Origin of the sequence: Cellulosimicrobium sp. SL-1 (assembly GCF_011033075.1) — a bacterium.
Lineage (GTDB): Bacteria > Actinomycetota > Actinomycetes > Actinomycetales > Cellulomonadaceae > Cellulosimicrobium > Cellulosimicrobium funkei.
On the sequence record NZ_JAACJC010000005.1, the window covers coordinates 1 to 56,745 of the forward strand.

The window sequence follows — 56,745 nt, forward strand, 5'->3', positions numbered from 1 at the left end:
CCTGACGACCCCGCCGCACGACACCCGGTCGGCGAGCACGACCCCGCTCCCCCACCACAACGAGGTTGGTCCCGCTATCCACCGGATAGCGGGACCAACCTCGTTCTCGGCGGCCGCCCAGGGCCACGACCCGGTCAGTCCGCGGTCGCCCATAGGTGCCGCGTCGTGGCGTCGGCCCCGGGGGGCGTCGCCGGCAGCGTCTCCGGCCGTCACGACGTTCCGGCGCGCTCCGTCGCCTGCCCCACACACCGCCCCTCACACTGCCCCGCACCGCGACCACGCACCGTCCCGCGCTGGACCACTGGACGAAGACGCCACAGCCGTTCAGCGAGCGAGCCGGGGCGCGTCCGGGCCGCCGTCGTCGTGACGGCTTCCCCGCTCGACGTGAGGCCGCCCTGCGAACCTGCAGCCCTGCCCTGCCGTGTCCGCTCCCGTCCGCGCGTGTGCGCTCCCGCCCGAACGGGGGCGCTCCCGCCCAGGCGTTGGCGCCCCATTCCGGCCTGGGACGCTAGAACGCCGTCAGAGCGCCACAGAGAGCGGCTCCGGCACTCGGACGTGTCCCCGCAGCAACGAACGCCCTACGCCCCCGCGCAGACAGCAGGACGGCCCGACCCCCGTGAGGGGATCGGGCCGTCCGGAAGCGGTGCGTCAGTGCGCGTGCTGGCCGCGGGAGAACTCGAAGACCCAGCCGACGAGGGCGATCGCACTGAGCGCGATACCCACGTAGACCAGCCACCAGCCGACCGCGAGCCCGAGGAAGACGATCGCCGCCGAGCCTGCGATCGCGAGCGGCCACCAGCTCCACGGGGCGTACACGCCCTGGTCGCCAGCACCCTGCTCGATGAGGCCGTCCGGGTCGTCCTCGGGCCGCGCGTCGATCCGCTTGGCGGTGAGCGCCAGGTACGCCCCGATCATGCCCGACAGACCTGCGGTCAGGAGGAGCGCGGCGCTGCCGACGGGCTCCCAGCCGCTCCAGAACCCGTACACCACGCCGATGAGCGCGAAGAAGGGCGTCAGGAAGATGAACAGCTTGTACTCGACCTTCACTTGCCGGCCTCCTCGTCCGTGTCACCCGTGCGCGGCTCGTCGATGATGATCGTCGACGTCGAGTCGCTGCCTGCCTGCTTGTCGCCGAGGCGGTCGAGCGCGACGCTCTTCTCACCGCGGCGGTCGGCCTCCCCGTAGACCTTCTCCAGGACGTTGGGGTTCGGCTCCGCGTGGTCCATCGCGGCGACCTCGGGGTGGTGCAGGTCGAACGCGGGCGACTCGGAGCGGATGCGCGGCAGCGACGTGAAGTTGTGCCGCGGCGGCGGGCAGGACGTGGCCCACTCGAGCGAGCGGCCGTAGCCCCACGGGTCGTCGACCTGCACCTTGGGCGCGTTGCGCCAGGTCGTGTAGACGTTCCAGAGGAACGGCAGCGTCGACGCGGCGAGGATGAACGCCCCGACCGTCGAGACCTGGTTCTCCCACGTGAAGCCGTCGGACGGCGCGTAGTCCGCGTAGCGGCGCGGCATGCCCTCGACGCCCAGCCAGTGCTGGATGAGGAACGTCATGTGGAAGCCGATGAAGAGCAGCCAGAAGTGGACCTTGCCGAGGCGCTCGTTGAGCATGCGCCCGGTGAACTTGGGCCACCAGAAGTAGAAGCCGGCGAACATCGCGAACACCACGGTGCCGAACACGACGTAGTGGAAGTGCGCCACCACGAAGTACGAGTCGGACAGGTGGAAGTCGAGCGCCGGGCTGGACAGGATGACGCCCGTGAGACCGCCGAAGAGGAAGGTCACGAGGAACCCGATCGACCACAGCATCGGTGTCTCGAACGTCAGCTTCCCGCGCCAGAGGGTCCCGATCCAGTTGAAGAACTTCACGCCGGTCGGCACGGCGATGAGCATCGTCATGAAGGCGAAGAACGGCAGGAGGACCGCGCCGGTCACGTACATGTGGTGGGCCCACACGGTGACGGACAGCGCCGCGATCGCGATCGTCGCGTAGACGAGGCCCTTGTAGCCGAAGATCGGCTTGCGGGCGAACACCGGGAAGATCTCGGACACGATGCCGAAGAACGGCAGCGCGATGATGTAGACCTCAGGGTGCCCGAAGAACCAGAACAGGTGCTGCCACAGGATGGCGCCCCCGTTCTCGGGGTTGAAGATCTGGGCACCGAGGCGTCGGTCGGCGCCGAGCGCGAAGAGCGCGGCGGCCAGGGGCGGGAACGCCATGAGCACGAGGAGGCTCGTGATGAGCGTGTTCCACGTGAAGATCGGCATGCGGAACATCGTCATGCCGGGCGCGCGCATCGTGATGATCGTCGTGATGAAGTTGACCGCACCGAGGATCGTGCCGAAGCCGGCGAGCGCGAGCCCGAACACCCAGAGGTCTCCCCCGAGCCCTGGACTGAACGTCGTGTTCGACAACGGCGCGTACGCGAACCACCCGAACGAGGCGGCGCCCTGCGGCGTGAAGAAGCCGGCCGAGGCGATGAGACCACCGAAGAGGTAGAGCCAGTACGCGAACATGTTCAGTCGCGGGAACGCGACGTCCGGCGCACCGATCTGCAGCGGCATGATCACGTTCGCGAACCCGGCGAAGAGCGGGGTCGCGAACAGCAGCAGCATGATCGTGCCGTGCATCGTGAAGAGCTGGTTGTACTGCTCCTTGCTCTGCACGATCTGGATGCCGGGCTCGAAGAGCTCCGCACGGATCACGAGGGCCATGAGGCCGCCGATGCAGAAGAAGATGAACGACGTGATCAGGTACATGTACCCGATCGTCTTGTGGTCGGTGGACGTGACCCACTTGATCACGGTCCGCCCGAGGGTCTGACGCCGCGGCGCGAGACCGGGGATGACTTCGGCCTGCGCGACCATCAGTTCTCACCCTCCGTGGTAGCGGTGACAGGGTTCGGGTCCTGGAGACGGCTGAAGCCCTCCACCGGGATCTGACCCTCCTGGCCCTTCTCGCGGAGCGCCTCCATCTGCGCGTCGTACTCCGCGCGGTCGACGACCTCGACGTTGAACAGCATGCCGGAGTGGTGCTCGCCGCAGAGCTCGGCGCACTTGCCGGCGTAGACCCCCTCGCGCTCCGGGGTGACCACGAACTCGTTCGTCCGGTGCGGGATCATGTCGAGCTTGTAGAGGAACGCGGGGATCCAGAAGGAGTGGATGACGTCGCGCGACTGAAGCTCGAACCGCACCGACTCACCGACGGGCAGGTAGAGCGTCGGGAGCGCCGCCGCCGTGCCCGGGGCACCGTCGATCGTCGCGTCGTCGGTCATGGTGTCGCCGACGTCCGCCAGGTGCTGGCCCGTCTCGTAGACGTCGTCGTCCACGTAGTTGAAGTCCCAGCTCCACTGCTTGCCGATGACCTGGACCGTGAGGTCGGACTCGACGTCCTTGTCCACGATCGCGCTCATGTCGCGGTCCGTGTAGAAGAAGAGGACGAGGACCATGAGGATCGGCACGGCCGTGTACATGATCTCGAGCGGCAGGTGGTAGCGCGTCTGCACGGGGAGCTGGTGGTCGTCCTTGCGCTTGCGGTACGCGGCGACGCACCACAGCATCAGGCCCCACGTGATCACGCCGACGATGAGGGCCGCGATCCAGGAGCCGGTCCACAGCGACGTGATCCGGGCGGTCTGGTTGGTCACCTCCCCGTCCTCGTAACCGGGCAGGAACCCGCGCTGGACGGTGTCGGTGGCGCAGCCGGACGCCACCGCGGCGACGGCGACGGCGAGGGCCGTCGCCCGCAGGATGGTGCGCCGTGTGCGGCTAGGGGGTTGCGAGTGCAAGGGGGGCCTTTCACGTCACGTCCTGCCCGTGCCCGTCTTTACGAGCCCAGCACAGGACCTTCGTCCTCGACACACGAAGCCTAGCGCGGGATTCCGCCCTTCGTGGCCCGGAACGCGCTGCGGACGGGCGAGATGCGGCACACGTCGTGGCCGGTCAGGGGTGGGTTCGGCACACCCGTCCCGAGTCTGTCAGATCCTTGCCACACCGTCGGCCCACCGGGCAGCACGGTAGCGTGCCGGTGGGACCTTCGGACTCCCGGAGGCACCTCGTCGCGGGGCGCGCGAGCGCAACGATCCGACGCCGTGCGCCGGACCTCGACCGGCGCCCTGCGCCCGCTCGGGCCGTCTCAGCCCGGCCGTCCCCCGCTCCGCGACGGCCCCGCCCGCGCCCTGGAGGCCATGTGACACACACCACCCCCGATCGCCGGGTCCTTCTCGACAACGGGGGGCGCGCCCCCTGGCACCCGCTCGCGCGCGAGGCCTTCGACCGCGCGCTCGACGACGGCTGGGCCGACCCCCGACGCCTCCACGCCGAGGGCAGGCGTGCCGCGGCCCTGCTCGACGGCGCCCGCGAGGCCGTCGCCGCCGCGCTCGACGCGCGCACGGAGGAGGTCGTCTTCACCGCCAACCACACCGCGTCCCTCCACACGGCCGTCGCCGCGCTCGCCGGCGCGCGTCACCGCGCGGGGCGACGGGTCGTCGTCGGCGCCGTCGAGCGTGCCGCCGTCCTGCACGCCGCCGAGCACGGTGGCCTGGAGCGGGAGGTCGTCGGGGTGGACAGGTCCGGCCGCGTCGACGCCGCGGGGATGACCGACGCCGTCGGCCGCCCGGGCGTGGCGCTCGCCGCGCTCCAGGCCGCCAACGGCGAGGTGGGGACGCGGCAGCCGGTCGCGGCCGTGCACGAGGCGGCGCGGGGGGCGGGGGTCCCGCTGCTCGTGGACGCGGGGGCCACGCTCGGGCACGACGTCGTCCCCGAGACCTGGGACGCGCTCGCCGCCGACCCGGCGGACTGGGGCGGCGGGCCCGGCGTCGGTGTCCTCGCGGTGCGTTCCCGCGTCCGACGGCGCAGCCCGTTCCCGGAGGACGCGGACCCGTGGGCCCCCGGCGGGGTGTCCGTCCCGGCGGCGTTCGCCGCCGCAGTGTCGCTGCAGGCGGTGCTGGCCGACCGGGAGGCGCAGGACGCGCGGCGCCGGGCGCTCGTCGACCGCGTGCGGGCGCGGGTCGCGCAGATCCCCGACGTCGAGGTGGTCGGCGACCCGGTCGACCGGCTCCCCCACGTCGCGACCTTCTCCTTCCTCTACGTGGACGGCGAGGCGCTGCTCACCGACCTGGACCGCGAGGGCATCGCCGTCGGCTCCGGGTCGGCGTGCACGTCGAGCTCGCTCGAGCCCTCGCACGTCCTCGCGGCGATGGGCGTGCTCACGCACGGCAACGTGCGCGTCGCCCTGGACCGCTCGACGACGGAGGACGACGTCGAGCGGCTGCTCGCCGCCCTGCCGGACGCCGTCGCCCGCGTGCGCGCGGCGCTGGGGGTGCAGGGCCTGTGACCGGCGCTCCCCCGCCCGCGGCGTCGTCCGGCACGTCCGGCGACGCGGGCGCGTCCGGCGACGTGGTCGACGCGCGCGGGCTGCGCTGCCCGCTGCCCGTGATCCGGCTCGCGGCGGCAGCGCGCGACCTCGCACCGGGCGCCAGGCTCACGGTGTGGTCGACCGACCCGGCCGCCCGCCTCGACGTCCCCGCATGGGCGCGGATGCGCGGGCACGCGGTCGTGGGCGAGGCGCAGCTCCCCGGTCAGGGAGAAGCCGAGGCCTGGGCGATCACCGTCGAGATCGGCGGCTGACCCCGCCGCGAGCGGGGCGCCACGACCCGCGGACGACGCGAGCCCGGCCACCCGCGGACGGGTGACCGGGCTCGTGCGGTCCGGTGGCGTGCGCGCGGCACGCCGGACGACTCAGCTGAAGGAGCCGCCGCAGGCGCAGGCGCTGCCCGCGTTGGGGTTGTCGATCGTGAAGCCCTGCTTCTCGATCGTGTCGGCGAAGTCGATCGTCGCGCCCTCGAGGTAGGGGACGCTCATCTTGTCGACCACGACCTCGACGCCGTCGTAGTCGCGCAGCGCGTCGCCGTCGAGCACGCGCTCGTCGAAGTAGAGCTGGTAGATCAGGCCGGAGCAGCCGCCGGGCTGCACCGCGACGCGCAGGCGCAGGTCGTCGCGACCCTCCTGCTCGAGGAGCGTGCGGACCTTGTCCGCGGCCTCGTCGGTCAGGTTGACGCCGTGCGTGGCAATGTCGGTGGTCTCGCTCATCTCGTCTCCGCGCTGTCGGGGGCAGTGCTGCCCCGGTGGTGGCCGGCTTCTCGGATCTCTCGAGAGAGATCCCGTCAGGTCCTCAACACCACACGTGCCGGTGGTGTTCCCGAGTCTACGACCCCGCGCGGCAGGAAGGTCGAACGGGCCTCGCCGCACGGGGTGCGAGGACGACGACGGAGGAGCCGCACGGGCGGCGACGCCGACCTCGGCCGACGCGCGCCTCAGCCGCGCGACCACGTGCGCGCGACGCGCTCCACGAGGTCGCGCGGGTCGCCGTCGCCCCACGCGTACGCACCGCTGAGCCCCGCGGCCGCCTGCTCGCGGCGGCCCGCGACGACCGCGCGCGCGACGACGACCACCGGGAGCGCGTGCCGCGCCGCCCGGCCGGCCACCTCGCGGACGGTCCCCTCGCCGAGCTCGTGCGCGCCGAGCTCGTCCGCGAGCACCACGACGACGTCCGCGGCCGCGAGCCGCGCGTCGAGCCCGACGTCGTCCGCCACGACCCGCAGCGCGGGCACGAGCCGGCCGCCCAGCGCCGCGACGGCGAAGCCCAAACCTCCCCCGCTGCCCGCCCCCGACAGTCCGGCGAGGCGGCGGCCCGCCGTCGCGCCCGCGAGCAGGTCGCGCCCGACGATCCCGTGCTCCCCCGGCCCGGCCGCGTCCGCGCGGTCGACGGCGGCGGCGACGTCGTGCGCGACCGCGCCGAGCGCGCGCTCGAGGTGCTGGGCCACCAGCGGGTCGACACCGCGCGCGTCGAGGGTCGCGCTCGCGCCGTGCAGACCGAGGAGCGGGACGTCGGACGCGACGGCCGCCACGAGGTGCGTGCCGCCCAGCGCGGCGCGCGCGGCGCGCACGACGTCCGCCAGCCGGGCGGGCGCCACCTCGGACGCCGACGGCTCGCCCGCGAGCGCGAGGAGCGCCCCGAAGCCCGCGTCGTGGCTCGTGCTGCCCCCGGTCGCGAGGACGACCCGGCCGGGATCCGACCTCGCCCGAGCGGCGTCGACCGCGAGCGCGAGCAGGTGCCCGACGGCGGTCGACGAGCGGGCGGGCACCGTCGTCGGCGTCCCGTCGGCATCGACGACGACGGCCTCCCCGGTGGCCGGGACCTGGGACGCGTCGACGACGACGGTCCGGGCCTGCACACCCTCGCGCGGCGAGGACGCGCGCCGTCGGACGGCGACCGGGACCTCCGCGCCGCCCGGGCCCGGCACGACGCCCGCGAGGACCTCGGGCGCGACGGGAGCGAGGGCGTCGAGGAACGCGGGACCCGAGGCCGCGAGGGGCACGGTGTCCACGGCGCCGTGCGCGGACCACCACGAGGCGACGTCGGCGAGGCCCGGTCCGGCGGCAGCCGGCACGACGTCGCGGCCCGGCCACGCGCCGTCGGGCGGGGGCGGGGCGGCGGACCCGGTGAGCAGCACGCGCATGCCCGGATTGTGCCAGCCCGGGCGCGGTCCGGCGGGTCGCGCCGGGGCGCGCGGAGTCAGGGTGGGAGGGCCCTCTCCGTCTCCGCGGCGCTGTGCGACGATGGTCCCGTGAGCACCGGGAGCACCTTGCTGTCGTCCGTGGGCGGTCCGAGCACCGCACGCCCGGGCGGTTTCGTCGAGCCCAACCCGTCCGCCCTGCTCCTGCTGGGGCAGGGCCGCGACCTCGCGTCCGAGCGGGGCGTCGAGTGCGTGGGCGACCTGCCCGCGCCGAGCGACCCCGACCTGGTCGAGCGCGCCCGCGCGGCACGCGCCGCGCTGGGCGAGCGGGCGTTCGTCCTGGGCCACCACTACCAGCGCGACGAGGTCATCGACTTCGCCGACGTCACGGGCGACTCCTTCAAGCTCGCGCGCGAGGCGGCCGCCCGCCCCGAGGCGGAGTTCATCCTCTTCTGCGGCGTGCACTTCATGGCCGAGAGCGCGGACATCCTCACGTCCGACGCGCAGCAGGTCGTGCTGCCGGACCTCGCGGCGGGCTGCTCGATGGCGGACATGGCCGCCATCGACCAGGTCGAGGACGCGTGGGACGTGCTGCAGGAGGTCGGCATCGCCGACTCGACGATCCCCGTGACCTACATGAACTCCTCGGCCGCGATCAAGGCCTTCACGGGGCGCCACGGCGGCACGGTGTGCACGTCGTCGAACGCGGAGGTCGCGCTGCGCTGGGCGTTCGACCAGGTAGGCGGCGTGGACGGCACGGGCAAGGTCCTGTTCCTCCCCGACCAGCACCTGGGCCGCAACACCGCGGTGCTGAAGCTCGCGATGTCGCTCGACGACTGCGTCGTGTTCGACCCGCGCAAGCCGAACGGCGGTCTCACCGACGCCGAGCTGCGCGACGCGCGCATGATCCTGTGGCGCGGGCACTGCTCGGTCCACGGGCGGTTCTCGGCGAAGAACGTCGAGGACGTCCGTGCGGCCGTCCCGGACGTCAACGTGCTGGTGCACCCCGAGTGCAAGCACGAGGTCGTCACGGCGGCGGACTTCGTCGGGTCGACGGAGTACATCATCAAGATGCTCGACGCCGCCGAGCCGGGCTCGGCGTGGGCGATCGGGACCGAGCTCAACCTCGTGCGCCGCGTCGCGCGGGCGCACCCGGACAAGCAGGTGCACTACCTCGACTCGACGGTGTGCTTCTGCTCGACGATGAACCGGATCGACCTGCCGCACCTCGTGTGGGCGATGGAGTCGCTCGTCGCCGGTCGCGTGGTGAACCGGATCGTCGTGGACGCCGACGACGCGCACTGGGCGCGCGTCGCGCTCGACCAGATGCTCGCCCTGCCCGGCCTCTAGGCGCGCGGGCAGGAGCGGTCGAGGCCCTCGGGACGCGAGGGCGCGCGGAGGTGGCCATGGGAACGGGCAACGGGACGAACGTCGGCATCTTCGTCTTCGACGAGGCCGAGGAGCTCGACGTCGCCGGGCCGTTCGAGGTGCTGTCGGCCTGGGCCGAGCACTCGGTGCTCAAGCCCCAGGTGTCGACGTTCTCGTGGGACGGCGGCGGCGTGCGGCTCGCGAAGGGCCTCCGGCTGCTCCCCGACCGCTCGGCGGACGACGTCGGTCCCCTCCACCTGCTCGTGTACCCGGGCGGTCGCGGGACGCGCCCGCTGCTCGCCGACCGTGTGCACCTCGAGTGGCTGCGCGCGATGCGGGCACGCACCCCGGTGATCGCGAGCGTCTGCACGGGCTCGCTCGTCCTCGCCGCGGCGGGGCTGCTCGCGGGCCGGCCCGCCACGACGCACTGGGCGCACTACGACGAGCTCGCGCGGATCGACCCGAGCGTCGTGGTCGACACGGAGGCGCGCTACGTCGACGACGGCGACGTCGTCACGTCCGCCGGCGTGTCCGCGGGGATCGACATGGCGCTGCACCTCGTCGCGCGCCTGGAGAGCGCCGACGTCGCACGCGCCGTACGGCGCGGGATCCAGTACGACCCCGACCCGCCGGTCTGATCGGGCCGAGCGGTCGGCGAGCCTGGGGTCGGCCGACCCGAGCGGTCAGCGGCGCGCGTAGCGGCCGGTGCGGTGCGCCCACACGTCGAAGAGGACGGTGCAGAACGGCGGGACGGTCGCGGCGAGCGCGAGGAAGGTCGTCCAGAGCGACCAGCGGACGCGCACGGCGACGAGCACGGCGAGCGCGACGTACACGAGCACGAGCACGCCGTGGACGGGCCCGAAGATCTCCACGCCGCGCTCGGTCGTCCCGGCGACCCACTTGAGGTACATGCCGACGAGCAGGCCGGCCCAGGAGAACGCCTCGGCGATCGCGACCGCGCGGAACGCGCGGACCTGCCACGGGTGCGGGGCGGGCGACCCGGTGTCGGCGGTGGCGGTGGGGCGAGGGGCGGGGCTCGTCGTCGTCACGGCGCGCATCCTCGCACACCGACCTGGAGGGGCGTCCCCCGCCGTCGGTGCCGGATACCCGATACCGCTGGTGCGGGGTAGTAGCCTGCCCCGGTGACCCGCCAGATCCAGCTCCTCGTCGCCAGCACGTTGCCGCGCAAGGCCGTGCCGGGGCGCGGCGTCCTCGAGCCGTCCGTCACCCGCATGCGCGTGCGCCCGGGCGACCTCGACTTCTACCTGCACGTGAACAACGGCGTGTATCTCCAGATGATGGACGTCGCGCGCAGCAACTTCATCGCCGACCTCGGCGGGTTCCCCCTGCTCAAGGACAAGGGCTGGTACCCCGTTGTCGCGGCGTCGACCATGAAGTACCGCCGCTCCCTGCAGCTCGGGGACCGCTTCGAGATCACGACGCGCGTGCTCGGGTGGGACGAGCGCGTCGTGTACCTCGAGCAGGTGTTCACACGCCGCGGGGACCTCTGCGCGCGCGGGCTCGTCGCCGGGCGCTTCCTCGCGCGCGGGTCCGGCGACCGGATCGCCGCGCCCGACGTCGTCGGGCTCCTGGGCGGCGACGTCACCTCCCCCGAGCTCCCGGACGACGTCGCGCGGTGGGCCCGGGCGGTCGACGTCGCCCACCGTGCCTGACGCCTGACGCCGCACGGCGGCGCTCCCCGGCCGACCGGGGAGCGTCGCCGCGTGCGGTCCGGCGGGCGCGGGTCAGGCGACCGCGCCGCCGAGCCGGGCGAGCAGGAGCGCCTCGGCGAGCACGACCTTCTCCAGCTCGCCGAGGTGGACCGACTCGTTCGCGCCGTGCGCGCGCGAGTCCGGGTCCTCGACGCCCGTGACGAGGATCGCCGCGTCGGGGAAGACCTCGAGCAGGTCGGCGATGAACGGGATCGACCCGCCGATGCCGATGTCGACGGGGTCCGTGCCCCACGACGTCGCGAACGCCCACCGCGCGGCCCGCATCGCCTCGGAGTCCGCCGGGGCGAGGAACGGCTTGCCCTGCTCGCCGTCGCGCACGGTCACGCGCGCGCCGAACGGCGCGTGCGACTCGAGGTGCCTGCGCAGCGCCGCCATCGCGGCCGCCGGGTCCTGGCCGGGCGCGAGCCGCACCGAGAGCTTCGCGGTCGCGCGGGGCGTGAGGGTGTTCGACGCGTGCGCGACGCTCGGCGCGTCGAGCCCGATCACGGCGATCGCCGGCTTGGTCCACAGCCGCCCGGCGATGCTGCCCTCCCCCGCGAGGACGGTGCCGTCGAGGAGCGAGGAGTCGGCGCGGAAGTCGGCCTCCGCGTAGTCCACGGTCGGCTCGTCCGCGGTGGCGAGCCCGGGCACGGCGACGTTGCCCGCGTCGTCGTGCAGGGTCGTGATCAGCCGCGCGAGCAGCGTCACGGCGTCGAGCACGGGGCCGCCGAACATGCCCGAGTGCACCGCGTGGTCGAGCACCGCGACCTCGACCTCGCAGTCCACGAGCCCGCGCAGCGACGTCGTGAGCGCGGGCACGCCGATCTTCCAGTTCGAGGAGTCGGCGACGACGATGACGTCGGCCGCGAGCAGGTCGCGGTGCTGCGTGAGGAACGGCAGGAACGTCGGCGAGCCGATCTCCTCCTCGCCCTCGACGAACACCGTCACCCCGACGGGGAGGTCGCCGATCTCCAGGAGTGCACGCAGCGCACCGAGGTGGGCCACGACGCCCGCCTTGTCGTCGGCCGCGCCGCGGCCGTAGAGGCGGCCGTCGCGCTCGGTCGGCTCGAACGGGTCGGTCTCCCACGTGCTCGCCTCGCCCGGGGGCTGGACGTCGTGGTGCGCGTACAGCAGGACGGTCGGGGCGCCGTCGGGCGCCGGGCGGCGCGCGACGACGGCGGGCGCGCCCTCGGTGCCGTCCTCGGCCCGGGCGCGCAGCACCTGGACCTCGGGCAGGTCGGCGTCGCGCAGGAGCGCGGCCACGGCGTCGGCGCTGGCGGCGACGTGCGCCTGGTCGAACGCGGCGTTCGAGACGCTCGGCACGCGCACGAGCGACTCCAGGTCGGCGCGCAGCGCCGGGAAGAGCCGGGCGACGGTCTCGCGGAGCGTGGTCGCGAGGGCGGTGCCGGGCGCGGGGGCGGTGGGTTCGGGTGAGTTCGTCACGACCAGCACGGTACGACACCGTGCGGCCCCGGACCCGCGTCCGGGCACCCCGTCGGCTCGACTACCCTGGAGGGGTGTTCTCCCGCAACAAGGCCGCCGCGACCCCCGCCGCCCCCGACCCCGTCGAGGAGGCGGCCGAGATCGAGCGCGCCGGCAAGGGCCGCCCGACCCCCAAGCGCAAGGTCTCCGAGGCCGCGAACAAGCGTCCCCTCGTGCCGAACGACCGCCGCGCCGCCGCGAAGTCCGCACGGGAGAAGCAGCGCGAGATGCGCGACCGCCAGTACCAGGCCATGCAGACCGGCGACGAGCGCTACCTGCCGCCGCGTGACAAGGGCCCGGTCAAGCGCTACGTGCGCGAGTACGTCGACGCCCGTTGGAACCTCGGTGAGTTCTTCCTGCCCGTCGCCCTCGTCTTCATCGTGTTCTCGTTCCTCACGGCGCGGAACCAGGAGCTCGCGTTCCTCACGGTCATGACGCTGTACGTCATCGTCCTGCTCACCGTCGTCGACGGCTTCATCATGTGGCGGCGCCTGCGCAAGCGCCTCCTCGCGAAGTTCGGCGACATCCCCAAGGGCACGGTCATGTACGCGGTCATGCGCGCGTTCCAGCTCCGCCGCGCGCGCCTGCCCAAGCCGACGCACAAGAAGCACGGCGTCTACCCCGAGTGACGACGGCGCCCGGCCCCGCGAGCGGCCGGGCCCGCGGCTAGGTTGGGTCCATGCCCACCTACCGCTACCTCGGCAACTCTGGTCTCAAGATCTCCGAGATCACCTACGGCAACTGGCTCACCCACGGCTCCCAGGTCGAGAACGACGTCGCGACGGCGTGCGTGCACGCTGCCCTCGACGCCGGCATCTCGACGTTCGACACCGCGGACGTCTACGCCAACACGAAGGCCGAGCAGGTGCTCGGCGACGCCCTCAAGGGCCAGCGGCGCGAGTCGCTCGAGATCTTCACGAAGGTCTACTGGCCGACCGGCCCCGGCGGCCCCAACGACACCGGCCTGTCGCGCAAGCACGTCATGGAGTCGATCAACGGCTCCCTCAAGCGGCTCGGCACCGACTACGTCGACCTCTACCAGGCGCACCGGTACGACACCGAGACGCCGCTCGAGGAGACGATGCAGGCGTTCGCCGACATCGTGCGCCAGGGCAAGGCCCTGTACATCGGCGTCTCCGAGTGGACGGCGGACCAGATCCGCGCGGGCCACGCGCTCGCGCGGGACCTCGGGTTCCAGCTCATCTCCTCCCAGCCGCAGTACTCGATGCTGTGGCGCGTCATCGAGGACGAGGTCGTGCCGACGTCGCGCGAGCTCGGGCTCTCGCAGATCGTCTGGTCGCCCATGGCGCAGGGCGTGCTGTCCGGCAAGTACCTCCCCGGGCAGCCGCTGCCGGCGGGGTCGCGTGCGACCGACGACAAGGGCGGCGCGCGCATGATCCAGCGCTTCCTCACCGACGACGTGCTCACGCGCGTGCAGAACCTCCGGCCCGTCGCGGACGAGCTGGGCCTGAGCATGGCGCAGCTCGCGATCGCGTGGGTGCTGCAGAACGACAACGTCGCCGCGGCGCTCGTCGGGGCGTCGCGCCCCGAGCAGGTCGCGGAGAACGTCAAGGCGTCAGGCGTGACGATCCCGGCCGAGCTCATGGCCCGGATCGACGAGATCCTCGGGGGCGCCGTCGAGCGCGACCCGGGCAAGACGGCGGAGAACGCCCCGCAGGGCCGCGTCGCCTGACGCCCGGCACCGCACGCGACGACGGCCCCGGCAGCACGCCGGGGCCGTCGTCGTCTCCTCACCGGCCGGACGCGGGCATGCCTCCCTCGTCCGGCCGGGGGCCTGCGATCGCGGGGACGGGCTCCCGCGACAGGTTCTCGACGTCCGACGCGGGCTCGACGTCCGACGCGGGCTCGCCGTCCGCCGCCGCCTCGGAGGCCGCGCTCTCGCGGCCGTGGCTACGCGCGGGCGCGTGCACGGCCGGGGCGGCGACGAGCCCGCGCGGCGCGAACCACCGCGCCGTGAGCTGGACGATCGGCCCGACGGCGAGCGCGTAGGCGACCGTCGCCCAGCCGAGCGTGCCGCCGAGCGCCCAGCCCAGCGTCACGACGACGACCTCGAGGAGGGTCCGCACGAGCCGCACCGACCAGCCGGTGCGCGCCACCAGGCCGGTCATGAGTCCGTCCCGGGGCCCCGGGCCGAGCCGCACGCCCAGGTAGGCCGCCGTCGCGAGGCCGTTGAGCACGATGCCCCCGACGGCCAGGGCCACGCTCGCGGCGACGCCCGGGTCGGGCACGAGGCGCGTGACGAGCGCGATGGCCGGGTCGATCGTCAGCGTGATGACGACGACGTTCGCGACCGTACCGATCCCGGGCCGCTGCCGGAGCGGTATCCAGGCCAGCAGGGCCAGCACGCTCAGCGACCCGACGACGACACCGAACGGCAGCCCCGTGCGGCGGACGACGCCCTGGTGCAGCACGTCCCACGGCATCCCGCCCTGGCCCGCGTGGATCAGCAGCGCCATGGACAGCGCGTAGCCGAGCAGGCCGAGGAGGAGCTGGACGGTGCGGCGGGTGGGGCTCATGGGTGTCATCCTGACCGCCGAGTGGCATCGACATCCATAGCCAATCGCGAGAGAGTGGCCCCATGAGCCTTGCCCCGGCCGGAACGGTCGACGTCCACCGCCACCTGTCCCCCGCTGCTGCCGCGCGGCTGCTCGGCCGGTGGCACGCGGGCGGCCCCGCGTACACCGCCCTCGCCGACGCGCTGCGGGCCGCCGTCCTCGCGGGAACCCTCGCGCCGCACACGCGCCTGCCGTCCGAGCGCGACCTCGCCGTCGCTCTCGGCGTCTCGCGCACCACGACCGCCGCCGCGTACGGGCGCCTGCGCGAGCTCGGGTTCGCGCGCTCGCGCACCGGCTCGGGCACCGTCGTCGTGCTCCCCCGCCCGAGCGCGCGCCGGCCCGCGGACCGCGCGGCCGGCGGCGACGCCCCGCCCGGGCCCGCGCCGCGCACCGCGCCGATCGACCTCGCCGACCTGTCGCAGGCGACCTCCGCCGCGCCGAGCGGCCTGCACGCCGCCTACTCGCGCGCGCTGGAGCGGCTGCCCGAGTACCTGTCCGGCGGCGGCTACGAGCCGTACGGCCTCGGCGTCCTCCGCGAGGCCCTCGCCGACCACCACACACGCCGCGGCACGCCCACCACGCCCGACGAGGTGCTCGTCACCACGGGCGCCCAGCACGCCATCACCACGCTCGCCGACACCCTCCTCGGGGCGGGTGACCGCGCCGTCGTGCAGTCGCCCACGTACTACCACGCGATGGAGTCGCTGCGACGGGCGGGCGCGCGGCTGGTGCCCGTCCCCGTGGGCCGGGGAGGCCACGGGGCGCGGGGCAGCGACGACCACGACGCGCCGGGGTTCGACGTCGACCTGTTCGACTCCACGCTGCGCCAGGTTGCGCCGCGGCTCGTCTACCTCGTGCCCGACTTCCACAACCCGACCGCCTACACCCTCACGCCCGAGGAGCGGGCGGGCGTGCGCGACGCCGCGGCCCGCCACCGCGTGACCGTGGTCGGCGACGAGACGCTCACCGACCTCGACCTCGACGGCGACCCGGACGCCACCGGTCCGGTCGTGGAGCCGCTCGCGGGCGACGGCACCTCGCCGTACGTCGTCACGGTCGGCTCGGCGTCCAAGTCGTTCTGGGGCGGGCTGCGAGTCGGCTGGGTCCGCGCACACCCGGACCTCGTCGCGCGCCTCGCGCGCACGCGGCAGTCGGCGGACATCGCCACCGCGGTGCTGGAGCAGCTCACCGTCGTCGAGCTGCTCGACGACGCCCCCGCGGTCCTCGCCGAGCGCCGTCGGACGCTCCGCGCGCAGCGCGACCTCCTGTGCGGCCTGCTCGCCCGGGCGCTGCCGCAGTGGCGCGTGGACGTGCCCGAGGGCGGTCTCTCGCTGTGGGTCGACCTGGGCGCGCCGGTCGCGCAGGCGCTCGCCGCCGCCGCGGCGGCCGAGGGCGTGCTCGTCAACGCCGGCCCGACCTTCACGCCCGACGGCAGCGCGGCCGACCGGCTGCGCCTGACGTTCTCCCGACCGCCCGAGCAGCTCGAGCACGCCGTGGCACGGCTCGCCGCCGCGTGGGCCCGGGTCGCGGGCTGACGGTCCCCCGGGGCGACGGCGCGCGACGGGCTCGCGCGCCCGTGTCGCCCGGGCAGGACCGGCCGGCCGTGCGTCCAGGTCAGGACGCCGACGACCCGGTCAGGGGACGCGCAGCTCCACCGTCGCCGTCGCCTGGCTGCCGTCGTGCAGAAGCCGGGCGGCGGCAGCGCCCTCTGCGGCGAGGCTCCGCCAGCTCTCGCCGAGCCACTGCTCGGCGTCGTACTGCGTCGTGAAGACGGGGCTCACCGGCGAGGCGAGCGCGCGCCCCTCGGCGTCGTCGAGCTCCCAGACCCACTGCGGCCGGATCATCGTGCCTCCTTCGCGTCGGCGCCCCGCACGTGCGCGCCGGGCTCGGGGTGCCGCGCGAGCGAGCGGTTGATCCGCGCCGCCCACAGCGGGCCCTGGTAGAGGAACCCGGTGTACCCCTGCACGAGGTCCGCGCCCGCGTGCAGGTAGTCGCGCGCGTCGTGCGCGGTGGTGATCCCCCCGACGCCGATGATCGCGCGCTGCGGCCCGAGCCGCTCGCGCAGGCGCGCGACGACGGCCAGGCCACGCGCGCGGACGGGCGGGCCCGAGAGGCCGCCGGGCCCGCGGTCGTGCCCGATCGTCGTGTTCACGGCGACGACGCCGTCGAGGTCGAGCTCGTCCACGAGGTCGGCGACGGCGTCGACGTCCTCGTCCGCGAGGTCCGGGGCGATCTTGACGAGCAGCGGCACCCGGTCGACGCCCGCGTCCGCCGTGGCCGCGTCGGCCGCCTCGCGCACGGCCACGAGGATCGGCCGCAGCGACTCGACCTCCTGGAGGTCGCGCAGGCCCGGGGTGTTCGGGGACGACACGTTCACCACGAGGTAGTCCGCGTACGGCGCGAGCAGGCCCGCGCTCGTCGCGTAGTCCGCGGCCGCCTCCTCGGCGGGCGTGACCTTCGTCTTGCCGATGTTCGCCCCGACGAGCACGGCACGCCCGCCCCGCGTCGAGCGCAGGGCCGCGAGCCGGCGCGCGGCCGCCGCGGCGCCCTCGTTGTTGAACCCCATGCGGTTGCGCACGCCCTGGACGTCGAGCTCGCGCCACAAGCGCGGCCGCTCGTTGCCGGGCTGGGCGTGCGCCGTCACGGTGCCGATCTCGACGAACGCGAAGCCGAGCATCGTCAGCCCGCGCACCGCCCGGGCGTCCTTGTCGAAGCCGCCCGCGAGCCCGAACGGCGCCGGGAAGACCTTGCCGAGCACCTCGACGCTCCCCCGGCCCCCCGCCGCGCGGCCCAGGTAGGGCGCGAGCGCCCCCTGGACGACGTCGCGCAGCACGGGCACGCGCCCGGCGAACCCGATGAGGTCGAACGCCACGTGGTGCGCCCGCTCGGGGTCCATCCGGCGGAACACGGTGTCGAAGAGGAGGCCGTAGAGGAGCGGTCGGCGGCGGGTCATACGGCGTCCTCCGGGGCGTCGGTGACGGGGGTGGTGGGGGCGGCGGGGGGCGGGGTGGTCACGCCGGGCGCGGCGGGCCGGGTGCGCCAGAGCCACCAGAGCCCGACGAACGGCAGCACGAGCGGGACGTAGCCGTAGCCCTGGCCGAAGCCCGACCAGACGGTCGCGCGCGGGAAGGCCTCGGGGTCGGCGAGCGAGAACGCGCCGACGGTCAGGACGCCGACGAGCTCGACGCCCACGGCGAGCCACGCCATGCGGCGCGCGACGCGGCCGCCCCGCGCGAGGGCGATCGTCGCGACGACGTAGACCGCCGCCGCGAGCGCCGACAGCGCGTAGGCGAGCGGCGCCTCGTGCCAGTCGCGCAGGAGCTGGACCCCGGCGCGGGCCGTCGCGGCGAGCGCGAAGATCCCGTAGACGGCGACGAGCACCCGGCCGAAGCCGCCGTTGGTGCGGCGCTGCCCCGAACGGGGGTCCGGGCGACCGCCCGCTGCGGGCGTCGCCGCCGGGTCCGCCCCGTCGGGGGCGGCAGGTGCGCTCATGGCGAGGGCCTCCAGGTCAGGCGTTCCAGATCTGCCACAGCCGCCACTCGAGGAACGCGACCGTGAGCGCGGCGACCGCGAGCACGACGGAGCTCCAGCGCGAGCGCTCCGCGAACGCCCACAGCGCGGCGACGGGCAGGATGACGAGTGCGGTCACGAGGTAGCCCCACAGCAGCACCGGGTCGGTGGGCGCCGTCCCGGTCGCGCCGAGCACCCCGAGCACGACCGCCTGCACGAGGATCAGCCCCTCGATCACCGCGGCGCCCCACAGCTGGCGCAGGATCACCGCGCGGTCGCGCGCGACGAACACGACCGCCCAGGCGGCGAGCGCGACGCACGCCGCGACCACGAGGAGCAGGAGGGGGAGGACCACGCCGCCGAGCGTACCGGGGGCGGTGGGCGCCGCGGGAATCGTCCACAGGCCCGGCGGACCCCGCGGGCGGCCGGGGATAGCATCGCGGGGTGGCTGAACTGACCGTCTCCAGCAAGAATCCCGCCGGTGCCAAGGTCGACGCGCTCGTCGTCGGCACCCACACGACGTCCGACGGCGTCGCGATCGTCGGGGGCGACCTGCCCCGTCCGGTGGTCGCCGCCCTCGAGGACCTCGCACCCGCGCTCGGCATCACGGGCGCCGCCGACGAGGTCCGCAAGGTCCCCGCCGGTCCCGACCTCAAGGCGGGCGTGCTCGTGCTCGTGGGCCTCGGCGCCCGCCGGGCCGACGGCACGTTCGGCGCCGAGGCGCTGCGCCGTGCGGCAGGGGCCGCGCTGCGCGCGCTCGCCGGCACCGCGTCGGTCGCCGTCGCGCTGCCCGTCGAGGACGACGCGCAGCTCGCCGCCGTCGCCGAGGGCGCGCTCCTGGGCACCTACACGTTCGCGCGCTACCGCACGGGCGAGGCCGCGACGTCGGCCGGGAGCCGTCCGCCCGCGACCGTCGAGATCCTCGCGGCGAACGCGCGCAGCGCCGCCGCGAAGGCCGCCGTCGAGCGCGCGACGGTCGTCGCCGCCGCGGTCAACGCGACGCGCGACCTCGTGAACGCGGCGCCGAACGACCTGTACCCGGCCGCGTTCGCCGACGTCGCGAAGCAGGCCGTCAAGGAGTCCGGCGCCAAGGGCCTCAAGGTCACCGTGCTCGACGACAAGGCGCTCGCCGCGGGCGGGTACGGCGGTCTGGTCGGCGTGGGCCAGGGCTCGGCGCGCGGGCCGCGCCTGGTCAAGGTCGCCTACACGCCGTCGCGCCCTGCGGCGAAGGTCGCGCTCGTCGGCAAGGGCATCACGTTCGACTCGGGCGGCATCTCCATCAAGCCCGCGAAGGGCATGGAGGCGATGAAGTCCGACATGGCCGGCGCCGCCGCGGTGCTCCAGACCGTCGTCGCCGCCGCGCGCCTGGGCCTGCCCGTGGCCGTCACGGGCTGGCTGTGCCTGGCGGAGAACATGCCGTCCGGCACCGCGCAGCGCCCGTCCGACGTCATCACGATCCGGGGCGGCAAGACGGTCGAGGTGCTCAACACCGACGCCGAGGGCCGCCTCGTCATGGCCGACGGCCTCGTCGCCGCGGTCGAGGAGAAGCCCGACGTCGTGCTCGACGTCGCGACGCTCACCGGCGCCCAGATGGTCGCGCTCGGCAACCGCGTCTCGGCGGTCATGGGCGCCGACGACGTGCGCGCGGAGGTCGTCGCGGCGGCCGACGCCGCGGGCGAGCAGTTCTGGCCGATGCCGCTGCCCGAGGAGCTGGGCGCGTCGCTGAAGTCGAAGGTCGCGGACCTCGCCAACATCGGCGACCGGTTCGGCGGGATGCTCGTCGCCGGGCTGTTCCTCCAGGAGTTCGTCGGCGAGACGCCGTGGGCCCACCTCGACATCGCCGGCCCCGCGTTCAACGAGGGCTCCGCGCACGGGTACACGCCGGTCGGCGGCACGGGCGTCGCCGTCCGCACCCTGCTGGGCCTGGTCGAAGGCCGCGCCCGCCGCTGACCCGACCCCGCCGAGCAGGTGGTCCTGGTCCGTCCGGTCGCCCCGACGGACCAGGACCGCCTGCTCGCCCGGCGGGCGGCCCGGTCAGGAGCTCTTGCGCTGGCGCGAGTTCCAGTCCCGCATGCGCTGCGGGTAGCCGGTGAAGCGGACGTTGTAGACGGGCACCCCCAGCGAGCCGGCGACGTCGAACGCCGTCTTCTCGTCAGGCACGCGGCGCCGTGTCCACTCCCCCGTCGTCGCGATGAGCAGGAGCGTCGCGCCCGTGTCCGGCGTGGGCGGCTCGACGTACGCCTCGACGCCGACGCGCGTGCGCACGAACTCCTGCAGGTGTGCGAGCGTCGCGCGGCGGGCGTCCGACGGCGCGGCCGCGGCGCCGCCCGGCGACGAGGTGGTCGCGGGACGGCGGGAGAACAGGCTGGACAGCTTGGGCAGCCGGGGCACAGCGGCAGGGTACAGCGTGACCCTGGTCATACGGTGGGCGCGCTGTCTCCAGCGTCACAGCCGTACGGCCCAGGTTTCGATTGGGGAGCCCGTCCCCGAGGTGCCAAGATGGCTCCCGGAGAACGTTCACGCACCGTGGGTCAGCGGTTCCCGTCCGGCCCGCCGTCGTGCCGTGGACGCCCGCTCTCGCTCTCCCCTCGCTGAAGGAGTCGCACGTGGCCGAACCCGGCACACCATTCGACGTCGTCGTCCTGGGCGGAGGCAGCGCCGGCTACGCCACCGCGCTGCGTGCCGCCCAGCTCGGTCTCGACGTCGCGCTCGTCGAGTCGGGCCGGCTCGGCGGTACCTGCCTGCACAACGGGTGCATCCCCACCAAGGCGCTGCTCCACGCGGCCGAGCTCGCCGACGGCGCCCGCGAGGGCGCGAAGTTCGGCGTGCGCAGCACGCTCGAGGGCATCGACATGGCGGGGGTCAACGCGTACAAGGACGGCGTCGTCGCCGGCCTGTACAAGGGTCTCCAGGGACTCGTCTCCTCGCGCGGCATCACGTACGTCGAGGGCCACGGTCGCCTCGTGTCGCAGGACACGGTCGAGGTCGACGGCACCCGCTACACCGGCCGCCACGTCGTGCTCGCCACCGGCTCGTACGCCCGGTCGCTGCCCGGTCTCGAGATCGGGGGCCGGGTCGTCACGTCCGACCAGGCGCTGCGGCTCGACCGCGTGCCGAAGTCGGTCGTCGTGCTCGGCGGCGGCGTCATCGGCGTCGAGTTCGCGAGCGTGTGGAAGTCGTTCGGCGCCGACGTCCAGATCGTCGAGGCGCTGCCCCACCTCGTGCCGAACGAGGACGTGGCCCTGTCGAAGGCGCTCGAGCGCGCGTTCCGCAAGCGGGGCATCGCGTTCTCGCTCGGCGACCGGTTCGCCGGCGTCAAGGAGACCGACTCCGGGGTCACCGTGACCCTCGAGTCCGGGAAGACGTTCGAGGCCGAGCTGCTGCTCGTCGCCGTCGGGCGCGGCCCGCGCACCGCGGACCTCGGGTTCGAGGAGCAGGGCCTCACGCTCGACCGCGGCTTCGTGATCGTCGACGAGCGCCTGCACACGGGCGTCGGCAACATCTGGGCCGCGGGCGACATCGTCCCCGGCCTCCAGCTCGCCCACCGCGGCTTCGCGCAGGGCATCTTCCTCGCGGAGCAGATCGCGGGCCTCGACCCGACGCCGATCGTCGAGTCGTCCATCCCCCGGGTCACGTACTGCGAGCCCGAGGTCGCGTCCGTCGGCGTCACCGAGGCCGACGCCGCCGAGACGTGGGGGGCCGACCAGGTCGAGTCCCTCGAGTACAACCTCGCCGGCAACGGCAAGAGCAAGATCCTCGGGACGAGCGGCTTCGTCAAGCTCGTGCGCCGCAAGGACGGTCCCGTCGTCGGCGTGCACATGATCGGCGCCCGCGTCGGCGAGCTCGTCGGCGAGGGCCAGCTGATCGTGGGCTGGGAGGCGTACCCCGAGGACGTCGCCGCCCTGGTCCACGCCCACCCCACCCAGAACGAGGCACTCGGAGAGGCGCACCTGGCCCTGGCCGGCAAGCCTCTGCACGCCCACAACTGACCCCAACGATCGAAGGAGACCAGGCAGGTCATGTCTGAGAACGTGCAGATGCCGGCCCTCGGCGAGTCCGTCACCGAAGGCACCGTCACCCGTTGGCTCAAGTCGGTCGGCGACACCGTCGCCGTCGACGAGCCGCTGCTCGAGGTCTCGACCGACAAGGTCGACACCGAGATCCCGTCACCCGTCGCGGGCACGCTCGAGCAGATCCTCGTCCAGGAGGACGAGACCGTCGAGGTCGGCGCGAACCTCGCCGTGATCGGCGACGGCTCGGGCGGTGGCGGCTCCGCGCCGGCCCCCGCCGAGGCCGAGACCGAGGCTCCGGCCCCGCAGGCCGCGCCGGAGCCGGAGCAGCCGGCCGCCCAGGAGGCGCCCGCCGCCCCCGCGCCCGCCGAGCAGCCCGCGCCGTCCGGCGACTCCGCCGGTGGCGGCGAGGAGATCAAGCTCCCGGCGCTCGGCGAGTCCGTCACCGAGGGCACCGTCACGCGGTGGCTCAAGTCGGTCGGCGACACCGTCGAGGTCGACGAGCCGCTGCTCGAGGTCTCGACCGACAAGGTCGACACCGAGGTCCCGTCGCCCGTCGCAGGCACCGTCCAGCAGATCCTCGTCCAGGAGGACGAGACGGTCGAGGTCGGCGCCGTGCTCGCGATCGTCGGCTCCGGTGCCGCCCCGGCCGCGGCCCCCGCCGCTCCGGCCGAGCAGCCCGCGCAGGAGGCCCCGAAGCAGGAGGCGCCGAAGCAGGAGGAGGCGCCGACCGAGGCGCGCACCCCGGCGAGCGAGGCGGACGTCCCCGCGCAGGCCGCGCAGGAGGAGACGCCCGCCCCCGCGACGAGCGCCCCCGCTCCCGCCGCGGAGAAGCCGGCCGCGCCGTCGGCTCCTGGCGCGACCCCGGCCCCGGCCGCCAAGGCCGGCGGCACGTACCTCACGCCGCTCGTGCGCAAGCTCGCCGCGGACAAGGGCGTCGACCTCTCGTCCCTCACGGGCACGGGCGTCGGCGGCCGCATCCGCAAGGAGGACGTGCTCGAGGCAGCCCGCAAGGCCGAGGAGGCCAAGGCGGCGCCCGCCGCTGCCGCACCGGCAGCCCCCGCGGCCGGTGGCGCCCCGAAGAAGGCGTCGGTCCCGGCGGTCTCCCCCCTGCGCGGCACGACCGAGAAGACGAGCCGCCTGCGCAAGCTGGTCGCGAGCCGCATGGTCGAGGCGCTGAGCACGCAGGCCCAGCTCACGACGGCGGTCGAGGTCGACGTCACGCGCGTCGCCGCCCTGCGCAACCGCGCCAAGGCGGACTTCAAGGCACGCGAGGGCGCGAACCTCACGTTCCTGCCGTTCTTCACGCTCGCCGCGGTCGAGGCGCTCAAGGCCTACCCGAAGATCAACGCGACCTTCGCCGAGGACGAGATCACCTACCACGGCCAGGAGAACGTGGGCATCGCGGTCGACACCGAGCGCGGCCTCGTCGTCCCCGTCATCAAGGACGCGGGCGACCTCAACCTCGCCGGCATCGCGCGCAAGATCGCCGACCTCGGCGCGCGCACGCGTGCCAACAAGGTCGGTCCGGACGAGCTCGCGGGCGCGACGTTCACGATCACGAACACCGGCTCGGGCGGCGCCGTCTTCGACACGCCGATCGTCCCGGTCGGCCAGGTCGCGATCCTCGGCACGGGCACGATCACGAAGCGCCCCGTCGTGGTGACGGACGTGGACGGGAACGACACGATCGGCATCCGCTCGACGTGCTTCATCTTCCTGTCCTACGACCACCGCCTGGTCGACGGTGCGGACGCCGCGCGCTTCCTCACCACCATCAAGAACCGCATCGAGGAGGGCGCGTTCGAGGCCGAGGTCGGCCTCTGACGGACCCGCTCCGCGGCACCCGCCGCGGACCGCGCCGGCCTGCTCCGGCGCGACGCTGACGAGGGCCCCGACCGCACGCCGGTCGGGGCCCTCGCTCGTCCCTCCCTCCCGGCCGCGGATGCGTCCCGCGGACCGTGCCGAGTCCGCCGCAGACCCGTAGCGTGTCCCCATGGACATCGTCGTGGCGGGCTCGCACGGGCTCATCGGCACCGAGCTGCTCGAACGTCTGCGCGCGGACGGTCATCACGTGCGCCGCCTCGTGCGCCGCGCACCGCAGACCTCGGACGAGCACGAGTGGGACCCCGACTCCGGCCGGCTGGACCCGGGCGTGCTCGCGGGGGCGGACGCCGTCGTCAACCTCGCCGGAGCGGGCATCGGCGACCACCGCTGGACGACGGCGTACAAGCGGACGCTCGTCACGTCCCGCACGCGCACCACCGGGTTGCTCGCCCGCACGATCGCCGGCCTCGACTCGCCGCCGCCGGTCTGGCTCCAGGGCTCCGCCATCGGGTACTACGGCGACCGGGGCTCCCAGGTGCTCACGGAGACGTCCGCGTCGGGAGACGGCTTCCTCGCGCGGCTGGTCCGCGAGTGGGAGGCCGCGACCGCTCCCGCGGAGCAGGCGGGGGTCCGTGTGGTGCACGCCCGCACCGGCATCGTCCTCTCCCCCGACGGCGGCGCGCTCGGCCGGCTGCTGCCCCTCCTGCGGCTCGGGGTGGGCGGGCGCCTCGGCCCCGGGACGCAGTACTGGAGCTGGATCACGCTGCGCGACGAGGTCGCCGCGCTGCAGCACCTCCTCACCGCGCCCGTGCACGGCCCCGTCAACCTGTCCGCCCCGCACCCGGCGACCAACGCCGAGATCACCCGGGCGCTCGCGCGGGCGCTGCACCGTCCTGCCGTGCTCGCGGTGCCGTCGTTCGCTCTGCACGTGGCGCTCGGCGAGCTCGCGTCCGACATCCTCGGCTCCCAGCGCGCCCTGCCCACCGTCCTCGAGGCGAGCGGTTTCACGTGGTCCGACCCCGTCCTGGAGGACGCCGCGCGCGAGGTCGTCGAGAGCCGTTGACCGGTTCTCCTCCTCGGCGGGACCTCCCCGCGCACGGGCGACGGCGCGCTCGACGACGGCTCGTCCTGTGGCGCGGGCGAGGTCACCGCGCGTCGGCGACGCGCCACCCCGCGTCAGTCCACCGCAGCACCAGGACGACCGTGGTCCGCGGCGTGGCGGGCACCGCCACCACGCCCGCGGCCGTGCGCTGGTGGTGGGCCGTCACCGCGTAGTCCACGGCCACCGTCGCGACCTCGGCCCCGTGCCCCTCGTCGACACCCGGTGACCGGGGCTCGGCGTGCCGGGTGTCGAGGACCTCGGCCCGTGCCCCGACCACGTCGACGCCGTCGAGCGCGGCGAGCAGCTCGGCGTCGCGCGCTTCGGCGGCCGAACCGGCGACCACCACCGCGGACAGGTCCCCGGCACCGTCCGCGAGCAGCTCGAGCCGCCGCGAGGTGAGGCTGCGCGCCGCACCGAGCGGGTCGGCACGGTCGAGCGTGGGGTCGGTCGGCGGATCCGCGGCCGACGCCGTGCGGGTGGTCGCGGGACCGTCGTCGCGCACGGGCGAGGGCCACGGCGTGCCGACCGTGAGCGCGACGACCACCGCCACGACGAGCCCCGCGCAGACGACCGGGGCCGTCGTCGTGCGGCCGGGCCACCGGAGGCGCCGCCGGTCCGGCCGGCGGGCGTGCGCACCGGCCCTTGCCCCGCGCCCGAGGCCGGACAGCGGCGCCCCGCGCCGCGGGCGGTCCGGGATCCCGCGCACCCCACGGCGGCCGGGCGCCGCGGCCACGTCCTCGCGGGCCGCTCGCCGCCCCGGCACCGCTGGGCGGGGAGCTCGCCGACCCGCCAGGGCGCCGGCGACGAGGCGCGCGGGGTCCGGCATGACGATCGGCTGCGGCTCGACGGCGTCGTAGCAGCGCGCGGCGAACGTCCCGACGGCGGGACGGGCGGCCGGCTCGTCACGGAGCGCGACGGCGAGCTCCGCGTGCAGCGCGGCGAGAACCCGCGCCTCGTCGGGGTCGGGCGGCGCCGCGTGCGCGGGGTGGCTCGACGCGGGCGGAGGGACGAGACCGAGGACCGTGCGGGCGAGGTCGCGGACGTCGTCGGCGCTCGACGCCGTCGTGGGCGCCAGCGGCGGGCGCAGCACCGTCCGGCCGTCCGGGGCGACGATGACCGACGCGGCGTCCAGGGCGCCGTGGCTGCGACCCTCACGGTGGAGCGCCGTCAGCGCCTGGGCGACCGGGACGAGGACCGTCACCGCCTCCCCGGCGCGGAGCGGCTCGCGCGCGGCGGCGAGCTCGTCGAGGCGCAGCCCGCCGACGTGGTCGACGAGGACGGCGAGCGACGACCCGTCCGCCGCCATGACGCCGCGCACCGCCGCGAGATGCTCGTGCTCCCCGCCGAGCCCGCGCAGGTGCTCGACGAGCGCGGCCTGTGCGCTCGGGTCCGCGGGCGCCGCGAGCAGCGCGACCTCGCACACCGTGCCGGCGGCGTCGCGCGCGACCACCCCGCCGACCGCACCCGGCTCCCGCCGCAGCGACCACCCCGCCGCCGCGAGCGCCGGCGCGAGGTCGGCGACGGACGGCCCGGGCGGGCGCGGGCGGCGGGGCGACGACGGCATGCCCCCATCCCACCGCACGACACGCCCGCGCGAGCCGTCGTCCACAGGACCAGTCTGCCCTGGGCCAGGTCGGGTGCAGCGCGCCCCGTCACACGTCGAGCAGGCGACCCTCCCGCGCGCTGCGGCGCGCGGCGTCGAGAACCTCGGCCGTGCGGACGGCGTCGCGCGGGTCGACCGGCACGGGGCCGTCGTCGAGCAACCACGCGGCGACTGCGCGGTAGAAGTCCGCGTGCCCGCCGGGGGCCTGCGGCACGGGCTCGCGCTCGCGACCGCGCGTGACCCAGCCGAGGGTGCCCGCGGGCGCGGCGTCGTCGAACACCTCGAAGGGCGACGCGTCGTTCTCGAACGTCGTGACGACGTACGCCCCGCCCGTGCCGAGGACGCGCGTGCGCGGGCCGGGCGCGCCGACGACGGACCCCGCCCAGAGGCGGCTCACGACGGCGTTCCCGTCGGCGTCCGGGGCGTGGTGGAGCACGAGGAACACGTCGTCCTCGGTGGGGGTCGTGTGCGAGCGGAGCTCGGCCCACACGCCGGTGACGGGACCGAAGAGCTGCGTGGCGGAGTCGACGAGGTGCGGCCCGAGGTCGAGGAGCAGGCCGCCCCCGACGAGGTCGTTCTCCTTCCAGCGCTGCTGCGGCACGGGACGCCAGCGCTCCCAGCGGCGCTCGAACGTGTGGACCTGGGCGAGGTCGCCGCGGTCGAGCACGGACCGCAGCGTGAGCTGCTCCGGGTCCCACCGGCGGTTCTGGAAGACGGTGAGCGGCGTCCCCGCCTCCTCGGCGGCGTCGACGACGGCGCGCGAGGCCGTGGCGCCCAGGGCGAGCGGCTTGTCCACCACGACGGGGACGCCTGCGCGCACGAGCGCCGTCGCGTGGTCCGCGTGGAGCGCGGACGGGCTGGCCACGACCACGACGTCGTAGGCCGCGCGGTCGGCGAGGAGCGCCTCGACGTCGTCGTGCAGGTGCACGCCGGGCCAGTCCTCGGCGGCGGCGGCGCGTCGCTCCGGCGAGCGCACGACGACGGCCGTGACGGTGTGCCCGGCCTCGCGCACGAGACGTGCGTGGATGCCGCGGCCGGCCCCTCCGTACCCGACGATCCCGACCCTGAGCGTGCGTGCGGCGGTGTCCATGCCGACCAATCTAGCCGCGTCGCGGCCGGGCGCCGGGGGCGCACGGGGCACGTCGGGCGCGGGCCGGAGCACTCCGGGCGACCTGGCAGAATGTGCGCGTTGGTCCGATATGGAGCGCTGCGTACCGTCTCGCGGGGGTCGGGCCGAGAATCGGTTTCGGGAAGGTCGACCCTTGAGCACCACGAGCCGCCAGGTCCCTCGTCGGAGCGTCCTGCGCTACGTCCTCATCGCCCTGGCGATCGCGATCGTCGTCGCGAACGTCATCAACCAGCGGTCCGTCGCGGCGGACACCGACCCGGAGCCGGTCGCCGGGAGCGCGCTCGAGGCCCTCGCCGGCCTCGAGGTCAAGGGCCCCGGCCCGGACACCGGCTACGAGCGCGCGCTGTTCGGTCCGGCGTGGGCCGACGTCGACGGCAACGGGTGCGACACCCGCAACGACATCCTCGCGCGCGACCTCACGGACCTGACCTTCTCGACCCGCGGCGACGTCTGCGAGGTCCGGACCGGGACCTTCCACGACCCGTACACGGGCGAGACGATCGACTTCCGCCGCGGCAACACCACGAGCGCGGCGGTCCAGATCGACCACGTCGTGCCGCTGCTCGACGCGTGGCGCAAGGGCGCTCGCGCCTGGGACGACGAGACGCGGCGGCAGTTCGCGAACGACCCCCTCAACCTGCTCGCGTCCGACGGCCCGGCGAACCAGTCGAAGGGCGCGCGCGACGCGTCGGCGTGGCTGCCCCCGAACCACGCGTTCCGGTGCCCGTACGTCGCCCGGCAGATCGCCGTGAAGGCGGCCTACGAGCTCTCGGTCACGCCGTCGGAGTCCGAGGCGATGGCGCGCGTGCTGGCGGACTGCCCGGCCGAGCCGCTGCCGGCGGGCTGAGCCGGTTCCGCCGGTCCGCGGTCCAGGCGCCCGAGGGCGCTCGGCCACCAGGCGCGACGCCCGACGTCGTGCACGAGGGCAGGCACGAGGAGCGACCGCACCACGAGGGTGTCGACGAGGACGCCGAACGCGACGATGAACGCGAGCTGGGCGAGGAAGAGCAGCGGGATGATCCCGAGCGCGGCGAACGTGGCCGCGAGCACGACGCCCGCGGACGTGATGACCGACCCCGTGACCGCGAGGCCGCGCAGCACGCCGCGCCGCGTCCCGACGCGCAGGCTCTCCTCGCGCACCCGCGTCATGAGGAAGATCGAGTAGTCCACGCCCAGCGCGACGAGGAAGCAGAACGCGTAGAGCGGGACGGCCGGGTCCGCGCCGGGGAAGTCGAGCACGTGGTTGAAGACGATCGCGGCGACGCCGAGCGCTGCCCCGAACGACAGCACGTTCGCCAGCATGAGCAGCACGGGGGCGAGGACGGACCGCAGCAGGAGGATGAGGATCAGCAGGATCACGACCAGCACGACGGGCACGATGACCCGCAGGTCGCGCTGCCCCGCGAGCTGGGTGTCCAGGCGCTCGGCCGCGGCACCGCCGACGACGGCCTCGGGCGAGACCTCGTGCACGGCGTCGCGCAGCGCCGAGACCGTCTCCACGGCCTCCTGGCTGTCGGACGGCGCCTCGGTCGTGACGTCGACGCGCACCTGCCCGTCGACGACGAGCGGGTCGCCCTGCGCGGGCGCCCCGGGGGCGACGGCGGGCTGGTCGGTGACGGGCGTCGCGGCGGCGACGCCGTCGGTGCCCTCGGCCGCGGTGACGACGGCGTCGAGGTCCGCCTCGGGCGCGATGACGGTCGCCGGCTGCGCGGACACGCCCTCGAAGTGCGCGGTGAGCGCCTCCTCGCCCGCGACGGAGTCGACGTCCGCGAGGAAGACCTCCGAGTCGCCGGTCCCCTCGGCGTCGAGCGTCGGCACGAACGCCGCGCACGCGGCCAGCACGAGCGCCGTGACGATCCACACGCGCCGGTCGTGGCGCCCGACGAAGCTCGCGACGCGCGACCACACGCCGTGCCCGTCGATGCTCACGCTGTTCTCGTTCTCGGGCGACGCCTGGGCGACGGCGGCCTCGTGGGCCGCGTGGTCGGCGTCGTACCGCGGCATGCGCGGCCAGAACAGGGCGCGCGACCGCTGCCCCGCGACGAGCAGGAGTGCCGGCAGGAGCGTGAGCGCGGCGACGAACGCCGCGGCGATGCCGATCGCCGCGACGGGGCCGAGGCTGCGGTTGGACGACAGGTCGGACAGGAGCAGGCAGAGCAGACCCGCGATGACGGTGCCGGCGCTCGCCGCGATCGGCTCGACCGAGGCCCGCACGGCACGACGCAGCGCCGTCGCCGTCGACCGGACGAGGCGCAGCTCTTCGCGGTAGCGGGCCACCACGAGCAACGAGTAGTCGACCGCGGCCCCGACGACGAGGATCGAGAGGATGCCCTGGGACTGCCCGTTGAGCGTCAGGACGTCCGCCGCCGCGAGCTCGTAGACGACGAGACCGGCGAGCGTCAGCGCGAGCACGGCCGTGAGGATGACGATGAACGGCAGGATCGGCGAGCGGTAGACGACCGCGAGGATGACGAGCACCGCACCGAGCGCGACGAGCAGCAGCACGGTGTCGATCCCGCCGAAGGCCGTGACGAGGTCGGCGACGAACCCGGCGGGGCCGGTGACCCACACGTCGAGCGACGTGCCGGCGAGGCCGCCGTCGGCCGCGTCCGCGGCGGCGAGGTCGCGCAGCGCGCCGACGGCGAGCTCGCTCACGCTGCTCTCGTCCGCCCCGATGCGGTCGGACGCGACGGACGCGTCGAGCGAGACGACGACGAGCGCGGCCTCCCCGTCCTCGGACGGCACGAGGACCGGGTCGGCGATCGAGACGTCCCCCACGGTCGCGGGCTCGTCGCCCGAGGTCCCATCGAGCGGTGCGGTGGGGACGGCCTGCGCGTAGGCGTCGAGCGCCGCGAGGTCGTCGGGCGTGAGCGCGCTCCCATCGCCAGTCGTCGCGACGACGAGCGCGGGCAGCGTCTCGGAGTCGGTGAACTCCTGCGCGACCTCGGCGGCGCGCGTCGACTCGGCGCTCGCCGGCAGGAACGCCGCGGCGTCGTTGGTCTGCACGCTGCTCAGACGACCCTGCGCCTGACCACCCAGTGCGCCGATGGCCATCCAGAGACCGATGACTGCGACAATGATCAGTCCGCGGAGGAACCCGCCCGTCCGATTGCTCAGCATGCTGAGGAATGGTGCCATGGTGGAGGGAGGAATGCACGTTGGAGCTTGCACCGAGGGACCGCACCGGGCCGCACGTCGACCCGGACGTCGGCGACCCCACCCCCGGCGACCCCCAGGAGTGGGCCACCGGCCGGCTGCTCTTCGCCGTCGCGCGCCGGATCGAACGGGAGTGGAACGCCCACCTCGGGCAGTGGGACCTCAACCACGCCGGCTTCCCCGTGCTCATGCACCTGCTGTCCGGGCCTCGGTCCCAGCGCGTCCTCGCGGACGAGTCGGGCGTCACCGAGCAGACCATGAGCCGGATCGTGGCGCGGCTCGAGCGGGCCGGCTACGTGACGCGCACCGACGACCCGGCCGACCGCCGCCGTCGGGCCGTGGCCATCACCGACGCCGGCCGCGTGGCCGGGCTCGCCGCGGCGCGCCGCCGCCCCGCGGAGGACCTCGCGACCCGCGGCCTCGACGACGACCAGATCGCCGCCCTGCGCGCGGCGCTCCTCACGCTCCTCGAGACCCTCCCCCGCACACCGGGCGACGAGCGTTAGCCTGGCCCGATGGACCTGCTCGCGCTGCCGGGGATCACGGACTACCACGAGGCCTGGGACCTGCAGCGCGCGGTGCACGACGACGTCGTCGCGGGCACGCGGCCGGACACCCTCGTCCTCGTCGAGCACCCCGACGTCTACACGGCCGGGCGCCGCACGAACCGCTCCGACCGGCCCGACGACGGCACGCCCGTCGTGGACGTCGACCGCGGCGGGAAGATCACCTGGCACGGTCCCGGCCAGCAAGTCGTCTACCCGATCGTCCGGCTCGCCGAGCCCGTGGACGTCGTCGCGTACGTCCGGGCGCTCGAGGAGGCCGTCATGGCGGTCTGCACCCGCCTCGGGCTCGCGACGATGCGCGTCGAGGGCCGCAGCGGGGTCTGGGTCGCGGCCGACGCGTCCCGCCGCGAGCGCAAGGTCTGCGCGATCGGCGTGCGGGTCGCGCGCGGCGTGACGATGCACGGGCTCGCGCTGAACTGCGTGCCCGACCTGTCGAGGTTCGAGCGGATCGTCCCGTGCGGCATCGAGGACGCCGACGTGACGTCGCTCACGGCGGAGCTCGGCCGCGAGGTCACGCTCGCCGAGGTCGCACCGCTCCTCGTCGACGCGCTCGGGACGGCACTCGGGCCGCTGCTCGCGGCCGACGCTCCGGACGCCCCACCGGCCGCGCTCGCGGGATAGGCTGGAGGCTCCAGGGAATCCTCGCGCGCCGGAGTACGGGTGGGTCGGCGCGCGGTAGGACGTACCCCGAGGACCTGGACCGCATGACCACCACCCCCGCGCGCGCGACGTCGCGCCCCCGTACCCCCGCACCTCCCCCGCCCGGCGGCGCTCCCGTCCGCACGAGCTACGCCCGGCTCCCCCAGCTCGCGGGCCGCGCGTTCCTCCCCGTCGCGTTCCTCGCGCGCCTGCCGTTCTCCATGCTGACCATCGGGACGTTGCTGCTCGTGTCGTCGACGACGTCGTCGGTCGCGCTCGGCGGCCTCGCCTCCGCCGCGACGGCGCTCGGGACGGCACTCGGCGGCCCGACCCAGGGCGCGCTCGCCGACCGCGTCGGCCAACGCCGGGTCCTGCTCGTGTGCGTGCCGGTCGCGACCGTCGCCGTGCTGGCGCTCGTCCTCTCGGCGTCCGCGCCCGGCGCCACGGCCGCGGTGCTGCTCGCCGCGGCGGCGACCGGCGCGAGCGCTCCCCAGGTCGGTCCGCTGGCCCGCGTGCGCTGGCTGCGTCTCGCGGCCGACGAGCCCCGCACCGTCGAGGCGGCGATGAGCTACGAGAGCACGGCCGACGAGGTGAGCTTCGTCCTGGGGCCAGCCCTCGTGGGCGTCCTCGCGTCCGCGGGCTCGCCCCAGGTGGCGGTGCTCGCCGCGGCCGGCGGCATCGCCGTGTTCGGCGCCGCGTTCGCGCTCCACCCCACGGCGCGCGCGACCGCGCCGCACGGCCACGGCCCGCACGCCGCGACGGCCGATGCGGCGGACGGCGGGACGGCCGCGCTCGTGCGTCGCGAGGCGGTCGTCCTCGTCGGGATGCTTGCCATGGGGCTCCTGTTCGGCGGGACCCAGGCCGCGCTCACCGCGCTCACCCGCGACGCGGGCGTGCCCGGCAGCGCGGGGCTCGTGTACGCCGTCATGGGCGTCGGCTCCGCGATCACCGCGCTCTCCGTGGTCGCCCTCCCCCGCCGCTGGGGGCTGCGCAGCCGCTGGATCACGTTCGCGGCCGGGCTTCTGGTCGGCACCGCCGGTCTGGTGCTGGCGGCCGCGGGCGGCTCGCTGACCGCCGTCGTCGTCGCCGTGGCGGCGACCGGCCTGTTCGTCGGGCCCGTCATGGTCACCGTGTTCACCGTCGCGGGCGAGCGCGCGCCGGCCGGGCGGACGGCGTCGGCCATGACGCTCGTGGCCAGCGCGAACGTCGTCGGCGTCGCGATCGGTGCGTCCGGGGGCGGCGCGCTCGCCGACACCGTCTCGACGACGAGCGCGTTCGCGCTGCCGGTCGTCGCGGCGGTCCTGCTCGTGGTGACCGGGGTGTCGTTGACGTCACGTCCACAGGGTGAGCGACGCGCGGGAGACGACGAGCGCGAGCGCGTAGTCTGACCGGAGTCCGGCGTCGTACCAGGGCGCGCACCCGAACGGTGTGCCGCCCGCCCGTTTGCTCGGCGCGACGTCGGCGCTCACTCGCCACGACGACCGGGAGACACCCGTGACGATCGCACCTGAAGGACGGCGCATGCTGCGGGTCGAGGCCCGCAACGCCGCGACGCCGATCGAGAAGAAACCCGAGTGGATCAAGACCCGCGCGACCATGGGCCCGGAGTACTCCGAGCTCAAGGGGCTCGTGAAGCGCGAGGGTCTGCACACGGTCTGCGAGGAGGCGGGCTGTCCCAACATCTTCGAGTGCTGGGAGGACCGCGAGGCGACCTTCCTCATCGGCGGTGACCAGTGCACGCGCCGGTGCGACTTCTGCCAGATCGACACGGGCAAGCCGGCCGACTTCGACGCGGACGAGCCGCGCCGCGTCGCGGAGTCCGTCCAGGCGATGGGCCTGCGCTACTCGACCATCACGGGCGTCGCGCGCGACGACCTGCCCGACGGCGGTGCCTGGCTCTACGCGGAGACCGTCCGCCAGATCCACGCGCTCAACCCCGGCACCGGCGTCGAGCTGCTCATCCCGGACTTCAACGCGATCCCCGAGCTGCTCGACGAGGTGAACGACTCGCGGCCGGAGGTGCTCGCGCACAATCTCGAGACGGTCCCGCGCATCTTCAAGCAGATCCGGCCCGGCTTCCGGTACGAGCGCTCGCTCTCCGTGCTCACGCGGGCGCGCGAGGCGGGGCTCGTCACCAAATCGAACATCATCCTCGGCATGGGCGAGACGATCGACGAGGCGAAGGAGGCGCTGCAGGACCTGCACGACGCCGGCTGCGACCTCGTGACGATCACGCAGTACCTGCGCCCGTCGCTGCGGCACCACCCCGTGGACCGCTGGGTCAAGCCGGAGGAGTTCGTCGAGCTGTCGGACGCCGCGGAGGAGATCGGCTTCCTCGGCGTCATGTCCGGCCCGCTCGTGCGGTCGTCGTACCGCGCCGGGCGGCTGTGGGGCCAGGCCATGACGCGCCGCGGCATGGAGATCCCCGCCGCGCTCGCGCACCTCGCCGAGCCGACGACGTCCCGCCAGGAGGCCGCGAGCCTGCTGGCCCGCTCGCCCCACTAGACTGACCGGCATGGCCCGCAAGAACTCGGACAGCACCGGCGCGCCCGCCGCCGGCGAGCAGGTCGCGAAGCAGAAGAAGCCCAAGAAGCAGCGCTGGTACCACCAGGTGTGGGCCGCCTACCAGATGACCCGCAAGCAGGACCCGGCGGTCACGTGGGTCATGCTCGGCGTGTTCGTCGGCATCCTCGCCGTCGCGCTGGGCATCGGCCTGTGGTGGGGCCAGTGGGTCTACACGCTCATCGTCGGCATCCCGTTCGCGGCGCTGGGCGCGATGTTCGTCCTCACGCGCCGCGCCGAGCGCGCCGCCTACCAGCAGATCGAGGGTCAGCCCGGCGCCGCGCGCGCCGCGCTCGGCACGATCCGCCGCGGGTGGACGTTCGACGAGGAGCCCGTCGCGATCGACCCCCGCACCCAGGACCTCGTGTTCCGCGGCGTCGGGCGCGCGGGTGTGGTGCTCGTGAGCGAGGGCCCGCCGCACCGCGCCAAGCGGCTGCTCGACGCCGAGCGCAAGCGCGTCGCGCGGGTGCTGCCGAACGTGCCGGTCACCACGATCCAGGTCGGCGACGGCGAGGACCAGGTGGCGCTGCCCAAGCTCCCCCGCGCCGTCCAGAAGCTCAAGCCGACCCTCACGAAGCCCGAGACGGCGGAGGTCTCCAAGCGCCTGCGCGCGCTCGGCGTCTCGCGCCTGCCGATCCCCAAGGGGATCGACCCGACCCGGGCCCGCCCGGACCGCAAGGGCCTCAAGGGGCGCTGACGCACCCCCTGCACCACGACCGACGCCCGGTCGGCGAGGATCTTCCCTCTGCCGGCCGGGCGTCGTCGTGCGTGGGGTAGGGATCCGGCCGCCCCGGCCGCCCGGGGTCAGGAGCGGACGAGGACCGTGCCCGCGGCCCGGTCGTGCAGTCCGCGACCGTCGGCGTCCCACACGACCGCCGGGATGACGAGGCAGAGCAGGACCGTGCGCAGCACGCCGCGACCGAGACCCACCATGCGGGCCGGCCCGGCGAGTCGCCGGACCCGGATCCCCATGACGCGGTGGCCGACGGTGAACCCGAGCGTGCTCACGAGCAGCACGTTCTCGATCGCGAAGACCAGCGGCTGCGACCAGACGGGCAGCGCCGAGATGCCCTCGAAGAACCCCGGCGCGGCGGGCCGGAAGAAGAGGAACGCGACCAGGGTCGCGAGGACCCAGTCGATGACCAGCGCGACGACGCGCCGACCGAGCGTCGCGAGGGAGCCGGGGCCGTCCGGCGGGAGTCCGAGCCGCGCACCGCGACCGCTGTTCTGGCCGCCCGGGGCGCCCTCGAGCCACGAACCCATGTCCTCGCGTGAAACCACGGGACCAGCGTACGTGCCACGCGGTGGACGGGACCGCCCGCCGGCGGCCGGACGGCGGTATCGTGCCGAACGGCACACCGACCCCACGTCGGCTGCCGAGCGCCCTCGTGTCGCACGATCGTCACACGGGGACGCGGGACGTAACACGACCGAAACAAGGGGTACACCGCAGGGAAACCGCCCCGGCCTAGGTTCGTGGGCGCCACGTCAGCGGCTCGTCCGCCGCGCAGCCCGACGGCACCACCCGATCAAGGAGCAACGGATGTTCAACAACGCGGAGGAGGCAATCGCCTTCACGCGGAACGAAGGCGTCGAGTTCGTCGACGTCCGGTTCTGCGACCTGCCCGGCATCATGCAGCACTTCAACATCCCCGTCTCGCAGTTCGACGAGTCGGCGTTCGAGGACGGCCTGATGTTCGACGGGTCGTCGATCCGCGGCTTCCAGGCGATCCACGAGTCGGACATGAAGCTCGTGCCGGACGTCAAGACCGCGTTCGTGGACCCGTACCGCAAGCGCAAGACGCTCGTCGTGAACTTCTCCATCGTCGACCCGTTCACGGGCGAGCCGTACTCCCGCGACCCCCGCAACATCGCGGCCAAGGCCGAGGCGTACCTGCGCTCCACCGGCATCGCCGACACGGCGTTCTTCGCGCCCGAGGCCGAGTTCTACCTCTTCGACGAGGCGCGCTTCGCGACGAACCAGCACTCGAGCTTCTACTACCTCGACTCCGTCGAGGCGGCGTGGAACACGGGCCGCGAGGAGGAGGGCGGCAACCTCGCGTACAAGACGCGCTACAAGGGCGGCTACTTCCCCGTCTCCCCGTCCGACCGCTTCGCGGACCTGCGCGACGAGATGTGCGCGACGCTGGAGAAGGTCGGCCTCGAGGTCGAGCGCGCGCACCACGAGGTGGGCACCGCCGGCCAGCAGGAGATCAACTACCGCTTCAACACGCTGCTGCACGCGGCCGACGACCTGATGAAGTTCAAGTACGTCATCCGCAACGAGGCGTTCGAGGCCGGCAAGTCGGTCACGTTCATGCCGAAGCCGATCTTCGGCGACAACGGCTCGGGCATGCACTCCCACCAGTCCCTGTGGAAGGACGGCAAGCCGCTGTTCTTCGACGAGAAGGGCTACGGCGGTCTCTCCGACCTCGCGCGCTGGTACATCGGCGGCCTGCTCAAGCACGCGCCGTCGCTGCTCGCGTTCACCAACCCGTCGGTGAACTCCTACCACCGCCTGGTCCCGGGCTACGAGGCCCCGGTCAACCTGGTCTACTCGGCCCGCAACCGCTCCGCGTGCATCCGCATCCCGGTGACCGGATCGTCCGCCGCCGCGAAGCGCGTCGAGTTCCGCGTGCCGGACCCGTCGGCCAACCCGTACCTCGCGTTCGCCGCGCAGCTCCTCGCCGGCATCGACGGCATCAAGAACCGCATCGAGCCGCCGGAGCCGATCGACAAGGACCTGTACGAGCTGCCGCCCGAGGAGCACGCGCAGATCCAGCAGGTCCCCGGCTCGCTCGCCGAGGCGCTGGACAACCTCGAGGCCGACCACGAGTTCCTCACGCAGGGCGACGTGTTCACGCCGGACCTCATCCAGACGTGGATCGACTACAAGCGCACCCACGAGATCGACCCGATCCGCCTGCGCCCGCACCCGCACGAGTTCGAGCTCTACTACGACATCTGATCGGAGGGCCTCACGGCCCTGCCCAGGATGACAGCGAACGGCGTCCGTCCCGCACCTCTCCGGTGCAGGCCGGGCGCCGTTCCGCGTGGTGCGACGAGCATGCCCTTGTCGCCGGAGCACCCCTCGCGCTAGGTTTGCGAGCGGCGGTAACGATGCCGCCCGCAACAGCAGGGGGATTCATGAGCACTCGCTTCCGGCGCGCCCTCACCACCGTCGTCTCCGTCCTCACCTCGGCGGTCCTCGCCGTGTCCGTCACTGCCCCGGCGGGCGCGGGCACGGGCCTCTCCCCCGCGAGCGCCGACCAGCCCGCGAGCGCCGCCGCGTGCGCCGCGACGTGGTCACCGACGACCGCGTACTCGGGCGGGAAGACGGCGTCGCACCACGGGCGGAACTGGACGGCGCGGTGGTGGACCCAGCGCGAGACGCCGGGGTCGACGAGCGTCTGGGTGGACGCGGGCCGGTGCACGGGCGGCGGGGACGACTTCGTGGTGAGCCGCGCGGAGTTCGACGCGATCTTCCCGAAGCGGCACCCGTTCTACACGTACGACGGGTTCGTCGACGCGCTCGGTGCGTACCCGGCGTTCGCCAGCACGGGGACGCCGGAGACCCGGACGCGCGAGGCCGCGGCGTTCCTCACGCACGCGGACTTCGAGTCGGTCGGGCTCCGGTACGTGAAGGAGATCAACGAGGCGAACTACTGGATCAAGTGTGACTACTCCCAGCCGTTCGGCTGCCCGGCGGGCCAGACGGCCTACTACGGGCGCGGGCCGATCATGTTCAGCTGGAACTTCAACTACAAGGCTGCCGGCGACGCCCTGGGCCTCGACCTGCTCAACGACCCGTGGCTCGTCGAGGAGGACCCGTCCGTCGCGTGGCAGACCGCGCTCTGGTACTGGAACACCCAGAACGGACCCGGCGTGATGACGTCGCACCAGGCGATGGTGTCCGGCGCGGGCTTCGGCCAGACGATCAACTCGCTCAACGGGGCGCTCGAGTGCGGCGGTGGCAACCCGGCGTCGGTGCAGTCCCGCGTGGACCGCTACGTGCGGATCACCGAGGTGCTGGGCGTCGCCCCGGGCTCGGGCCTGACCTGCTGAGCGGTCCGGACCGCGGCGTGGGCGGCCGGTCGGCCGCAGCACGTCCGGCGGCGTGAGCGGCGGGTGCGGTGCACGCAGGGGGCGCACCGCACCCGCCGGTCAGCCGCCGACCCCGGCGGCCAACGGCATGTCCTCGGCCCCGGACGCCGAACCGGCGTCGGACGCAGTCTCCGGGTCATCCTCAGGCCGCACGACGTGGGAGGACGGCAGCCCCGCGCCGGGGCGGAACCCGGCGTAGTGCTCGGCCGCGGCGCGGGCGCACTCGTCCTGGTAGACGTGCCCGCCACCGAGGTACACGGCGATCTCCTCGCGCTTGCCGGGCACGTTCCCGCCCACGAACCAGGCGCCCGCCTTCTTGCCCTCCTCGTACATGACGGTCGCGCGGGCCGCGCGCTCCGTCTCGGCGCGCCACCACTCCTCCGCCTCGGGCGTGGCCTCGAGCCGGTCGATGCCGTGCTCGCGCGCGTACGCGAGCGCGCGCTGGAGCCACTGCGCGCCGCGCTGGACCGGCACCGTGAGGTTGGACAGCGGCGTCTGCGGACCGAGGGACATGAAGAAGTTCGGGAAGCCGTGCACGGAGATGCCGAGGTAGGTACGCAGACCGTCGCGCTCCCAGCGCTCGCGCAGGGTGATGCCGTCCCGCCCGACGACGTCGAACGCCGTGAGCGCCCCGGTCATGGCGTCGAAGCCGGTGGCGAGCACGAGCACGTCGAGCTCGTGCTCGACCCCCCCCACGACGAACCCGCGCGGCGTCACGCGCGTGACCGGCGTGCTCAGCACGTCGACGAGCTCGACGTTCTCGCGGTTGTACGCCGCGTAGTAGCCGTGGCCCGTCGGGGGTCGCTTGCCCATGAAGCGGTACGTCGTCGGGGTGAGCAGGCGGGCCGTCTGCGGGTCCTCGACGACCTCGCGGATCTTGCCGCGCAGGAACTCGGACGCGAGCTCGCTCGCCTCGGGGCTGGACACGAGGTCCGTGAAGCACTCGTTGGCGAACCGGAAGCCGCCCGCCTCCCAGCGGGACTCGAAGACGCGGCGGCGCTCCTCGGCGTCGACCTCGAGCGCGGACCGCGTGGGGATCTCCATGGGGACACCGAAGGGGTGGCGCGCGGCGCGCTCGAAGACCTCGTCGTAGCGGGCGCGCAGGGCGGCGAGCTCGTCGGCCGTCACGGCGGGGCTCGTCGTCTCCAGCACGTAGTTGGGGGTGCGCTGGAAGACGGTGACGTGCTCCGCCACCGCCGCGAGCTCGGGCAGCATCTGGATCCCCGAGGCACCGACCCCGAGCAGGCCCACGCGCTTGCCCGCCAGGTCGACGCCGTCGTGCGGCCAGCGGGCCGAGTGGTGGACCGGCCCCTCGAACGTGTCGAGCCCGGGCAGGTGGGGGTACAGGGGCCGGGAGAGCAGGCCGGTCGCGGAGACGACGTACGTCGCGCGCAGCCGGGAGCCGTCCGCGAGGGTGAGGGTCCAGAGGTTCGTCGCGTCGGAGTGCTCGGCCCGCTCGACGGCGACGCCGAGCCGGATGTCGCGGCGCAGGTCGAGCCGGTCAGCGACGAACTCGAGGTAGGCGCGGATCTCCTCGCCGCGCGGGTAGCGCTCGGACCAGTCCCACTCGTCGCGCACCTCGCGCGAGAACGAGTACGCGTACGCGAGGTACTCGGAGTCGGTCCGCACGCCCGGGTAGCGGTTGGCCCACCAGGTGCCGCCGATCCCGTCCGCGGCGTCGACGACGAGCACGGACAGACCGATCTCGCGCAGGTGGTGCAGCATCGCCAGGCCCGAGTAGCCCGCCCCGATGACGACCGCGTCGTAGAGCGTGCCGTTCGTGGTCTCCGCCATGGACGACTCCCCCGTGTCAGGTACGTCGGCGCGGGCCCGGTGCCCGCGCGACGCGGTATACCGTGCCACGACCTGCGACGTCGTGCCACGGCGACCGCAGGACGGTCACGGGGTCGCGGCTCAGAACGGCCAGACGAGCGGCACGTAGAGGACCGCGGCCGCGAGGAAGACGAGGGCGAGCGGCAGGCCGAGGCGCCAGTAGTCGCCGAACCGGTACCCGCCGGGCTGCAGGACCATGAGGTTGACGGGGGTGGCGATCGGGGTGAGGAACGCGGCCGCGCCCACGACCGTGAGCGCCATCATGAACGGCAGCACGCTCACGTCGAGCGTCTGCGCGAACGACACCGCGACGGGAGCCATGACGAGCACCGTCGCGACGTTCGAGATGAACTGCCCGAGCACGAGCGTGAGCACGCACACCACGAGCAGCGCGAGGCGCGGCGACCCGTCGCCCGTGAGCCGGAGCACGAGCCCGGCGATCGCCTCCGCCGCCCCGGACGAGACGAACGCCGCGGACAGCGGGATGAGCGCCGCGATGAGCACGACGGTGTCCCACGAGATCGCACGGAACGCCTGCGGCACGGTGACCACCCCGCCGACCACGAGGGCGCCCGCGGCGAGCAGGCCGGCGATGACGGGCGGCACGACGCCCGTCGCGAGCAGCACGACGGTCACGACGAGCACGGCGAGGCAGCGGCGCCAGCCGCGGCTCAGCGGGACGCCACGCTGCAGGCTGCGCGCCGAGTCGACCGCGAGCACGTCGGGCGACTGCGTGTACCGGTGGAGCGCGTCCCACGGCCCGCGCACGAGCACGGCGTCGCCCGGCTGGAGGGTCAGCGTCCCGGAGGCCCGCTCGGCGTCGGACGCCGACGCGTGCGCCTCGCCCCGCCGGAGGGCGACCACGACGAGCCCTTCGTCGCGCGTCGTCATGCCCGGGCTGACGGTGCGCCCGACGAGGGTCGATCGGGGTGCGATGACCACCTCCACGACCCCGGTGCCGCCGGTGAACAGGCGGCCCGTGTCGAGGTCGGGCGTGTAGCTCTCGCGCCACGAGCGCACGCGCTCGCGCGGGTCGGTCGCGGTGTCGGCGAGGTGCTCGGGGACGCGCTCGGGCAGCAGCCGGTCGCCGAGGGTCACGACGAGCACCGCGGTGGCGAGGACGAGCGGGACGCCGACGAGCGCGAACTCGAAGTAGCCGAACTCGCGGCCGCCGGCCTCGGCCGCCGCCTCGGAGACGATGATGTTCACGGGCGTGCCCGTGAGGGTGAGCAGCGACCCCGCGCCGGCGGCGAACGCGAGCGGGACGAGCATGCGCGACGGCACGATCCCGGCGCGCGCCGCCGCGACCACCGCGACGGGGAGCAGCGCCGCGACGGCGCCGTTGATGCTGATGACCGCCGCGAGCAGCGCCGCGACGCCCACCATGAGCGTGAGCAGGCCCGCGCGCCCGAGCGACGCGCGCCGCTCGAGCCACTGCCCGATCCACGCCGTGACGCCGGTGGAGTCCAGCGCGTCGCTGAGCACGAAGAGCGACGCGATGAAGAGGACGATCGGGTCGCTGAAGCCGCCCAGCGCCTCGTCGAGCGGGAGCACGCCCGTCGCCCACAGCGCGACGGGCACGAAGAGCGCGACGACGACGAGCGGCAGGCGGTTCGTCATGAAGCCCACGACGGCGAGGGCCAGGATCGCGAACGTGGCGACCAGCGGATCGATCATGGGGCCCCCTCTCGGACGTCAGGATGCCACAGCGGCCCGGACGGCGAGCCGTGCGGAATAGTGACGCCGCAGGTGCGTTGTCGATGACCATGACGACTCTCGGCATCATCGGCGCAGGCAACATCGGTACCCAGGTGGCGCGGGCCGCCGTCGGGCAGGGGTACGACGTGGTCATCGCGAACTCGCGCGACCCCCGCACGCTCGACGACCTCGTCGCCGAGCTCGGTCCGCGGGCGCGCGCGGCGACCGCGGAGGAGGCGGCGCGGGCCGCCGACGTCGCCGTCGTGGCGGTGCCTTTCCACGCGTACCGCGAGATCCCGGTCGAGCCGCTCGCGGGGAAGATCGTGCTCGACACGAACAACTACTACTGGGAGCGCGACGGCCACGTCGACGCGCTCGACCGCGGCGAGGCGACGTCGTCGGGCCTGCTCCAGGAGCACCTGCCGTCGTCCAAGGTCGCGAAGGCGTTCAACCACATCCAGTCGGCGCACATCACGACCGACGGCACGCCCGCCGGGACGCCGGGGCGCCGCGCGCTGGCGACGTCGAGCGACTTCCCCGAGGCCGCCGCGTGGGTCGAGCGGTTCTACGACGAGCTCGGCTTCGACACCGTCGACACGAGCCCGCTCGCGGAGTCGTGGCGCGTCGAGCGCGACCGCCCGGCGTACGTCGCGCGCCAGGACGCCGACGAGCTGCGGGCCAACCTCGCACGCGCCCCGCGCACGATCTGACCGCCCCGCGCGGCCCGCGGTCAGTCCTCGCCGTAGAAGACGCGCTCCATGACGGTGCGGGCCCGGCGGGCCGTGCGGAGGTAGTGCTCCTCCAGCTCGGCGCCGGTGTCCACGCCCGGCAGGTCGAGCACGCGCGCGAGGCCGTTGAGCGCGAAGCGGTCGTGCGGCAGCACGTCCACCGTCGTGCCGGTCGTGCGCCCGGACCACAGCACGAGCGCGCTGCGCAGGCGCGACGCGAGGTGCCACGCCTCGCCGAGGGTCGCGGCGTCGTCGGGGTCGACGAGCCCGACGTCGACCGCGGCGTCGAGCGCGTCCACCGTGGACGTGGTCCGCAGCGCGGGGACCTCGTGGGCGTGCTGGAGCTGCAGGAGCTGGACGGTCCACTCGACGTCGGACACTCCCCCGCGCCCGAGCTTGAGGTGCCGCGACGCCTCGACCCCGCGCGGGAGCCGCTCCGCCTCGACCCGGGCCTTGATGCGCCGCACCTCGCGCACGTGCGCGAGGTCGAGACCTCCGGCCGGGTAGCGCCGGTCGTCCACGACGCGCGTGAACGCCTCGCCGAGCCCGGCGACGTCGCCCGCGACGGGCCGCGCGCGCAGCAGCGCCTGCGCCTCCCACACGCTGGACCAGCGCTCGTAGTACTCGGTGTAGGACGCGAGCGAGCGCACGAGCGGGCCGTTGCGCCCCTCGGGCCGCAGGTCGGCGTCCACGGGCAGCGCGGGCTCCGGCCCGACGGCGGACAGCAGCTGCCGCAGCCGCGTCGCCGCGGCGAGCGCGTACGCCTGGGCGGCGTCGCCGGCCGCACCGGGCGCGGGGTCGTGCACGAACATGACGTCGGCGTCCGAGCCGTAGCCCATCTCGCGGCCGCCGAGGCGCCCCATCGCGACGACGAGCAGGCGCGCCGGCGCGGACGACGGGTCCGGCGCGTCGTACCCGAGCTCCTCGCGCGCCACGAACTCCGCGACCCGGAGCGCGCCCGCGAGCACGACGTCCGCCGCGTCGGAGATGCTGCGCGCGGCGTCGACCGGGTCGACGACCCCGAGCAGCTCGGCGGCGCCCGTGCGGGCCAGCTCGCGCCGCCGCACGGCGCGCAGGCTCACCGTGGCCGGCTCGACCTCGTCGGCGCGCGTGAGGATCGCGTCGGTCTCCGCCGCGAGGCGCTCGATGCCGCGCGGGACGAGGTCCGCGTCGCCCGCGAGCCAGCGCACGGACTCGGGCGACCGGCCGAGCGCGTCGGCCATGTAGCGCGAATTCGCCAGGAGGTGCGCGAGCCGCTGGGCCGCGGACCCGGAGTCGCGCAACAGCTGGAGGTACCAGTGCGTCGTGCCGAGCGTCTCGGAGAGCGTGCGGAACGCGAGCAGCCCGGCGTCCGGGTCCGCACCCTCGGCGAACCAGCCGAGCATCACGGGCAGGAGCTGACGCTGGATGGCGGCGCGACGGCTCACGCCCTCGATGAGCGCGGTGACGTGCCGCATGGCACCCGCCGGGTCGCGGTAGCCGATGGCGGCGAAGCGGGCCTTCGCGGCCTCCGGCGCCAGGCTCACCTCGTCCGGCGAGAGCTGCGCGACGACCGGCAGGAGCGGCCGGTAGAAGATCTCCTCGTGCAGGCCGCGCACCTCGCGCCGCGTCGCGCGCCACCGCTCGGTGAGGCCCGCCGCGCCCTCGGTCCGCATGCCGAGCGACCGGGCGAGACGACGCAGCTCGTCGTCGGCCGTCGGGAGCAGGTGCGTGCGCCGGAGCCGGAAGAGCTGGATGCGGTGCTCGAGCGAGCGCAGGAACCGGTAGCAGACGCCGAGCCGCGCCGCGTGCTCGCGCCCCACGTACCCGGCGGCGGCGAGCTCGGCGAGCGCGGTGAGGGTGCTGCGGCTGCGGATCGAGTCGTCGGACCGCCCGTGCACGAGCTGGAGCAGCTGCACGGTGAACTCGACGTCGCGCAGGCCGCCCTTGCCGAGCTTGAGCTGGCGGTCGGCCTCCGCCGCGGGCACGTGCGCCTCGACGCGGCGGCGCATCGCCTGCGAGTCCTCGACGAAGTTCTCGCGACCCGCGGCCGACCACACGAACGGGGCGATCGCCTCCTCGTACGCGCGCCCGAGCTCGCGGTCGCCCGCGACGGTGCGCGCCTTGAGCAGCGCCTGGAACTCCCACGTCTTGGCCCAGCGCTCGTAGTACGCGACGTGGCTCGCGAGCGTGCGCACGAGCGGCCCCTGCTTGCCCTCGGGGCGCAGCGCGGCGTCGACCTGCCACAGGGCGGGCTCGCCGGACGTGCCGGAGCACACGCGCGCGAGGCTCGTCGCGAGGCGCGCCCCCACGGTCGTGGCGTGCTCCTCGTCGTAGCCGTCGGCGGGCTCGACGACGTAGATCACGTCGACGTCGGAGACGTAGTTGAGCTCGCGCGCCCCGCACTTGCCCATGCCGATGACCGCGAGTCGCACCCCCGCGCCGTGGTCGTCGAGCTCCGCGCGCGCGACGGCGAGCGCACCCTCGAGCGCGGCGGCGGCGAGGTCGGCCAGGGCCGCACCGACCGCGGGCATGCGCGTCAGGGGGTCGGTGACGGTGAGGTCGGTCGCCGCGATGCGCAGGATCCGCTCGCGGTAGGCGCGGCGCAGCGCGTCGACCCGCTCGGGCCCCGGCTCGGCCGCGACCGGGACGGCGGCGTCCGGGTCGGCGCCCACGGCGCGCAGCAGCTCCGCCCGCACGTCGCCCGCGGCCACCCCGGTGCCCGGCGCCGGGTCCGCGACGACCTCGAGCAGCGCGGGGCGCCGCACGACGTCGTCGCCGAGCGCGACCGACGCCCCGAGCACCGCGAGCAGCCGGTCGCGGGCCGGGCCGGGCCGCAGGGTGCCGCGCGCGAGGTCCGCGAGCGCACCGCGCGCCTCGACGTCGGGGCGCAGCGCGCCCGCGAGCCGCACGACCTGCAGGAGCGCGAGGTCCGGGTCGGCGGCCTGGCCGAACGCGGCGAGCAGCTCGTCGTCGACGACGCCCGCCGGGTCGGCGGCGCCGGCCTCGGGACCGTCGACGGACCGGGCACCCGGGTCGAGCAGCAGCGCCAGGTCCGGGTCCGCGAGCAGGCCGGCCGAACGCGTGATGTCGGCGAAGCCGAACCGCGCGAGCCGACCCGTGAGCGTGGGCCGGCGGGACCCGCCGGACCGACCGGACGTCGTCGTGGACCCGCTCACAGGACCTGGAGGAACCGCTTCAGCTCGAACGGCGTGACCTGCGCGCGGTACGCGTCCCACTCCTGGCGCTTGTTGCGCAGCACGAAGTCGAACACGTGCTCGCCCAGCGTCTCGGCGACGAGCTCGGAGCCCTCCATGATGCGGATCGCCTCGTCGAGCGACTGCGGGAGCGGCTTGATGCCGAGCGCACGACGCTCCGCGTCGGTGAGCTCCCAGACGTCGTCCTCGGTCTCCTCGGGGAGCTCGTAGCCCTCCTCGATGCCCTTGAGCCCGGCGGCCAGCATGACGGCGAACGCCAGGTACGGGTTGGTGGCCGAGTCCAGCGCGCGGTACTCCACGCGGCTCGAGTTGCCCTTGCCCGGCTTGTACATGGGGACGCGCACGAGCGCGGAGCGGTTGTTGTGGCCCCAGCACACGTAGCTGGGGGCCTCGGCCCCGCCCCACAGGCGCTTGTACGAGTTCACGTACTGGTTCGTGATCGCGGTGATCTCCGCCGCGTGGACGAGCAGGCCCGCGATGAACTGGCGCGCCGTCTTGGACAGCTCGAACTGGGCGCCGGGCTCGTGGAACGCGTTGCGGTCGCCCTCGAAGAGCGACAGGTGCGTGTGCATGCCCGAGCCGGGGTGGTCGGCCATCGGCTTGGGCATGAACGACGCGAACACGCCCTGCTCGAGCGCGACCTCCTTGACGACCGTGCGGAACGTCATGAGGTTGTCGGCCGTCGTCAGCGCGTCGGCGTAGCGCAGGTCGATCTCGTTCTGCCCTGGCCCGGCCTCGTGGTGGGAGAACTCGACCGAGATGCCCATGGACTCGAGCATCGTGATCGCGGCGCGCCGGAAGTCGTGCGTGCTCCCGCGCGCGAGGTGGTCGAAGTACCCGCCCTGGTCGACGGGGACGAGCGGCGACCCGGCGTCCGCCGGCTGGTTGAACAGGTAGAACTCGACCTCGGGGTGCGTGTAGAACGTGAACCCCTTGTCGCTCGCCCGGGCGAGCGCACGCTTGAGGACGTTGCGGCTGTCCGCGAGGGACGGCTCGCCGTCGGGCGTGAGGATGTCGCAGAACATGCGGGCGGTACCGTGCCGCTCGCCGCGCCACGGCAGCACCTGGAACGTGGTCGGGTCCGGCTTGGCGATCATGTCGGCCTCGTACACGCGCGTGAGGCCCTCGATCGAGCTGCCGTCGAACCCGATCCCCTCGGCGAACGCCGACTCCAGCTCCGCCGGCGCGATCGCCACCGACTTGAGCATGCCGAGCACGTCGGTGAACCAGAGCCGGATGAAGCGGATGTCGCGCTCCTCGACCGTGCGGAGCACGAACTCCTGCTGCCTGTCCATGCGGTACATCCTGCCTGATCCGTGTGACGAACGGGTGACACGGTCGTGTCCTGGACGTCGTGCCGCGGGGCAGTTCCCCGGACGAGCCGTCCGCCCTGCTCGTCTAGGGTGGACGCATGGCTGATCTGCGCGTCGCGCTGGCACAGGTCGACACGTGCGTGGGGGACCTCGACGGCAACGCCGCCCTGGTCCTCGAGCGCACCCGGGAGGCCGCGGCCGCGGGCGCGCAGCTCGTCGCCTTCCCGGAGATGACCCTCACCGGCTACCCGATCGAGGACCTCGCGCTGCGGGCGTCGTTCCGGCGCGCGGCGTGGGACGCCGCGGCGGACATCGCGGCGCGGCTCGACGCCGAGGGGCTGGGCGCGGTCACCGTCGTGCTCGGCACCGTGGGAACCTCGGGCGCGCCGCGCGGTGCGGGCGCCGCGGAGCGCGAGGCCTCGGGCTCCCCCGCCGACCTGCCGACCAACCGCGCCGTCGTGCTGCGCGACGGCGCCGTGCAGGCCGCGTACGACAAGCACCACCTGCCCAACTACGGCGTGTTCGACGAGTTCCGCATCTTCGCGCCCGGCGAGACGACGACGGTCGTCGAGGTCCAGGGGCGCCGCGTCGGCATCGCGATCTGCGAGGACATCTGGCAGGACGGCGGCCCCGTCGCGGAGATGGCGACGCTCGACGAGGCGGGCAACGGGCTCGACCTGCTGCTCGTGCTCAACGGGTCGCCGTACGAGGAGGGCAAGGGGCACGTTCGCACCGACCTCGCCGCGCGCCGCGCGCGCGAGGTGAGCGCCCCGGTCGCGTACGTGAACCTCGTGGGCGGCCAGGACGACCTCGTGTTCGACGGCGGCTCGTTCGTCACCGACGCCGCGGGCACGGTGGTCGCCTCGTCGCCGCAGTTCGTGGAGGACCTGCTCGTCTGGGAGCTCCCCGCCGACGGCGCCCCGCGCGGGCCGCGCGCCCCCGAGCTGCACCCGGACGAGGAGGTGTACCGGGCGTGCGTGACGGGCCTCGCGGGCTACGTGCGCAAGAACGGCTTCCGCTCGGTCGTCCTCGGCGTCTCGGGCGGCATCGACTCGGCGCTCACCGCCGCCGTCGCCGCGGACGCGATCGGGGGCGAGAACGTCGTCGGCGTCTCGATGCCGTCGCGGTACTCGTCGGACCACAGCAAGGACGACGCGGCCGACCTCGCGAAGCGGCTCGGCGCGGACTACCGCGTCCAGCCGATCGCGCCCATGGTCGAGGCGTTCCAGGGCGAGCTCGCACTGGAGGGCGTCGCGGAGGAGAACCTCCAGGCGCGCGTGCGCGGCGTGATCCTCATGGCGATCTCCAACCGCGAGGGCCACCTCGTCATCGCGCCCGGCAACAAGTCCGAGCTCGCGACCGGGTACGCCACGATCTACGACGCCGGCAGCATCGGCGGGTTCGCGCCGCTCAAGGACGTCGACAAGTCGCGCGTGTGGCAGCTCGCGCGCTGGCGCAACAACGCCGCGCTCGACCGCGGCGAGATCCCGCCCATCCCGGAGTCGTCGATCACCAAGCCCCCGTCGGCGGAGCTGCGCCCCGGCCAGACCGACCAGGACTCGCTGCCGCCCTACGACCTGCTCGACGAGGTACTCGACGCCTACATCGAGCACGCCGAGGGACGCGCCGAGCTCCTCGCCCGCGGGTTCGACCCCGAGGTCGTCGACAAGGTCGTGACGCTCGTCGACCGCGCCGAGTGGAAGCGCCGCCAGTACCCGCCGGGCCCCAAGGTCACCGCGCTCGCGTTCGGCCGCGACCGCCGTCTGCCGATCACGAACCGCTGGCGCGAGCCGCTCGCCTGACGACGCCGGCACCCCGCGCGTCGTCCGCCCCCTCCCGCACCCAGGAAAGGCCGTCATGTCTGCTCACACCGCCCCCGAGCCCGCCGCGACCGGCGGCACGGGACCGCGCCGCGTCCGCGTGCACCACCTCGCCGAGGCCAAGGCGCGCGGCGAGAAGATCACCATGCTCACCGCCTACGACGCGGTGACCGCGCGCATCTTCGACGACGCGGGGATCGACATGCTGCTCGTCGGCGACTCGATCGGCAACACGATGCACGGGCACGCGTCGACCCTGCCCGTCACGGTCGACGACCTGATCCCCCCGGCCCGCGCCGTCGCGCGCGCCGCGCGCCGCGCGTTCACCGTCGTGGACCTGCCGTTCGGCTCGTACGAGGCGGGCCCCGAGCAGGCGCTCGCCACCGGCGTCCGGTTCCTCAAGGAGACGGGCGTGAGCGCGGTCAAGCTCGAGGGCGGCCGCCGCGTCGCGGCGCAGATCCAGGCGCTCACGGACGCGGGCATCCCCGTCGTCGGGCACCTCGGCTTCACGCCGCAGTCCGAGAACCTGCTCGGCGGCCCGCGCGTCCAGGGGCGGGGCGACGACGCCGCGGAGCGCCTCAGCGAGGACGCGCTCGCCGTGGCCGAGGCGGGCGCCGTCGCGGTCGTGCTCGAGATGGTGCCGGTCGAGGTGGCCGCGCGCGTCACCGAGATCCTGCGCATCCCCACCATCGGCATCGGCGCGGGCGCCGCGTGCGACGGCCAGGTGCTCGTCTGGACCGACATGGCCGGGATGACGGACTGGTCGCCCCGGTTCGCCAAGCGCTACGCCGAGATCGGCGCCGCGCTCGGCCAGGCGGCGGCCGACTACGCCGCCGACGTGCGCGGCGGGACCTTCCCCGACGACGCGCACAGCTTCGCCCGCTGAGCACCCGGTGCGGGCACCGGGTCACCCTGCGCCCGCACCGCCGTCGGCGACCCACGCGGCGACGCCGCTCGCGACGGCGTCCGCGTAGCGCTGGCGCCCCTCCTCCGACTCCATGACCGCGGCCTCGTCGGGGTTGCGCATCTCCCCCAGCTCGAGCATCACGGCCGGCCGCTCGGCGTGGTTGAGCGTCGCCAGGTCGGCGCGCCGCTGGACGGGGCCGTCGTCGGCCGCGACCGACGACGACGGCGCGAACCCGGCCGCCGTCAGCGCGGCCACGAGCTCGTGCGCGAGCGCGACGCTCGGCTCCCCCTGGGCCTCGTCCACGGGCGGGTCGGACACGATCGCGAAGAACCCGTGCGCGCGGCGGTCCTCCGTGCCGTTGGCGTGGAGCGAGACGAGCACGTCCGCGTCGTTCTCCTGCGGGAACCGGCCGCGCGCGTCGACGCACGGTCCCACGCCCGCGTCGTCGGGGCGCGTGAGCACGACGACGGCGCCCAGCTCGGTCAGGCGTCCCGCGAGCCGTCCCGCCACGTCCCACGTGAACGCGTGCTCCGGGTAGCCGGAGTCCGTGGACGTCCCCACGGTGTTGCAGGCCTTGGTGTCGCCACGGCCGTCGGGGACGGGCGCGTTCACGACGAGCGGGTTCGCCCCGTTCCCGCCGTTGTGCCCCGGGTCGACGGCGACCGTCACGCCCGCGAGCGGGGGCGCCGCCCGGTCTCCGTGGCGGTCGGGTCGGGCGACGCCGTCGACGGCGCGGGCTCCGGCGCGACGGGCACGGCCCCGCCCGAGGGGGTGACCGTCGTCGGGTCGGCCCCCGACACGGCGCGGACCTGCAGCGCGACGAGGAACGTCAGCGCGCCCACCGCCAGCCCGGCGAGGAGCAGGCCGAGACGGCCCGACCACACCCGGCGCGGGCCGGGCGGTGGGGCGTGGGTCACTCCTCGCGCTCGCGGCGGTCTTCCTCGTCCCAGGCGTCGGTGCGCTCGCGCGCCGTCTCCAAGGCCTTCTCGGCGGCCTCGCGCGTCGGGTACGGGCCCATGCGGTGCGACCACGACGCGCTCGGGCCGCGGTGCACCTCGCCGGTGCGCGTGTCGTAGTAGTACCCGTCCGCGGCCGCGGGCTCGCCGTCGTCGCTGAAGCGTGATCCGGTGCTCATGCCTCGATCCTCCCCCATCCCGGCCCGGCCGGCCGCCCACGGCGCCCGCGCGTTCGTAGACTGGCGGCCATGAGCACCGCCCCCGTCCCGCCCGACGCCGCCGCTCCCCCACGCCCCGGGCGCCGTGGTCCCCTGACGCCGGGCGTCGTGGGGCCGCAGCGGCAGGTCCCGACGACGATCGAGCGCCCCGAGTACGTGGGTCGGCCGGGACCGCGACCCTTCGAGGGGAGCGAGGTCAACGACCCCGCGACCGTCGAGCGCATCCGGGTCGCCTCGCGCGTCGCGGCGCAGGCGCTCGTCGAGGTCGGGCGCCACGTCGCCCCCGGCGTCACGACGGACGAGCTCGACCGCGTGGGCCACGAGTTCCTCCTCGACCACGGCGCCTACCCGTCGACGCTCGGCTACCGCGGGTTCCCCAAGTCGCTGTGCACCTCGCTCAACGAGGTCGTGTGCCACGGCATCCCGGACTCCACCGAGCTCGTCGAGGGCGACATCGTCAACGTCGACATCACCGCCTACGTGGGCGGCGTGCACGGCGACACGAACGCCACCTTCACCGTCGGGGAGGTGGACCCGGAGTCGGCGCTGCTCGTCGAGCGCACGCGCGAGGCGCTCGCCCGCGGCATCAAGGCCGTCGCGCCCGGCCGCCAGATCAACGTCGTCGGTCGTGTCATCGAGCGCTACGCCGCCCGCTTCGGGTACGGGGTCGTGCGCGAGTACACGGGCCACGGCGTGGGGCGCGCGTTCCACTCGGGGCTCGTCGTGCCGCACTACGACGCGGCGCCCGACCACGCGACCGTGATCGAGCCTGGGATGGTCTTCACCATCGAGCCCATGCTGACGCTCGGCACGTCCGAGTGGCGGATGTGGGACGACGGGTGGACGGTAGTCACCGCGGACGCCTCGCGGACCGCGCAGTTCGAGCACACGCTGCTGGTGACCGACGACGGAGCGGAGATCCTCACACTGCCATGAACGCCCACCAGGACTCGCACGCCGCACCCCCCGCGGACCGTCCGCGCCCCCGCACCGCCTTCGGCATCGACGTCGGCGGCAGCGGCATCAAGGGCGCCCCGGTCGACCTCGCCACGGGCGAGTTCGCGCAGGAGCGGCACCGCATCCCCACCCCCCAGCCGTCGACGCCGCAGGCCGTCGCGGAGGTGATCGCCGAGCTCGTGGGCGCCTACGACCTCCCGCAGGACGTGCCGATCGGCGTCGCGTTCCCCGCCCCGCTCCAGCACGGCGTCGTGCGGTTCATCGCCAACCTCGACAAGTCGTGGACGGGCGTCGACCTCCCGGCGCTCGTCGCGCGCGAGACGGGACGGCACGTCGTCGCCGTCAACGACGCCGACGCCGCGGGCGTGGGCGAGGTGCGCTACGGCGCGGCGCGCGACGCGGACGGCGTCGTGCTCGTCGCGACGCTCGGCACCGGCATCGGCAGCGCGATCCTCGTGGAGGGCCACCTGCTCCCCAACACGGAGCTCGGCCACCTGGAGATCGACGGGTACGACGCCGAGACGCGGGCCTCCGACGCCGCGCGCGACCGCGAGGACCTCGACTGGGCGCAGTGGGCCGAGCGGCTCCAGCGCTACTTCGGGGTCGTCGAGGACCTGTTCTCGCCCGACCTCATCGTCGTGGGCGGCGGCGTGAGCAAGAAGCACGAGCACTTCCTGCCGCTGCTGCACCTGCGGGCGCCGATCGTGCCCGCCCAGCTGCGCAACGCGGCCGGGATCGTGGGCGCCGCGTCGCTCGCGGCCGACGCCGTCTGACGATCGTGCCCACGGTCCGAGCCCGGTCCCGGGGGGCCGGGCTCGCCGGGGCCCTCAGGCCGGGCTGACCTCGTGGTGCTCGGTGCCGAAGATCTCGATGACGCCGAGCATCTCCAGGACGTCGGTGACGACCGTCGGCGGGTTGCGCAGCGTCACGGACAGCCCCTCCTCGGAGCCGATCGTGTAGAACTGCACGAGGAACGCGATGCCCGTCGAGTCCATGAACGTCACCTTGGACGTGTCGATGACCACGGGTACGTCGCGTTCGAGAGCGTTGGCGAGCGCGGCGCTCGCCTCGCTGCGCAGGGCGACGTCGATCTCGCCCCACATGTCCACGACGCTCGCGTCGCGTTCTTCGAGCAGCCGGATGCCGCCCGTCCCTGCCCCGGTGTCGCTGCGTTCGAGCTCCTGTACCAACACTGCCCCGCCCTTCGTCCCGCCTTGCCTCGCCCACCCCGACGAGTGCCGCGCCTCCTGCCCGACGCCCCGACCTGTCGGCCCCTGCTCTCGTACGTCGTCGGGCGACAGCAGGACTCCGGCGTGGTCGGTCGTCGCCAGAGTACCCCACGGATAGCGGCGGCTGGTAGGCCTCTGGCGAAGACTTTACCCAGACCCCCGTGGGCGGCCGTTCACCCGGGCGATGGTTGAGGATTCATTCAACAACTGGACGGCTGTCCAGACGACGACGGCCGCCACGGACCCGGTCGCGGGTCGACGTGACGGCCGTCGTGGCGGGCGCCGGACCTCAGCCGGTGTTCTGCAGGCCGGCCGCGACCCCGTTGACGGTGAGCAGCAGCAGGTGCTGGAGCTCGTCCTTGACAGGGCCCTCCGCGCCGGAGCGCAGGCCGCGCAGCGCGCGGACCTGGAGCAGCGAGAGCGCGTCGACGTACGGGCTGCGGAGCTGGACCGCACGGCCCAGCACGCGCCGGCCGGCGAGCGGCCACGCGTTCTCCGTCACCGCGAGGACCTGCTCGCGCGTGAGGCGCAGCTCGTCGAGGATCGCCTGCGCGAGGTCGTCGCGGTCCCCGAGCGCGAGGTACCGCTCGGCGATGCGCTCGTCCGTCTTGGCGAGCGACATCTCGACGTTGTCCAGCAGCGTCGCGAAGAGCGGCCACTCGCGGTGCGCCTCGCGCAGCAGCTCGAGGTCGCCGAAGTCGCGCAGCGCCGTGCCGAGCCCGTACCAGCCCGCGAGGTTGATGCGCGCCTGCGACCAGGAGAACACCCACGGGATCGCGCGCAGGTCGTCGAGGGACGAGACCGACAGGCCGCGACGTGCCGGGCGGGAGCCGATCGGCAGGAGGCCGACCTCCTCGAGCGGGGTCACCTGCGAGAACCACTGCGGGAACCCGTCCGCGCGCACGAGCTCGTGGAACCGGCGGCGCGACGATTCGTCGAGCGCGGCCGCGAGGTCGCGGTAGCGCTCGGTCGCCTCGGCGTTGCGCTTCTCCGTCGACGGCGCCGACGCGAGCAGCGTCGCCGCGGCGACCTGCTCGATGTGGCGCGACGCGATCGTCGGGTCGCCGTAGCGCGCGAGGATGACCTCGCCCTGCTCGGTGAGCTTGAAGCGGCCGTCGACCGAGCCCGGGGGCTGGGCGAGCACGGCACGGTTCGCCGGGCCGCCGCCGCGGCCGAGGGCGCCGCCGCGGCCGTGGAACAGCGTGAGCGTGATGTCGTGGCGCTCGGCCCACTGCGCGATGCGGCTCTGCGCGTCGTGCAGGGCGAGGGTCGCGGACACCGGGCCGACGTCCTTCGACGAGTCCGAGTAGCCGAGCATGACCTCGACGCGGCGCCCGTTCTCGGCGAGCCGACGCTGCACCTGCGGCAGCGTGAGCATGGACTCGAGGATGTCGACGCTCGCCCGGAGGTCGGCGAAGGTCTCGAACAGCGGGATCGCGTCGACCACGGGCGCCTCGTCGGAGCCCTCGAACGCGAGCTCCGCGAGCTCGTACACCGCCGCCAGGTGCTCCGGCTTCTGCGTGAACGACACGATGTAGCGGCGTGCGGCACGGATGCCGTAACGCTGCTGGACCGCGCCGAGCGCGCGGAACGTGTCCAGCACCTCGCGCGTGCGGTCGGAGAGGTCGCCGTGCAGGCCCTTCTCCGCGATCTCGGCGAGCGCCCCCTCGTGGACCTGGGAGTGCTGGCGCACCTCGAGCTCCGCGAGGTGGAACCCGAACGTCTCGACCTGCCACACGAGCTGCTGCAGGTCCCCGTACGCCGCGCGGGGCGCGCCCGCCGCGACGAGCGACTCCTGGACGACGCGCAGGTCGGACTCGAGCTGCTCGGCGTTCGGGTAGGCGAGGTCGGCGTTGCGGGCCCGCGTCGCGGCGATGCGGTCCGCGACGACGAGCAGGACCGCACGGTGCGGCTCGCGCGGCGACGCCTCCGACGCGGCGACGGTGACCGCCTCCGAGAGCCGGCGCTGGCGCTCCCACAGGGCGCGCAGGCCGTCCGACGGCGGCGTGCCGTCCTGGTCGAGCGTGAGCTTGCGCCCGACGGCGCGCGCCTGCTGCTCGAGCGCCGCGAGCGCGTGGTCGGCGGCGATCGCCGCGGCCTGGCGCGTGACGTCGGCCGTGACGTTCGGGTTGCCGTCGCGGTCGCCGCCGATCCACGTGCCCAGGCTGACGAACGGCCGCACGAGCGGCTCCTCGCGCCCCGCCTCGTCGCCCAGCAGCCAGTCGTCCAGGCGGCGGTAGACGGTGGGGAACGTGTCGAACATCGTCGCGTCGAACACGCCGAGCGCCGTCTTCACCTCGTCGAGGACCGACGGCTTGTGCTCGCGGATGGGGGCGGTGCGCCACATCGTGTCGATCTCGGCGAGGAGACGACGCTCGTTCTCCGCGAGCGACGTGCCGCCGAGGCGCTGCGCGTCCCGCTCGTCGAGGAGCGTCGCGATGCGCCGCACCGCGCCGGAGACCGCACGACGGCGCGCCTCCGTGGGGTGCGCGGTGAGCACGGGGCGGAACTCGAGGCGACGCAGCCGGCGCAGCGCCTCCTCGCGTCCGACCTCGCCGACGAGCTGCTCGAACGCCTCGGGCAGCGAGTCGTCGGGCGTCGTGGCGCGGGTCGCGAACTCCGCCTCGCGCTCGCGCAGGACGCGCACGCGGTGGTACTCCTCCGCGAGGTTCGCGAGGTGGAAGTAGCAGGTGAAGGCCCGGGCGACCTGCTCGGCGCGCGCCATGGACAGGCCCTCGACGAGCGCCTCGGCCTCGGCGAGCACCGCGCCCGACCGGTCGTCGTACGCGCGGATCGAGAGCTCGCGGAGCCGCTCGACGTCGTCGAGCAGGTCCTGGCCGCCCGTCTCGCGCAGCACGGTGCCCAGCAGGCCGCCGAGCAGGCGGACGTCGTCGCGCAGCGGGCCCGGGACGTCGTGGCGCGCGAGGCCGCGCCCGGCGTGCCCGGTGTCGTCGGGGAGGTCGGAGACGTCGGCGGAGACCCGGTCGGGGCCGTCGGCAGCACCCGGGGACGGGGACAGTTCCGAAG

At 74.5% G+C, this 56,745-nt stretch carries 51 protein-coding genes; 25 read left to right on the forward strand and 26 right to left on the reverse strand.

Going from position 1 to position 56,745, the window contains the following annotated elements:
* Positions 1-648: 648 nt before the first annotated feature.
* The 3 genes from GWJ10_RS08480 to coxB are packed head-to-tail and all read right to left on the reverse strand — an operon-like array spanning position 649 to position 3,787.
* Entirely contained in the window at positions 649-1,047 is a 399-nt protein-coding gene (locus tag GWJ10_RS08480) for a cytochrome c oxidase subunit 4 (protein WP_076405413.1), read from the reverse strand.
* The gene (gene ctaD / locus GWJ10_RS08485) at positions 1,044-2,867 is read right to left on the reverse strand and encodes a cytochrome c oxidase subunit I (RefSeq protein WP_021482036.1); all 1,824 of its coding nucleotides are present in this window, start codon (positions 2,865-2,867) and stop codon (positions 1,044-1,046) included. Before ctaD ends, GWJ10_RS08480 begins: the two co-directional genes overlap by 4 nt.
* Positions 2,867-3,787 (reverse strand): cytochrome c oxidase subunit II, encoded by a 921-nt coding sequence (gene coxB, locus GWJ10_RS08490; RefSeq protein ID WP_021482035.1) that lies wholly within the window; start codon positions 3,785-3,787, stop codon positions 2,867-2,869. The genes ctaD and coxB overlap by 1 nt, the downstream gene beginning before the upstream one ends.
* 401 nt (positions 3,788-4,188) lie before the next feature.
* On the opposite strand from coxB, the gene GWJ10_RS08495 reads away from it, so the two are divergent.
* Both GWJ10_RS08495 and GWJ10_RS08500 read left to right on the forward strand, forming a co-directional pair.
* Complete coding sequence (locus GWJ10_RS08495; protein ID WP_163186863.1) at positions 4,189-5,334, forward strand: aminotransferase class V-fold PLP-dependent enzyme; 1,146 nt, start codon at positions 4,189-4,191, stop codon at positions 5,332-5,334.
* 62 nt (positions 5,335-5,396) lie between these two features.
* Positions 5,397-5,627 (forward strand): sulfurtransferase TusA family protein, encoded by a 231-nt coding sequence (locus tag GWJ10_RS08500; RefSeq protein ID WP_061269465.1) that lies wholly within the window; start codon positions 5,397-5,399, stop codon positions 5,625-5,627.
* Between the two features lie 111 nt (positions 5,628-5,738).
* Here GWJ10_RS08500 and erpA read toward each other — a convergent pair whose 3' ends face one another.
* Together erpA and GWJ10_RS08510 are read right to left on the reverse strand one after the other, a co-directional pair.
* Positions 5,739-6,089, reverse strand: a complete 351-nt coding sequence (gene erpA / locus GWJ10_RS08505) for an iron-sulfur cluster insertion protein ErpA (protein ID WP_043658948.1) — start codon at positions 6,087-6,089, stop codon at positions 5,739-5,741.
* 224 nt (positions 6,090-6,313) lie between these two features.
* On the reverse strand, positions 6,314-7,519 hold the full coding sequence (locus tag GWJ10_RS08510) for a glycerate kinase (RefSeq protein WP_163186865.1): 1,206 nt from the start codon (positions 7,517-7,519) through the stop codon (positions 6,314-6,316).
* Positions 7,520-7,657: 138 nt separating this feature from the next.
* On the opposite strand from GWJ10_RS08510, the gene nadA reads away from it, so the two are divergent.
* Positions 7,658-8,866, forward strand: a complete 1,209-nt coding sequence (nadA, locus tag GWJ10_RS08515) for a quinolinate synthase NadA (RefSeq protein ID WP_114553165.1) — start codon at positions 7,658-7,660, stop codon at positions 8,864-8,866.
* A 56-nt stretch (positions 8,867-8,922) separates the two neighbouring features.
* A complete protein-coding gene (locus GWJ10_RS08520) occupies positions 8,923-9,522 on the forward strand; it encodes a DJ-1/PfpI family protein (RefSeq protein ID WP_163186867.1) in 600 nt (199 codons plus the stop codon).
* A 45-nt stretch (positions 9,523-9,567) separates the two neighbouring features.
* Here GWJ10_RS08520 and GWJ10_RS08525 read toward each other — a convergent pair whose 3' ends face one another.
* Complete coding sequence (locus tag GWJ10_RS08525; RefSeq protein WP_241005726.1) at positions 9,568-9,933, reverse strand: DUF3817 domain-containing protein; 366 nt, start codon at positions 9,931-9,933, stop codon at positions 9,568-9,570.
* A gap of 93 nt (positions 9,934-10,026) precedes the next feature.
* Here GWJ10_RS08525 and GWJ10_RS08530 point away from each other — a divergent pair, with 93 nt between their 5' ends.
* Complete coding sequence (locus GWJ10_RS08530; RefSeq protein WP_061269429.1) at positions 10,027-10,557, forward strand: acyl-CoA thioesterase; 531 nt, start codon at positions 10,027-10,029, stop codon at positions 10,555-10,557.
* Between the two features lie 72 nt (positions 10,558-10,629).
* On the opposite strand, the gene GWJ10_RS08535 is transcribed toward GWJ10_RS08530, so the two are convergent.
* Positions 10,630-12,039 (reverse strand): dipeptidase, encoded by a 1,410-nt coding sequence (locus GWJ10_RS08535; RefSeq protein WP_163186871.1) that lies wholly within the window; start codon positions 12,037-12,039, stop codon positions 10,630-10,632.
* Between the two features lie 74 nt (positions 12,040-12,113).
* On the opposite strand from GWJ10_RS08535, the gene GWJ10_RS08540 reads away from it, so the two are divergent.
* Both GWJ10_RS08540 and GWJ10_RS08545 read left to right on the forward strand, forming a co-directional pair.
* On the forward strand, positions 12,114-12,707 hold the full coding sequence (locus GWJ10_RS08540; protein ID WP_043658508.1) for a DUF3043 domain-containing protein: 594 nt from the start codon (positions 12,114-12,116) through the stop codon (positions 12,705-12,707).
* 50 nt (positions 12,708-12,757) lie between these two features.
* Entirely contained in the window at positions 12,758-13,771 is a 1,014-nt protein-coding gene (locus GWJ10_RS08545) for an aldo/keto reductase family protein (RefSeq protein WP_163186873.1), read from the forward strand.
* A gap of 58 nt (positions 13,772-13,829) precedes the next feature.
* On the opposite strand, the gene GWJ10_RS08550 is transcribed toward GWJ10_RS08545, so the two are convergent.
* Complete coding sequence (locus tag GWJ10_RS08550) at positions 13,830-14,615, reverse strand: hypothetical protein (RefSeq protein WP_163186875.1); 786 nt, start codon at positions 14,613-14,615, stop codon at positions 13,830-13,832.
* Between the two features lie 62 nt (positions 14,616-14,677).
* Here GWJ10_RS08550 and GWJ10_RS08555 point away from each other — a divergent pair, with 62 nt between their 5' ends.
* Positions 14,678-16,189, forward strand: coding sequence for a PLP-dependent aminotransferase family protein (locus tag GWJ10_RS08555; protein ID WP_082774857.1), 1,512 nt, complete (start codon positions 14,678-14,680; stop codon positions 16,187-16,189).
* A 99-nt stretch (positions 16,190-16,288) separates the two neighbouring features.
* Here the strand turns inward: GWJ10_RS08555 and GWJ10_RS08560 are convergent, their stop codons facing one another.
* Genes GWJ10_RS08560 through GWJ10_RS08575 form a run of 4 tightly spaced genes read right to left on the reverse strand, consistent with a single transcriptional unit; the run spans position 16,289 to position 18,519 of the window.
* Positions 16,289-16,498, reverse strand: a complete 210-nt coding sequence (locus GWJ10_RS08560) for a hypothetical protein (RefSeq protein WP_061269427.1) — start codon at positions 16,496-16,498, stop codon at positions 16,289-16,291.
* Positions 16,495-17,607 (reverse strand): quinone-dependent dihydroorotate dehydrogenase, encoded by a 1,113-nt coding sequence (locus GWJ10_RS08565; protein WP_163186877.1) that lies wholly within the window; start codon positions 17,605-17,607, stop codon positions 16,495-16,497. Before GWJ10_RS08565 ends, GWJ10_RS08560 begins: the two co-directional genes overlap by 4 nt.
* The gene (locus tag GWJ10_RS08570; protein ID WP_240696778.1) at positions 17,604-18,146 is read right to left on the reverse strand and encodes a hypothetical protein; all 543 of its coding nucleotides are present in this window, start codon (positions 18,144-18,146) and stop codon (positions 17,604-17,606) included. Before GWJ10_RS08570 ends, GWJ10_RS08565 begins: the two co-directional genes overlap by 4 nt.
* Positions 18,147-18,162: 16 nt before the next feature.
* Complete coding sequence (locus tag GWJ10_RS08575; RefSeq protein WP_034652936.1) at positions 18,163-18,519, reverse strand: hypothetical protein; 357 nt, start codon at positions 18,517-18,519, stop codon at positions 18,163-18,165.
* Between the two features lie 89 nt (positions 18,520-18,608).
* Between GWJ10_RS08575 and GWJ10_RS08580 the strand changes: the two genes are divergently transcribed.
* Positions 18,609-20,114, forward strand: coding sequence for a leucyl aminopeptidase (locus GWJ10_RS08580; protein ID WP_034652934.1), 1,506 nt, complete (start codon positions 18,609-18,611; stop codon positions 20,112-20,114).
* A gap of 84 nt (positions 20,115-20,198) precedes the next feature.
* Here the strand turns inward: GWJ10_RS08580 and GWJ10_RS08585 are convergent, their stop codons facing one another.
* On the reverse strand, positions 20,199-20,546 hold the full coding sequence (locus GWJ10_RS08585) for an oxidoreductase (RefSeq protein ID WP_240696781.1): 348 nt from the start codon (positions 20,544-20,546) through the stop codon (positions 20,199-20,201).
* 224 nt (positions 20,547-20,770) lie between these two features.
* On the opposite strand from GWJ10_RS08585, the gene lpdA reads away from it, so the two are divergent.
* The 3 genes from lpdA to GWJ10_RS08600 all read left to right on the forward strand — a co-directional run bounded on the left by lpdA (position 20,771) and on the right by GWJ10_RS08600 (position 25,064).
* Positions 20,771-22,153 carry a dihydrolipoyl dehydrogenase gene (gene lpdA / locus GWJ10_RS08590; protein WP_061269200.1) on the forward strand — a complete coding sequence of 461 codons (1,383 nt, stop codon included), beginning with the start codon at positions 20,771-20,773 and terminating at the stop codon, positions 22,151-22,153.
* Positions 22,154-22,183: 30 nt separating this feature from the next.
* Positions 22,184-24,001, forward strand: a complete 1,818-nt coding sequence (sucB, locus tag GWJ10_RS08595; protein ID WP_163186879.1) for a 2-oxoglutarate dehydrogenase, E2 component, dihydrolipoamide succinyltransferase — start codon at positions 22,184-22,186, stop codon at positions 23,999-24,001.
* A gap of 169 nt (positions 24,002-24,170) precedes the next feature.
* Complete coding sequence (locus GWJ10_RS08600; RefSeq protein WP_009864240.1) at positions 24,171-25,064, forward strand: TIGR01777 family oxidoreductase; 894 nt, start codon at positions 24,171-24,173, stop codon at positions 25,062-25,064.
* Between the two features lie 82 nt (positions 25,065-25,146).
* On the opposite strand, the gene GWJ10_RS08605 is transcribed toward GWJ10_RS08600, so the two are convergent.
* Together GWJ10_RS08605 and GWJ10_RS08610 are read right to left on the reverse strand one after the other, a co-directional pair.
* Positions 25,147-26,667: a hypothetical protein gene (locus tag GWJ10_RS08605; protein WP_163186882.1), complete on the reverse strand. Its 1,521-nt coding sequence runs from the start codon at positions 26,665-26,667 to the stop codon at positions 25,147-25,149.
* Positions 26,668-26,755: 88 nt separating this feature from the next.
* Positions 26,756-27,796, reverse strand: a complete 1,041-nt coding sequence (locus tag GWJ10_RS08610) for a Gfo/Idh/MocA family oxidoreductase (protein WP_163186884.1) — start codon at positions 27,794-27,796, stop codon at positions 26,756-26,758.
* A gap of 172 nt (positions 27,797-27,968) precedes the next feature.
* Here GWJ10_RS08610 and GWJ10_RS08615 point away from each other — a divergent pair, with 172 nt between their 5' ends.
* Positions 27,969-28,682: an HNH endonuclease family protein gene (locus GWJ10_RS08615; protein WP_076405441.1), complete on the forward strand. Its 714-nt coding sequence runs from the start codon at positions 27,969-27,971 to the stop codon at positions 28,680-28,682.
* Here the strand turns inward: GWJ10_RS08615 and GWJ10_RS08620 are convergent.
* Entirely contained in the window at positions 28,595-30,889 is a 2,295-nt protein-coding gene (locus tag GWJ10_RS08620) for an MMPL family transporter (protein ID WP_241005727.1), read from the reverse strand. The genes GWJ10_RS08615 and GWJ10_RS08620 overlap by 88 nt on opposite strands.
* Before the next feature lie 104 nt (positions 30,890-30,993).
* Between GWJ10_RS08620 and GWJ10_RS08625 the strand changes: the two genes are divergently transcribed.
* The 5 genes from GWJ10_RS08625 (at position 30,994) to GWJ10_RS08645 (ending at position 35,455) form a co-directional block, all read left to right on the forward strand.
* The gene (locus GWJ10_RS08625; protein WP_061269194.1) at positions 30,994-31,497 is read left to right on the forward strand and encodes a MarR family winged helix-turn-helix transcriptional regulator; all 504 of its coding nucleotides are present in this window, start codon (positions 30,994-30,996) and stop codon (positions 31,495-31,497) included.
* Positions 31,498-31,506: 9 nt separating this feature from the next.
* Positions 31,507-32,178: a lipoyl(octanoyl) transferase LipB gene (lipB, locus tag GWJ10_RS08630; RefSeq protein WP_163186888.1), complete on the forward strand. Its 672-nt coding sequence runs from the start codon at positions 31,507-31,509 to the stop codon at positions 32,176-32,178.
* Positions 32,179-32,261: 83 nt separating this feature from the next.
* A complete protein-coding gene (locus tag GWJ10_RS08635) occupies positions 32,262-33,584 on the forward strand; it encodes an MFS transporter (RefSeq protein ID WP_163186890.1) in 1,323 nt (440 codons plus the stop codon).
* A 106-nt stretch (positions 33,585-33,690) separates the two neighbouring features.
* Positions 33,691-34,701 carry a lipoyl synthase gene (gene lipA / locus GWJ10_RS08640; RefSeq protein ID WP_163186892.1) on the forward strand — a complete coding sequence of 337 codons (1,011 nt, stop codon included), beginning with the start codon at positions 33,691-33,693 and terminating at the stop codon, positions 34,699-34,701.
* A 10-nt stretch (positions 34,702-34,711) separates the two neighbouring features.
* Positions 34,712-35,455 (forward strand): DUF4191 domain-containing protein, encoded by a 744-nt coding sequence (locus tag GWJ10_RS08645; protein WP_021480396.1) that lies wholly within the window; start codon positions 34,712-34,714, stop codon positions 35,453-35,455.
* A gap of 107 nt (positions 35,456-35,562) precedes the next feature.
* On the opposite strand, the gene GWJ10_RS08650 is transcribed toward GWJ10_RS08645, so the two are convergent.
* A complete protein-coding gene (locus tag GWJ10_RS08650) occupies positions 35,563-36,039 on the reverse strand; it encodes an RDD family protein (RefSeq protein ID WP_163186894.1) in 477 nt (158 codons plus the stop codon).
* A 262-nt stretch (positions 36,040-36,301) separates the two neighbouring features.
* On the opposite strand from GWJ10_RS08650, the gene glnA (GWJ10_RS08655) reads away from it, so the two are divergent.
* Both glnA (GWJ10_RS08655) and GWJ10_RS08660 read left to right on the forward strand, forming a co-directional pair.
* Positions 36,302-37,726 (forward strand): type I glutamate--ammonia ligase, encoded by a 1,425-nt coding sequence (gene glnA / locus GWJ10_RS08655; protein ID WP_076405451.1) that lies wholly within the window; start codon positions 36,302-36,304, stop codon positions 37,724-37,726.
* A gap of 179 nt (positions 37,727-37,905) precedes the next feature.
* Positions 37,906-38,823: a glycoside hydrolase family 19 protein gene (locus GWJ10_RS08660; RefSeq protein ID WP_076405453.1), complete on the forward strand. Its 918-nt coding sequence runs from the start codon at positions 37,906-37,908 to the stop codon at positions 38,821-38,823.
* Positions 38,824-38,922: 99 nt separating this feature from the next.
* Here the strand turns inward: GWJ10_RS08660 and GWJ10_RS08665 are convergent, their stop codons facing one another.
* Complete coding sequence (locus GWJ10_RS08665; RefSeq protein WP_163186897.1) at positions 38,923-40,656, reverse strand: NAD(P)/FAD-dependent oxidoreductase; 1,734 nt, start codon at positions 40,654-40,656, stop codon at positions 38,923-38,925.
* Between the two features lie 120 nt (positions 40,657-40,776).
* A complete protein-coding gene (locus GWJ10_RS08670) occupies positions 40,777-42,372 on the reverse strand; it encodes an SLC13 family permease (RefSeq protein ID WP_206153658.1) in 1,596 nt (531 codons plus the stop codon).
* A 23-nt stretch (positions 42,373-42,395) separates the two neighbouring features.
* Here GWJ10_RS08670 and GWJ10_RS08675 point away from each other — a divergent pair, with 23 nt between their 5' ends.
* Positions 42,396-43,103: an NAD(P)-binding domain-containing protein gene (locus GWJ10_RS08675; protein WP_163186899.1), complete on the forward strand. Its 708-nt coding sequence runs from the start codon at positions 42,396-42,398 to the stop codon at positions 43,101-43,103.
* 20 nt (positions 43,104-43,123) lie between these two features.
* Here the strand turns inward: GWJ10_RS08675 and GWJ10_RS08680 are convergent, their stop codons facing one another.
* Both GWJ10_RS08680 and glnA (GWJ10_RS08685) read right to left on the reverse strand, forming a co-directional pair.
* Entirely contained in the window at positions 43,124-46,279 is a 3,156-nt protein-coding gene (locus tag GWJ10_RS08680; protein WP_163186901.1) for a bifunctional [glutamine synthetase] adenylyltransferase/[glutamine synthetase]-adenylyl-L-tyrosine phosphorylase, read from the reverse strand.
* Positions 46,276-47,613, reverse strand: a complete 1,338-nt coding sequence (gene glnA / locus GWJ10_RS08685) for a type I glutamate--ammonia ligase (RefSeq protein WP_021483141.1) — start codon at positions 47,611-47,613, stop codon at positions 46,276-46,278. Before glnA (GWJ10_RS08685) ends, GWJ10_RS08680 begins: the two co-directional genes overlap by 4 nt.
* A gap of 116 nt (positions 47,614-47,729) precedes the next feature.
* Here glnA (GWJ10_RS08685) and GWJ10_RS08690 point away from each other — a divergent pair, with 116 nt between their 5' ends.
* Both GWJ10_RS08690 and panB read left to right on the forward strand, forming a co-directional pair.
* Positions 47,730-49,433 (forward strand): NAD+ synthase, encoded by a 1,704-nt coding sequence (locus GWJ10_RS08690; RefSeq protein WP_061268588.1) that lies wholly within the window; start codon positions 47,730-47,732, stop codon positions 49,431-49,433.
* A 55-nt stretch (positions 49,434-49,488) separates the two neighbouring features.
* Entirely contained in the window at positions 49,489-50,337 is an 849-nt protein-coding gene (gene panB / locus GWJ10_RS08695; RefSeq protein WP_076405463.1) for a 3-methyl-2-oxobutanoate hydroxymethyltransferase, read from the forward strand.
* Between the two features lie 21 nt (positions 50,338-50,358).
* Here the strand turns inward: panB and GWJ10_RS08700 are convergent, their stop codons facing one another.
* Genes GWJ10_RS08700 through GWJ10_RS08710 form a run of 3 tightly spaced genes read right to left on the reverse strand, consistent with a single transcriptional unit; the run spans position 50,359 to position 51,493 of the window.
* Positions 50,359-51,027 carry an N-acetylmuramoyl-L-alanine amidase gene (locus GWJ10_RS08700; protein WP_163186903.1) on the reverse strand — a complete coding sequence of 223 codons (669 nt, stop codon included), beginning with the start codon at positions 51,025-51,027 and terminating at the stop codon, positions 50,359-50,361.
* Complete coding sequence (locus GWJ10_RS08705; protein ID WP_163186905.1) at positions 51,024-51,275, reverse strand: hypothetical protein; 252 nt, start codon at positions 51,273-51,275, stop codon at positions 51,024-51,026. The genes GWJ10_RS08700 and GWJ10_RS08705 overlap by 4 nt, the downstream gene beginning before the upstream one ends.
* On the reverse strand, positions 51,272-51,493 hold the full coding sequence (locus GWJ10_RS08710) for a hypothetical protein (protein ID WP_043653514.1): 222 nt from the start codon (positions 51,491-51,493) through the stop codon (positions 51,272-51,274). Before GWJ10_RS08710 ends, GWJ10_RS08705 begins: the two co-directional genes overlap by 4 nt.
* Before the next feature lie 69 nt (positions 51,494-51,562).
* Here GWJ10_RS08710 and map point away from each other — a divergent pair, with 69 nt between their 5' ends.
* Both map and ppgK read left to right on the forward strand, forming a co-directional pair.
* Entirely contained in the window at positions 51,563-52,468 is a 906-nt protein-coding gene (map, locus tag GWJ10_RS08715) for a type I methionyl aminopeptidase (protein ID WP_114552959.1), read from the forward strand.
* The gene (ppgK, locus tag GWJ10_RS08720; RefSeq protein WP_021482429.1) at positions 52,465-53,262 is read left to right on the forward strand and encodes a polyphosphate--glucose phosphotransferase; all 798 of its coding nucleotides are present in this window, start codon (positions 52,465-52,467) and stop codon (positions 53,260-53,262) included. Before map ends, ppgK begins: the two co-directional genes overlap by 4 nt.
* A gap of 54 nt (positions 53,263-53,316) precedes the next feature.
* On the opposite strand, the gene GWJ10_RS08725 is transcribed toward ppgK, so the two are convergent.
* A complete protein-coding gene (locus tag GWJ10_RS08725) occupies positions 53,317-53,682 on the reverse strand; it encodes an STAS domain-containing protein (RefSeq protein ID WP_021482430.1) in 366 nt (121 codons plus the stop codon).
* A gap of 325 nt (positions 53,683-54,007) precedes the next feature.
* Complete coding sequence (locus tag GWJ10_RS08730) at positions 54,008-56,617, reverse strand: phosphoenolpyruvate carboxylase (protein WP_228485421.1); 2,610 nt, start codon at positions 56,615-56,617, stop codon at positions 54,008-54,010.
* Positions 56,618-56,745 lie beyond the last annotated feature (128 nt).

Excerpts from the sequence above, each read along its gene's own strand:
- sucB (WP_163186879.1), top strand. The coding sequence starts at position 22,184 with ATGTCTGAGAACGTGCAGATGCCGGCCCTCGGCGAGTCCGTCACCGAA.
- GWJ10_RS08665 (WP_163186897.1), bottom strand. The coding sequence starts at position 40,656 with ATGGCGGAGACCACGAACGGCACGCTCTACGACGCGGTCGTCATCGGG.
- GWJ10_RS08520 (WP_163186867.1), top strand. The coding sequence starts at position 8,923 with ATGGGAACGGGCAACGGGACGAACGTCGGCATCTTCGTCTTCGACGAG.
- GWJ10_RS08570 (WP_240696778.1), bottom strand. The coding sequence starts at position 18,146 with ATGAGCGCACCTGCCGCCCCCGACGGGGCGGACCCGGCGGCGACGCCC.
- ppgK (WP_021482429.1), top strand. The coding sequence starts at position 52,465 with ATGAACGCCCACCAGGACTCGCACGCCGCACCCCCCGCGGACCGTCCG.
- GWJ10_RS08510 (WP_163186865.1), bottom strand. The coding sequence starts at position 7,519 with ATGCGCGTGCTGCTCACCGGGTCCGCCGCCCCGCCCCCGCCCGACGGC.
- erpA (WP_043658948.1), bottom strand. The coding sequence starts at position 6,089 with ATGAGCGAGACCACCGACATTGCCACGCACGGCGTCAACCTGACCGAC.
- GWJ10_RS08555 (WP_082774857.1), top strand. The coding sequence starts at position 14,678 with ATGAGCCTTGCCCCGGCCGGAACGGTCGACGTCCACCGCCACCTGTCC.
- glnA (WP_021483141.1), bottom strand. The coding sequence starts at position 47,613 with ATGGACAGGCAGCAGGAGTTCGTGCTCCGCACGGTCGAGGAGCGCGAC.
- GWJ10_RS08710 (WP_043653514.1), bottom strand. The coding sequence starts at position 51,493 with ATGAGCACCGGATCACGCTTCAGCGACGACGGCGAGCCCGCGGCCGCG.
- GWJ10_RS08660 (WP_076405453.1), top strand. The coding sequence starts at position 37,906 with ATGAGCACTCGCTTCCGGCGCGCCCTCACCACCGTCGTCTCCGTCCTC.
- glnA (WP_076405451.1), top strand. The coding sequence starts at position 36,302 with ATGTTCAACAACGCGGAGGAGGCAATCGCCTTCACGCGGAACGAAGGC.
- GWJ10_RS08645 (WP_021480396.1), top strand. The coding sequence starts at position 34,712 with ATGGCCCGCAAGAACTCGGACAGCACCGGCGCGCCCGCCGCCGGCGAG.
- GWJ10_RS08560 (WP_061269427.1), bottom strand. The coding sequence starts at position 16,498 with ATGATCCGGCCGCAGTGGGTCTGGGAGCTCGACGACGCCGAGGGGCGC.
- GWJ10_RS08605 (WP_163186882.1), bottom strand. The coding sequence starts at position 26,667 with ATGCCGTCGTCGCCCCGCCGCCCGCGCCCGCCCGGGCCGTCCGTCGCC.
- GWJ10_RS08675 (WP_163186899.1), top strand. The coding sequence starts at position 42,396 with ATGCCACAGCGGCCCGGACGGCGAGCCGTGCGGAATAGTGACGCCGCA.
- GWJ10_RS08565 (WP_163186877.1), bottom strand. The coding sequence starts at position 17,607 with ATGACCCGCCGCCGACCGCTCCTCTACGGCCTCCTCTTCGACACCGTG.
- GWJ10_RS08670 (WP_206153658.1), bottom strand. The coding sequence starts at position 42,372 with ATGATCGATCCGCTGGTCGCCACGTTCGCGATCCTGGCCCTCGCCGTC.
- GWJ10_RS08635 (WP_163186890.1), top strand. The coding sequence starts at position 32,262 with ATGACCACCACCCCCGCGCGCGCGACGTCGCGCCCCCGTACCCCCGCA.
- GWJ10_RS08545 (WP_163186873.1), top strand. The coding sequence starts at position 12,758 with ATGCCCACCTACCGCTACCTCGGCAACTCTGGTCTCAAGATCTCCGAG.
- GWJ10_RS08600 (WP_009864240.1), top strand. The coding sequence starts at position 24,171 with ATGGACATCGTCGTGGCGGGCTCGCACGGGCTCATCGGCACCGAGCTG.
- GWJ10_RS08620 (WP_241005727.1), bottom strand. The coding sequence starts at position 30,889 with ATGGCCATCGGCGCACTGGGTGGTCAGGCGCAGGGTCGTCTGAGCAGC.
- lipB (WP_163186888.1), top strand. The coding sequence starts at position 31,507 with ATGGACCTGCTCGCGCTGCCGGGGATCACGGACTACCACGAGGCCTGG.
- panB (WP_076405463.1), top strand. The coding sequence starts at position 49,489 with ATGTCTGCTCACACCGCCCCCGAGCCCGCCGCGACCGGCGGCACGGGA.
- GWJ10_RS08610 (WP_163186884.1), bottom strand. The coding sequence starts at position 27,796 with ATGGACACCGCCGCACGCACGCTCAGGGTCGGGATCGTCGGGTACGGA.
- GWJ10_RS08690 (WP_061268588.1), top strand. The coding sequence starts at position 47,730 with ATGGCTGATCTGCGCGTCGCGCTGGCACAGGTCGACACGTGCGTGGGG.
- GWJ10_RS08550 (WP_163186875.1), bottom strand. The coding sequence starts at position 14,615 with ATGAGCCCCACCCGCCGCACCGTCCAGCTCCTCCTCGGCCTGCTCGGC.
- ctaD (WP_021482036.1), bottom strand. The coding sequence starts at position 2,867 with ATGGTCGCGCAGGCCGAAGTCATCCCCGGTCTCGCGCCGCGGCGTCAG.
- map (WP_114552959.1), top strand. The coding sequence starts at position 51,563 with ATGAGCACCGCCCCCGTCCCGCCCGACGCCGCCGCTCCCCCACGCCCC.